This window comes from Pseudomonas sp. LBUM1647, assembly GCF_059716175.1.
On the sequence record NZ_CP166809.1, the window covers coordinates 6,245,122 to 6,302,792 of the forward strand.

At 59.2% G+C, this 57,671-nt stretch carries 48 protein-coding genes and 1 tRNA gene (2 of these 49 only partly in view); 28 read left to right on the forward strand and 21 right to left on the reverse strand.

Features of this window, described 5'->3' with window-relative positions; translation table 11 throughout:
- Together folK and folB are read right to left on the reverse strand one after the other, a co-directional pair.
- On the reverse strand, nucleotides 1–278 hold the 5' portion of the coding sequence (folK, locus tag ACA059_RS28930; protein WP_497631843.1) for a 2-amino-4-hydroxy-6-hydroxymethyldihydropteridine diphosphokinase. 241 nt of this gene lie to the left of the window's left edge; 278 of the gene's 519 nt are visible here — the first part of the coding sequence; its start codon is at nucleotides 276–278; its stop codon lies off the left edge, out of view.
- Nucleotides 269–625, reverse strand: a complete 357-nt coding sequence (folB, locus tag ACA059_RS28935) for a dihydroneopterin aldolase (RefSeq protein ID WP_497631844.1) — start codon at nucleotides 623–625, stop codon at nucleotides 269–271. The genes folK and folB overlap by 10 nt, the downstream gene beginning before the upstream one ends.
- A gap of 74 nt (nucleotides 626–699) precedes the next feature.
- On the opposite strand from folB, the gene plsY reads away from it, so the two are divergent.
- Nucleotides 700–1,269 carry a glycerol-3-phosphate 1-O-acyltransferase PlsY gene (gene plsY / locus ACA059_RS28940; protein WP_095127212.1) on the forward strand — a complete coding sequence of 190 codons (570 nt, stop codon included), beginning with the start codon at nucleotides 700–702 and terminating at the stop codon, nucleotides 1,267–1,269.
- Between the two features lie 23 nt (nucleotides 1,270–1,292).
- Here the strand turns inward: plsY and tsaD are convergent, their stop codons facing one another.
- Nucleotides 1,293–2,318 carry a tRNA (adenosine(37)-N6)-threonylcarbamoyltransferase complex transferase subunit TsaD gene (tsaD, locus tag ACA059_RS28945; RefSeq protein WP_497631845.1) on the reverse strand — a complete coding sequence of 342 codons (1,026 nt, stop codon included), beginning with the start codon at nucleotides 2,316–2,318 and terminating at the stop codon, nucleotides 1,293–1,295.
- 199 nt (nucleotides 2,319–2,517) lie between these two features.
- On the opposite strand from tsaD, the gene rpsU reads away from it, so the two are divergent.
- The 6 genes from rpsU to ACA059_RS28975 all read left to right on the forward strand — a co-directional run bounded on the left by rpsU (nucleotide 2,518) and on the right by ACA059_RS28975 (nucleotide 11,788).
- A complete protein-coding gene (rpsU, locus tag ACA059_RS28950) occupies nucleotides 2,518–2,733 on the forward strand; it encodes a 30S ribosomal protein S21 (RefSeq protein ID WP_002551877.1) in 216 nt (71 codons plus the stop codon).
- A 482-nt stretch (nucleotides 2,734–3,215) separates the two neighbouring features.
- Entirely contained in the window at nucleotides 3,216–5,183 is a 1,968-nt protein-coding gene (gene dnaG / locus ACA059_RS28955; RefSeq protein ID WP_497631846.1) for a DNA primase, read from the forward strand.
- A gap of 67 nt (nucleotides 5,184–5,250) precedes the next feature.
- A complete protein-coding gene (gene rpoD, locus ACA059_RS28960; protein ID WP_497631847.1) occupies nucleotides 5,251–7,101 on the forward strand; it encodes an RNA polymerase sigma factor RpoD in 1,851 nt (616 codons plus the stop codon).
- Between the two features lie 122 nt (nucleotides 7,102–7,223).
- Complete coding sequence (locus ACA059_RS28965; protein WP_497631848.1) at nucleotides 7,224–10,970, forward strand: EAL domain-containing protein; 3,747 nt, start codon at nucleotides 7,224–7,226, stop codon at nucleotides 10,968–10,970.
- A gap of 15 nt (nucleotides 10,971–10,985) precedes the next feature.
- A tRNA-Ile gene (locus ACA059_RS28970) sits at nucleotides 10,986–11,062 on the forward strand.
- A gap of 405 nt (nucleotides 11,063–11,467) precedes the next feature.
- The gene (locus ACA059_RS28975) at nucleotides 11,468–11,788 is read left to right on the forward strand and encodes a DUF3077 domain-containing protein (RefSeq protein WP_497631849.1); all 321 of its coding nucleotides are present in this window, start codon (nucleotides 11,468–11,470) and stop codon (nucleotides 11,786–11,788) included.
- A 79-nt stretch (nucleotides 11,789–11,867) separates the two neighbouring features.
- On the opposite strand, the gene ACA059_RS28980 is transcribed toward ACA059_RS28975, so the two are convergent.
- On the reverse strand, nucleotides 11,868–12,548 hold the full coding sequence (locus ACA059_RS28980) for a peptidase M41 (protein WP_497631850.1): 681 nt from the start codon (nucleotides 12,546–12,548) through the stop codon (nucleotides 11,868–11,870).
- Nucleotides 12,549–12,697: 149 nt separating this feature from the next.
- Nucleotides 12,698–15,052 carry a glucose/quinate/shikimate family membrane-bound PQQ-dependent dehydrogenase gene (locus tag ACA059_RS28985; protein ID WP_497631851.1) on the reverse strand — a complete coding sequence of 785 codons (2,355 nt, stop codon included), beginning with the start codon at nucleotides 15,050–15,052 and terminating at the stop codon, nucleotides 12,698–12,700.
- Nucleotides 15,053–15,227: 175 nt separating this feature from the next.
- On the opposite strand from ACA059_RS28985, the gene ACA059_RS28990 reads away from it, so the two are divergent.
- From ACA059_RS28990 to ACA059_RS29035, 10 genes are all read left to right on the forward strand, one after another.
- Complete coding sequence (locus tag ACA059_RS28990; protein WP_007904219.1) at nucleotides 15,228–15,689, forward strand: Lrp/AsnC family transcriptional regulator; 462 nt, start codon at nucleotides 15,228–15,230, stop codon at nucleotides 15,687–15,689.
- A gap of 221 nt (nucleotides 15,690–15,910) precedes the next feature.
- Nucleotides 15,911–17,593 carry a flavin monoamine oxidase family protein gene (locus ACA059_RS28995; protein ID WP_140893653.1) on the forward strand — a complete coding sequence of 561 codons (1,683 nt, stop codon included), beginning with the start codon at nucleotides 15,911–15,913 and terminating at the stop codon, nucleotides 17,591–17,593.
- Nucleotides 17,594–17,605: 12 nt separating this feature from the next.
- Entirely contained in the window at nucleotides 17,606–18,400 is a 795-nt protein-coding gene (locus tag ACA059_RS29000) for a carbon-nitrogen hydrolase family protein (RefSeq protein WP_497631852.1), read from the forward strand.
- 48 nt (nucleotides 18,401–18,448) lie between these two features.
- Nucleotides 18,449–20,881 (forward strand): pyrroloquinoline quinone biosynthesis protein PqqF, encoded by a 2,433-nt coding sequence (gene pqqF, locus ACA059_RS29005; protein WP_497631853.1) that lies wholly within the window; start codon nucleotides 18,449–18,451, stop codon nucleotides 20,879–20,881.
- A gap of 155 nt (nucleotides 20,882–21,036) precedes the next feature.
- Nucleotides 21,037–21,111, forward strand: coding sequence for a pyrroloquinoline quinone precursor peptide PqqA (gene pqqA / locus ACA059_RS29010; RefSeq protein ID WP_009045898.1), 75 nt, complete (start codon nucleotides 21,037–21,039; stop codon nucleotides 21,109–21,111).
- A 76-nt stretch (nucleotides 21,112–21,187) separates the two neighbouring features.
- Nucleotides 21,188–22,099, forward strand: a complete 912-nt coding sequence (pqqB, locus tag ACA059_RS29015) for a pyrroloquinoline quinone biosynthesis protein PqqB (RefSeq protein ID WP_497631854.1) — start codon at nucleotides 21,188–21,190, stop codon at nucleotides 22,097–22,099.
- A gap of 144 nt (nucleotides 22,100–22,243) precedes the next feature.
- Nucleotides 22,244–22,996, forward strand: a complete 753-nt coding sequence (gene pqqC, locus ACA059_RS29020) for a pyrroloquinoline-quinone synthase PqqC (protein WP_140674669.1) — start codon at nucleotides 22,244–22,246, stop codon at nucleotides 22,994–22,996.
- Entirely contained in the window at nucleotides 22,993–23,268 is a 276-nt protein-coding gene (gene pqqD, locus ACA059_RS29025) for a pyrroloquinoline quinone biosynthesis peptide chaperone PqqD (RefSeq protein ID WP_132834027.1), read from the forward strand. Before pqqC ends, pqqD begins: the two co-directional genes overlap by 4 nt.
- Nucleotides 23,261–24,415, forward strand: coding sequence for a pyrroloquinoline quinone biosynthesis protein PqqE (gene pqqE / locus ACA059_RS29030; RefSeq protein ID WP_497631855.1), 1,155 nt, complete (start codon nucleotides 23,261–23,263; stop codon nucleotides 24,413–24,415). Before pqqD ends, pqqE begins: the two co-directional genes overlap by 8 nt.
- A complete protein-coding gene (locus tag ACA059_RS29035) occupies nucleotides 24,381–26,207 on the forward strand; it encodes a S9 family peptidase (protein WP_497631856.1) in 1,827 nt (608 codons plus the stop codon). The genes pqqE and ACA059_RS29035 overlap by 35 nt, the downstream gene beginning before the upstream one ends.
- 155 nt (nucleotides 26,208–26,362) lie before the next feature.
- On the opposite strand, the gene ACA059_RS29040 is transcribed toward ACA059_RS29035, so the two are convergent.
- The 4 genes from ACA059_RS29040 to ACA059_RS29055 form a co-directional block, all read right to left on the reverse strand.
- Nucleotides 26,363–26,521 (reverse strand): YqaE/Pmp3 family membrane protein, encoded by a 159-nt coding sequence (locus ACA059_RS29040; RefSeq protein ID WP_007904205.1) that lies wholly within the window; start codon nucleotides 26,519–26,521, stop codon nucleotides 26,363–26,365.
- A gap of 83 nt (nucleotides 26,522–26,604) precedes the next feature.
- Nucleotides 26,605–26,925 (reverse strand): helix-turn-helix domain-containing protein, encoded by a 321-nt coding sequence (locus tag ACA059_RS29045; RefSeq protein WP_497631857.1) that lies wholly within the window; start codon nucleotides 26,923–26,925, stop codon nucleotides 26,605–26,607.
- Entirely contained in the window at nucleotides 26,918–27,274 is a 357-nt protein-coding gene (locus ACA059_RS29050) for a type II toxin-antitoxin system RelE/ParE family toxin (protein WP_497634744.1), read from the reverse strand. Before ACA059_RS29050 ends, ACA059_RS29045 begins: the two co-directional genes overlap by 8 nt.
- A 251-nt stretch (nucleotides 27,275–27,525) precedes the next feature.
- Entirely contained in the window at nucleotides 27,526–28,809 is a 1,284-nt protein-coding gene (locus tag ACA059_RS29055) for an aspartate aminotransferase family protein (protein ID WP_497631858.1), read from the reverse strand.
- Between the two features lie 169 nt (nucleotides 28,810–28,978).
- Here ACA059_RS29055 and ACA059_RS29060 point away from each other — a divergent pair, with 169 nt between their 5' ends.
- On the forward strand, nucleotides 28,979–29,899 hold the full coding sequence (locus ACA059_RS29060) for a LysR family transcriptional regulator (RefSeq protein ID WP_497631859.1): 921 nt from the start codon (nucleotides 28,979–28,981) through the stop codon (nucleotides 29,897–29,899).
- A gap of 227 nt (nucleotides 29,900–30,126) precedes the next feature.
- Here ACA059_RS29060 and ACA059_RS29065 read toward each other — a convergent pair whose 3' ends face one another.
- From ACA059_RS29065 to ACA059_RS29075, 3 genes are all read right to left on the reverse strand, one after another.
- Nucleotides 30,127–31,905: an acyl-CoA dehydrogenase C-terminal domain-containing protein gene (locus tag ACA059_RS29065; protein WP_497631860.1), complete on the reverse strand. Its 1,779-nt coding sequence runs from the start codon at nucleotides 31,903–31,905 to the stop codon at nucleotides 30,127–30,129.
- A 187-nt stretch (nucleotides 31,906–32,092) separates the two neighbouring features.
- Complete coding sequence (locus ACA059_RS29070; RefSeq protein WP_497631861.1) at nucleotides 32,093–33,889, reverse strand: acyl-CoA dehydrogenase C-terminal domain-containing protein; 1,797 nt, start codon at nucleotides 33,887–33,889, stop codon at nucleotides 32,093–32,095.
- Nucleotides 33,890–33,979: 90 nt separating this feature from the next.
- Nucleotides 33,980–35,269 (reverse strand): GGDEF domain-containing protein, encoded by a 1,290-nt coding sequence (locus ACA059_RS29075; RefSeq protein WP_497631862.1) that lies wholly within the window; start codon nucleotides 35,267–35,269, stop codon nucleotides 33,980–33,982.
- A 405-nt stretch (nucleotides 35,270–35,674) separates the two neighbouring features.
- Between ACA059_RS29075 and ACA059_RS29080 the strand changes: the two genes are divergently transcribed.
- Nucleotides 35,675–37,267, forward strand: a complete 1,593-nt coding sequence (locus tag ACA059_RS29080) for a hypothetical protein (RefSeq protein ID WP_497631863.1) — start codon at nucleotides 35,675–35,677, stop codon at nucleotides 37,265–37,267.
- 86 nt (nucleotides 37,268–37,353) lie between these two features.
- Here ACA059_RS29080 and ACA059_RS29085 read toward each other — a convergent pair whose 3' ends face one another.
- From ACA059_RS29085 to bioB, 7 genes are all read right to left on the reverse strand, one after another.
- On the reverse strand, nucleotides 37,354–39,159 hold the full coding sequence (locus tag ACA059_RS29085; RefSeq protein WP_497631864.1) for a phenylacyl-CoA dehydrogenase: 1,806 nt from the start codon (nucleotides 39,157–39,159) through the stop codon (nucleotides 37,354–37,356).
- A 277-nt stretch (nucleotides 39,160–39,436) separates the two neighbouring features.
- Complete coding sequence (locus tag ACA059_RS29090; RefSeq protein ID WP_497631865.1) at nucleotides 39,437–39,733, reverse strand: pyrroloquinoline quinone biosynthesis protein PqqE; 297 nt, start codon at nucleotides 39,731–39,733, stop codon at nucleotides 39,437–39,439.
- A gap of 120 nt (nucleotides 39,734–39,853) precedes the next feature.
- On the reverse strand, nucleotides 39,854–40,534 hold the full coding sequence (gene bioD / locus ACA059_RS29095) for a dethiobiotin synthase (RefSeq protein ID WP_497631866.1): 681 nt from the start codon (nucleotides 40,532–40,534) through the stop codon (nucleotides 39,854–39,856).
- On the reverse strand, nucleotides 40,531–41,343 hold the full coding sequence (gene bioC / locus ACA059_RS29100; RefSeq protein WP_497631867.1) for a malonyl-ACP O-methyltransferase BioC: 813 nt from the start codon (nucleotides 41,341–41,343) through the stop codon (nucleotides 40,531–40,533). The genes bioD and bioC overlap by 4 nt, the downstream gene beginning before the upstream one ends.
- Nucleotides 41,336–42,067, reverse strand: a complete 732-nt coding sequence (locus tag ACA059_RS29105; RefSeq protein WP_415758858.1) for an alpha/beta fold hydrolase — start codon at nucleotides 42,065–42,067, stop codon at nucleotides 41,336–41,338. The genes bioC and ACA059_RS29105 overlap by 8 nt, the downstream gene beginning before the upstream one ends.
- Nucleotides 42,060–43,238 carry an 8-amino-7-oxononanoate synthase gene (gene bioF, locus ACA059_RS29110; protein WP_497631868.1) on the reverse strand — a complete coding sequence of 393 codons (1,179 nt, stop codon included), beginning with the start codon at nucleotides 43,236–43,238 and terminating at the stop codon, nucleotides 42,060–42,062. Before bioF ends, ACA059_RS29105 begins: the two co-directional genes overlap by 8 nt.
- A 181-nt stretch (nucleotides 43,239–43,419) precedes the next feature.
- Nucleotides 43,420–44,475 (reverse strand): biotin synthase BioB, encoded by a 1,056-nt coding sequence (gene bioB / locus ACA059_RS29115; protein WP_059407420.1) that lies wholly within the window; start codon nucleotides 44,473–44,475, stop codon nucleotides 43,420–43,422.
- A 92-nt stretch (nucleotides 44,476–44,567) separates the two neighbouring features.
- On the opposite strand from bioB, the gene ACA059_RS29120 reads away from it, so the two are divergent.
- The 5 genes from ACA059_RS29120 (at nucleotide 44,568) to rarD (ending at nucleotide 50,328) form a co-directional block, all read left to right on the forward strand.
- Entirely contained in the window at nucleotides 44,568–45,308 is a 741-nt protein-coding gene (locus ACA059_RS29120) for a ComF family protein (protein ID WP_497631869.1), read from the forward strand.
- 63 nt (nucleotides 45,309–45,371) lie between these two features.
- Complete coding sequence (locus ACA059_RS29125; RefSeq protein WP_497631870.1) at nucleotides 45,372–46,136, forward strand: TOBE domain-containing protein; 765 nt, start codon at nucleotides 45,372–45,374, stop codon at nucleotides 46,134–46,136.
- 58 nt (nucleotides 46,137–46,194) lie between these two features.
- Complete coding sequence (locus tag ACA059_RS29130) at nucleotides 46,195–48,096, forward strand: PhoX family protein (RefSeq protein WP_497631871.1); 1,902 nt, start codon at nucleotides 46,195–46,197, stop codon at nucleotides 48,094–48,096.
- Nucleotides 48,097–48,303: 207 nt separating this feature from the next.
- Nucleotides 48,304–49,278, forward strand: coding sequence for a serine/threonine protein kinase (locus ACA059_RS29135; protein WP_046045338.1), 975 nt, complete (start codon nucleotides 48,304–48,306; stop codon nucleotides 49,276–49,278).
- A 162-nt stretch (nucleotides 49,279–49,440) separates the two neighbouring features.
- Nucleotides 49,441–50,328, forward strand: a complete 888-nt coding sequence (gene rarD / locus ACA059_RS29140) for an EamA family transporter RarD (protein ID WP_497631872.1) — start codon at nucleotides 49,441–49,443, stop codon at nucleotides 50,326–50,328.
- A gap of 215 nt (nucleotides 50,329–50,543) precedes the next feature.
- Here rarD and ACA059_RS29145 read toward each other — a convergent pair whose 3' ends face one another.
- The gene (locus ACA059_RS29145) at nucleotides 50,544–51,062 is read right to left on the reverse strand and encodes a glycine cleavage system transcriptional repressor (RefSeq protein WP_007947710.1); all 519 of its coding nucleotides are present in this window, start codon (nucleotides 51,060–51,062) and stop codon (nucleotides 50,544–50,546) included.
- Nucleotides 51,063–51,608: 546 nt separating this feature from the next.
- On the opposite strand from ACA059_RS29145, the gene ACA059_RS29150 reads away from it, so the two are divergent.
- Nucleotides 51,609–53,786 carry a malate synthase G gene (locus ACA059_RS29150; RefSeq protein ID WP_497631873.1) on the forward strand — a complete coding sequence of 726 codons (2,178 nt, stop codon included), beginning with the start codon at nucleotides 51,609–51,611 and terminating at the stop codon, nucleotides 53,784–53,786.
- A 69-nt stretch (nucleotides 53,787–53,855) separates the two neighbouring features.
- On the opposite strand, the gene ACA059_RS29155 is transcribed toward ACA059_RS29150, so the two are convergent.
- A complete protein-coding gene (locus ACA059_RS29155; protein ID WP_497631874.1) occupies nucleotides 53,856–54,302 on the reverse strand; it encodes a response regulator in 447 nt (148 codons plus the stop codon).
- A 253-nt stretch (nucleotides 54,303–54,555) separates the two neighbouring features.
- On the opposite strand from ACA059_RS29155, the gene ACA059_RS29160 reads away from it, so the two are divergent.
- The 3 genes from ACA059_RS29160 to ACA059_RS29170 form a co-directional block, all read left to right on the forward strand.
- Nucleotides 54,556–56,496 (forward strand): putative nucleotidyltransferase substrate binding domain-containing protein, encoded by a 1,941-nt coding sequence (locus tag ACA059_RS29160; RefSeq protein ID WP_497634745.1) that lies wholly within the window; start codon nucleotides 54,556–54,558, stop codon nucleotides 56,494–56,496.
- Nucleotides 56,493–57,200, forward strand: coding sequence for a 3'-5' exonuclease (locus tag ACA059_RS29165; protein WP_497631875.1), 708 nt, complete (start codon nucleotides 56,493–56,495; stop codon nucleotides 57,198–57,200). Before ACA059_RS29160 ends, ACA059_RS29165 begins: the two co-directional genes overlap by 4 nt.
- Nucleotides 57,201–57,424: 224 nt before the next feature.
- On the forward strand, nucleotides 57,425–57,671 hold the start of the coding sequence (locus ACA059_RS29170) for an RNA polymerase sigma factor (RefSeq protein ID WP_497631876.1). Its footprint extends 272 nt past the window's final position; only the first 247 of its 519 coding nucleotides appear in the window; its start codon is at nucleotides 57,425–57,427; its stop codon lies off the right edge, out of view.

Consider the following 57,671-nt stretch of genomic DNA (forward strand, 5'->3'; position numbering starts at 1 on the left):
ATATCCAGCGGCAAACCCTTGCGATCCGGCGCATAACGGCCGTTGTCCGCCTCGATGAATTTCAGCCGGCGATCCAGCTCCATCAGCGGCAAATCGGTAAAAGCCGACACCACAAAATTGAAGAATGGCCCGCTCTTGATCCCCACCGGCTGGCTTTCGAACACCGCCGAGCAGCGTATATCCACCAGAAAACCCGCCAAGGCTTCCAGGCCAGCCTGCAAATGGGATTCGCGCTCGATATTGCTACCGAGCCCGAGATACACCTGAGTCAGCGACATCCGCGCTCGATCTCCACGCCCACACCGCCCGTGGCAGCCGGGATGGCGCCTGGCTTGGTCAGCTTGAGGCGCATCCAGGTGATGTTGAATTCGCTCATCAGGACTTCAGCCAGACGCTCGGCGAACGTCTCGACCAGCTGGAACTTCGCCTGCTCGGCAAAAGCCTGGATACGCGACGACACACTGGCGTAATCGAGCGCCAGCGTCAGGTCATCACCGGCGGCGGCCGGGCGATTATCCCAGGCGAAACTCAGATCAAGACGCAAGCACTGTCGGATGCCTCGCTCCCAGTCGTAGGCACCAATCACGGTGTCGACTTCCAGGCCCTCGATAAACACTCTGTCCAAGCACTTTTCTCCGCTGCACGACAAGGGCGCAATGCGCCGTTAGAATCAGGGCGTCCTCGCCCGGAATAGTTAGCATGTTTTGGTTACTGGCGACTCTCGCCTACCTGCTCGGCTCTCTGTCCTTCGCCATTTTGCTCAGCCGCCTGACCGGTAAACCCGATCCGCGAATGAGTGGCTCGGGCAATGCCGGCGCCACCAACATGTTGCGTCTGGCCGGCAAAAAACTTGCCGTCCTGACCTTGATCGGGGACCTCTTCAAAGGCCTGCTACCCGTACTGATCGCCGGCGTTGCGGGCCTTTCGCTTCAGGAACAGGCCTGGATCGGCGTCTGTGCCGTCATCGGTCACCTGTTCCCGTTGTACTTTCGCTTCCGCGGCGGCAAGGGGGTCGCCACCTCGGCCGGCATGCTGCTGGGGCTGTACCCGCCCGCCGCACTGCTAGCGGTCTGCGCCTGGCTGCTGACGTTCTACCTGACTCGCACCAGCTCACTGGCGGCCTTGATCGCCACACCGCTGACCCTGCCGCTGCTGGCCTGGCAAGAACCGGCGGCACTGCTGCCCATGAGCGCTCTCACGGGACTGATTGTCTGGCGTCATCGGGGCAATCTACGCGACCTGTTTGCCGGGCGCGAACGGCATTTTTAATTACCGGGCATGAGCGCCGCTCATCACAGCGCCGACAATTGCTCCATCGGCCAACGCGCCTGCACGCTGATCGCCAGGCTTTCATGCTGACCGGCCTGCAAACGCTGGCAGCCGGCAAAAGCAATCATCGCGCCGTTGTCGGTGCAGAACTCCGGACGAGCATAAAAAACATCGCCCTTCATGTCGCCGAGCATCTTCTCCAGTGAGGTACGCAGTGCCTTGTTGGCGCTGACGCCGCCAGCGATCACCAGACGCTTCATACCGGCCTGTTTCAGGGCACGCTTGCACTTGATGGTCAAAGTCTCCACCACGGCCTGCTGGAACGCCAGCGAGATGTCGCAACGGGCTTGCTCGTTGTCGTCCCCGGCGCTGACGCTCTGCTGCCAAGTGTTCAGGGCGAAGGTTTTCAAGCCACTGAAGCTGAAAGCCAGCCCTGGACGGTCGCACATCGGACGCGGAAAGGTGAAACGCCCTGCGACGCCCTTTTCTGCCAGTTTCGCGATTTCCGGGCCACCCGGATAATTGAGGCCCATCATCTTCGCGGTCTTGTCAAAAGCTTCACCGGCGGCATCGTCGAGGGTCTCACCCAAGAGCGTGTATTGACCGATCCCGTCTACCTGAACCAGCTGTGTATGACCGCCCGACACCAACAAAGCGACGAACGGGAATTCCGGTGGTTGCGACTCCAGCATGGGCGCCAGCAGGTGACCTTCCATGTGGTGCACACCCAGCGCCGGAATGCCCCAGGCGAAGGCCAGAGCCTGGGCACAGGAGGCGCCCACCAGCAAGGCACCGACCAAGCCAGGACCCGCGGTATAAGCGATGGCATCGATCTCGGTCGGCACACAGTCAGCTTCCGCCAACACCTGACGAATCAAGGGCAGCATGCGCTTGACGTGGTCACGCGAAGCCAGCTCCGGCACTACCCCGCCATAGGCACGGTGCAGGTCGATCTGACTGAACAGCGCGTCGGCCAGCAGGCCGCGTTCACTGTCATATAATGCGACACCGGTTTCGTCGCAGGAGGTTTCTAATCCCAGTACTAGCATGGGTTTGCGCCTTGTTTAGGCTGAATTCGAAGGCGCGCATAATAGTCGCCACGTGATGCCCCGACTAGCGGTTTTCGATCAGAGGCTTTGCATTCCGGTCAATGAGGGGTTAACATCCGCAACCCTTAAAAACCGACGTCTTCAAGTGCTCTTTTGCCACGAGGATGTTGACCCCGGTAATGAATGAAGGTAGCTCTGGATGCCAGCCGTCAAAGTAAAAGAGAACGAACCCTTCGACGTAGCTCTGCGTCGTTTCAAGCGCTCCTGCGAAAAAGCCGGTGTACTGGCTGAAGTTCGTAGCCGCGAATTCTACGAGAAGCCTACTTCTGAGCGTAAGCGCAAAGCAGCAGCCGCTGTTAAGCGTCACGCCAAGAAAGTTCAGCGCGAACAGCGCCGCGCCGTTCGTCTGTACTAATACACAGACGTTCGTAGCAAGCTTCTGCCAAGCCCGGCCCTCAGCCGGGCTAATGGCATTTGCGGACAACGCTTGATGCTTCACCGTCAAAGCCGCACACGCGACCGAGACAAATCTGCTTCACAGCGTCAGACCTGGCTCTTTTGCCAGCGGTGCACGTCTTTTCTGACGAGCCTTCCAAGGCTACTGACGAGCACACCCACTGATTCCTCTCACGACGATCAGCCCAAGGCACCTTCTTGCGTGCCAGCTTATGAGCTATCCGAGGCCATCGACAGGCCGCAGCCGGATTCAGCGCAACACTTTCAAATAGTCGAATACTGATTGGTACTAACGTCAGTGGATTTTCGGCAGATACACTTCCCGACAGCGATTACGCAGACGACACTGGTCGAGCCGCACATTTTGCGCGCCTCAAACAACGACCCGCGCTCAGCCGCTATTCGTTTCGGATCCATTGCAGCGCAGATGACGAGAACGCCATGGCCGGGCTAATTCCCCAGAGCTTCATTGACGACCTTCTGAACCGCACCGACATCGTCGATGTGGTCAGCTCGCGCCTGCAAATGAAAAAGGCTGGCAAGAATTACACCGCCTGCTGCCCGTTTCACAAAGAGAAAACCCCCTCCTTCAGCGTCAGCCCCGACAAGCAGTTCTACTACTGCTTCGGCTGCGGGGCCGGCGGCAACGCCCTCGGCTTCATGATGGACCACGACAATCTGGATTTCGTCCAGGCTGTCGAAGAACTGGCCAAAGCCGCCGGCATGGAAATCCCCCGCGAAGAAAGCGGACGGCCGCACAAACCGCGGCAGCCGACCGATTCGCCGCTCTACCCGCTACTCACTGCCGCCGCCGACTTTTACCGCCAGGCACTGAAAAGCCATCCATCGCGAAAAGCAGCTGTGGATTACTTGAAAGGTCGCGGACTGACCGGCGAAATCGCCCGAGACTTCGGCCTCGGCTTTGCCCCGCCCGGTTGGGACAACCTGTTCAAGCACTTGAGCAGCGATACCCTGCAACAGAAAGCCATGATCGATGCTGGCCTGCTGATCGAGAACGCCGAAACCGGCAAACGCTATGACCGCTTCCGCGATCGCGTGATGTTCCCGATCCGTGACAGCCGCGGACGAATCATCGCTTTCGGCGGCCGGGTTTTGGGCGACGACAAGCCTAAATACCTGAACTCACCGGAAACCCCGGTATTCCATAAGGGCCAGGAACTCTACGGCCTTTATGAAGCACGCAAGAACAACCGCAACCTCGACGAAATCATCGTTGTCGAAGGCTACATGGATGTCATCGCCCTCGCACAGCAAGGCCTGCGCAATGCCGTCGCGACCTTGGGCACCGCCACCAGCGAAGAGCACTTGAAGCGGTTGTTTCGCGTCGTGCCCAACGTGCTGTTCTGTTTCGACGGCGATCAGGCAGGTCGAAATGCCGCCTGGCGGGCATTGGAGGCAGCGCTGCCGAGCCTGCAGGACGGGCGGCGCGCACGCTTTCTATTCCTTCCCGAAGGCGAAGACCCGGACACGCTGGTTCGCTCCGAAGGCACCGATGCCTTCCGCGCACGGATCAACCAGCACGCCCAACCATTAGCGGATTATTTTTTTCAACAGCTGACCGAGGAATCGGACCCACGCTCGCTCGAAGGCAAGGCCCACATGGCCACTCTCGCCGCGCCACTGATCGACAAAGTCCCGGGGGCGAACCTGCGCATCCTGATGCGTCAGCGCCTGACCGAAATTACCGGGCTTAGCGGTGAAGCCGTGAGCCAACTGGTTCAAAGCGCACCTCAGGAGGCGCCGCCGGCGTACGACCCGGGCATCGATTACGACGCCATGCCGGATTACAGCGACTACCATCAGCCGCAGGCACAAGAGTTGTATGTGCCGCAGCAGGAATGGACGCCGAAGAAACCCGGCGCCGGCGGCAAAAAATGGGACAAAAAACCGTGGGACAAAAACGGCAAACGCGGTGGTGATCACGATCAACCCCGCGCGCCACGGGTGCCGGCCGCTGTAGAGCCGCCGACCCTGGCCGCCTTGCGCACGCTATTGCATCACCCGCAATTGGCCGAGAAAGTCGAGGATGCCGGGCACTTTGCTGCCGAGGATCACACCAACACGCAATTACTGGTGGCCCTTCTCGAAGCCGTACAGAAGAATCCCAAGCTAAACTCATTTCAGTTGATTGCACGCTGGCACGGTACGGAGCAAGGACGTTTGCTCAAGGCGCTGGCGGAAAAGGAATGGCTGATTGACGGAGATAACCTTGAACAACAGTTTTTCGACACCATTACTAGCTTGTCAGCCCGCCAACGCGAGCGAAACCTGGAACAACTTCTCAGGAAAGCACGTCAAAGTGAACTGAGTGCCGAAGAGAAAAATCAACTGCGCGACCTATTAAGTCGCAATGTTTCCGCAACAAGCCCGACCTCAACTGGCGCGTGAGGTCATAGCTCAGGTATAATCCTCGGCTTGTTTTTTGCCCGCCAAGACCTTCAGTGGATAGGGTGTTATGTCCGGAAAAGCGCAACAGCAGTCTCGTATCAAAGAGTTGATCACACTTGGTCGTGAGCAGGGTTACCTGACTTACGCGGAGGTCAACGACCACCTGCCGGAGGATATTTCAGATCCGGAACAGGTGGAAGACATCATCCGCATGATCAATGACATGGGGATCAACGTATTCGAGGTTGCGCCAGATAAGGATTCCCTTATGCTGGCCGACGCCGATACCGACGAAGCCGCGGCCGAAGAGGCAGCAGCAGCGTTGGCAGCGGTCGAGACCGACATTGGTCGCACCACCGACCCAGTGCGCATGTACATGCGTGAAATGGGTACGGTAGAGCTCCTCACACGTGAAGGCGAAATCGAAATCGCCAAACGTATTGAAGAGGGCATCCGCGAAGTGATGGGCGCAATTGCGCACTTCCCTGGCACGGTTGACCATATTCTCTCCGAATACACTCGCGTCACCACCGAAGGTGGCCGCCTGTCCGACGTCCTGAGCGGTTATATCGACCCGGACGACGGCATTGCGCCGCCTGCTGCAGAAGTGCCGCCGCCTGTCGACCCGAAAGCCGTGAAAGCGGACGACGACACCGACGACGACGACGCTGAAGCCAGCACCGACGACGAAGAAGAAGCCGAAAGCGGTCCGGATCCGGTCATCGCAGCTCAGCGCTTTGGCGCTGTCTCCGATCAGATGGAAATCACCCGCAAGGCGCTGAAAAAGCACGGTCGTGGCAACAAGCTGGCAATTGCCGAGCTGGTGCTTCTGGCTGAGCTGTTCATGCCGATCAAACTGGTTCCGAAGCAATTCGAAGGCCTGGTCGAGCGTGTTCGCAGTGCCCTGGATCGTCTGCGTCAGCAAGAGCGCGCGATCATGCAACTTTGCGTTCGTGATGCTCGTATGCCGCGTGCCGACTTCCTGCGCCAGTTCCCGGGCAACGAAGTCGACGAAAGCTGGACCGAAGCACTGGCCAAAGGCAAAAGCAAATACGCTGAAGCCATTGGTCGCCTGCAACCGGACATCATTCGTTGCCAGCAGAAGCTGACCGCGCTGCAAACCGAAACCGGTTTGACGATCGCCGAGATCAAGGACATCAACCGTCGCATGTCGATCGGTGAGGCCAAGGCCCGCCGCGCGAAGAAAGAGATGGTAGAAGCGAACTTGCGTCTGGTGATCTCCATCGCCAAGAAGTACACCAACCGTGGCCTGCAATTCCTCGATCTGATCCAGGAAGGCAACATCGGTTTGATGAAAGCGGTAGACAAGTTCGAATACCGCCGCGGCTACAAGTTCTCGACTTATGCCACCTGGTGGATCCGTCAGGCGATCACTCGCTCGATCGCCGACCAGGCCCGCACCATCCGTATTCCGGTGCACATGATCGAGACGATCAACAAGCTCAACCGCATTTCCCGCCAGATGTTGCAGGAAATGGGTCGCGAACCGACCCCGGAAGAGCTGGGCGAACGCATGGAAATGCCTGAGGACAAGATCCGCAAGGTATTGAAGATCGCTAAAGAGCCGATCTCCATGGAAACCCCGATCGGTGATGACGAAGACTCCCATTTGGGTGACTTCATCGAAGACTCGACCATGCAGTCGCCAATCGATGTCGCCACTGTTGAGAGCCTTAAAGAAGCGACTCGCGAAGTTCTGTCCGGCCTCACTGCCCGTGAAGCCAAGGTTCTGCGCATGCGCTTCGGTATCGACATGAATACCGACCACACCCTCGAGGAGGTTGGTAAGCAGTTCGACGTGACCCGTGAACGGATTCGTCAGATCGAAGCCAAGGCGCTGCGCAAGCTGCGCCACCCGACGAGAAGCGAGCATTTGCGCTCCTTCCTCGACGAGTAACAACAAAACCCCCGGCCCAGGCCGGGGGTTTTGCTTTTATACAGATTAAATCCCCCGCACCTCCCTCCCTCCGAATTGCCCGTCTACACTCGAAACATTCCCCGAGCCATAACGAGACCGTTATGCCCAGACTGCCGACCGTGCTTTTTTTGCTGTCGCTATTGACCTGGACCGCAACGGCTGGCGCGCTGACTCTGACCGACGAAGAACGTAGCTGGCTGGCGGCTCACCCGGACTTGCGCCTGGGTGTCGATGCGTCATGGCCACCCTTCGAGTTTCGCGACGATCAGGGCCGTTATCAGGGCCTTGCAGCAGACTATATCGACCGGATCCGTCAACGCCTGGCCATCAAGCTCACGCCCATCGAGCCCGTCAGCTGGACCGTCGTCCTGGAGCAGGCCAAACAAGCCAAGCTGGACCTGTTGCCCGGTATCATGTCGACCCCGGAGCGCCAGACTTACCTGTCATTCACCCGCCCCTACCTGGACTTTCCGATTGTCATCCTTGCCCATGTCGGAGGCCCCCAGCCACGCAAACTCGAAGACTTATACGGTCTGAAAGTCGCCGTGGTGGAAAACTACGCACCCCACGAGCTGTTGCGCACCCACAATCCCGACCTCAATCTGGTGGCGATGCCCAACGTCAGCTCAGCGCTGCAGGCGCTGGCTACCGATGAAGTGGATGCGGTGGTCGGCGATCTCGCCTCCAGCGTCTGGAGCCTGCGTCAGCTCAAGCTCGACGGGCTCTACGTCAGCGGCGAAACCCCCTATCGCTATCAATTGGCGATGGGCGTGCCCCGGGACAACAAGATACTGGTCGGCATTCTGGATAAAGTCCTGGCGGACATGACCCCGGACGAAATCAATGAGATTCAGGAGCACTGGGTCGGCAACGTCCTCGATCATCGAACATTCTGGAACGATCTGCTGGTTTACGGTCTGCCTGGATTGCTGCTGCTGATCATCGTGCTGGCGATAGTTATCCGGATTAACCGCCGGCTGAGTTCAGAAATTGCCCGGCGGGTCGACCTGGAGCAAGAACTGCGCAGCAGCGAATACCATTACCGCGGGCTGGTGGAGAGCCTTTCGGCCATCGCCTGGGAAGCGCGGATCAGCGATTTCACCTACAGCTATGTGTCCCCCCACGCCGAGGATCTACTCGGTTACCCCTTGTCTCATTGGCTGATTCCGGGCTTCTGGCGCAACATTATCCACCCGGCCGACCTGACTCGCGCCCAGACCTTCTGTGATCACGAAGTACTGGCAGGGCGCGATCACAGCCTCGATTACCGGGTCATCACCGCCGATGGCCGCTGCATTTGGGTGCGCGATATCGTCAGCCTGATCGAGCACGGCCATGAACCGGTGATGCGCGGGCTGATGATCGACATCAGCGAAGCCAAGCGCACCGAAGAGGCGTTGCGCCTGTCGGAACAGAAGTTCGCCTCGGTGTTCCAGCAATGCCCGGACATACTAGTCATCGCGCGACTCTCCGACGGCTGCCTGCTGGAGGTCAACGAAGCGTTCGAAGAACAGATCGGTCTCAAGGCCGAAGACGTCATCGGCCAGACGGCCACCGACCTGAACATCTGGGGCATACCTGGCGTCGGGCCGGGCTTGTTGCAACGGTTGCAGGCCGGCAGCATCCGTAATCTGGAGATGCCCTTTCGCCGCAACAATGGCCAAGTGTTTACCGGTCTGATCTCCGCTGAGCCGTTCGACCTCGATACAACCCCTGCGCTGGTAGTGGTCGTGCGGGACATCAGCCAGCTCAAGGAAACCCAGCAACAGCTGCAAACCTCCGAAGAGAAATTCGCCAAGGCCTTCCATGCCTCACCCGACGGCTTGCTACTGTCACGGCAGAGCGACGGTTTACTGATTGAGGTCAACGAGGGTTTCAGTCGCATTACCGGTTTCAACAGCGCGATGTCCGTGGATCGCTCCGCCCTCGAGCTGGGAATCTGGGTCAATCTCAACGAACGCAAACAGATGCTCGATCTGCTGCACCGGGACGGTTTCGTCCGCGACTTCAGTTGCCATATACGCCGCAGCGACGGACAGATTCGCCTCTGCGAGGTGTCCAGCCGTCCGCTACCGATCGGCGATGAAGATTGCATGCTGACCATCGCCCGGGACATCACCGAGCGACACCTGATGCAGGAGAAGCTGCAGCAAGCCGCCACGGTATTCGAGAGCACCGCCGAAGGTGTATTGATCACCGACACTCAACAGCACATCAGCGCGGTCAACCGTGCGTTTACCGAAATCACCGGCTACAGCGAGAGCGAAGCATTGGGCCACACCCCTCGCCTGCTCGCCTCGGGCCTGCACGACAGCGCGTTTTATGCCGCCATGTGGCATCAACTGACCGCCGAAGGTCATTGGCAGGGCGAAATTTCCAACCGGCGCAAGAATGGCGAGCTCTATCCGAGCTGGCTGACCATCAGTGCGGTGCGCAACCGGGACAAGTTCATCACCCACTTTGTCGCGGTGTTCGCGGACATTTCCAGCCTCAAACACGCCCAGGCCAAGCTCGATTACCAGGCACACCACGACCCGCTGACCGGGCTGCCAAATCGCACGCTGTTCGAGAGCCGATTGCTGACCGCGCTCAACAACCAACAGGAAAACGGCGGCCAGGGCGCGGTGCTGTTCCTGGACCTGGACCGTTTCAAACACATCAACGACAGCCTGGGTCACCCGGTCGGTGACCTGCTGCTCAAGGGCATTGCCGTGCGCCTCAAGGAGCAGTTGCGCGACATCGACACCGTGGCGCGGCTGGGCGGCGACGAATTCATCATCTTGCTGCCCGGGCTGCAGCAATCCAGTGACGCCGACAACATCGCGACCAAATTGCTCAATTGCTTCGGCGCACCGTTCCAGGCTGGCGAACATGAGTTTTTTATCAGCGCCAGTATCGGCACCAGCCTGTATCCCAAGGATGGCTGCGACGTCGCCACGCTGGTCAAGAACGCCGATGCGGCGATGTACCGCTCAAAGGCCAAGGGTCGCAACCGAGTCGAAAGCTACACCCGCGACCTCACCGCTCAAGCCAGCGAGCGAGTGGCACTGGAACATGAACTGCGACGCGCTATCGAGCGCAACGAACTGCACCTCCATTATCAACCGAAGATCAGCCTGGTCGACCATCGCCTGGTCGGCGCAGAAGCGCTCATTCGCTGGCGCCACCCGACCTTCGGCGATGTGCCACCGGAGCACTTCATTCCGCTGGCCGAAGAAAACGGCATGATCCTGCAAATCGGCGATTGGGTTCTCGAAACCGCCTGCCGGCAGATGTTCGAGTGGAATCAGTTTTACGAACCCGTCGGCCCGCTGTCGGTCAACCTCGCGGGCGCTCAATTGCGCCAGCCGAACCTGCTCGGTCGGATCGAACAATTGCTCAAGGACAACCGCCTCAAACCCGGTTTCCTGCAACTGGAAATTACTGAAAACTTCATCATGAGCCAGGCTGAAGAGGCGCTGGCCGTGCTGCATCAACTCAAACACCTGGGCGTACAACTGGCGATCGACGACTTCGGCACCGGTTACTCGTCCCTGAGTTACCTCAAACGTTTGCCGTTGGACATTCTGAAGATCGACCAGTCTTTCGTCCGCGGCCTGCCGGATGATCCCCACGACGCAGCCATCGTTCGCGCCATTATCGCTCTGGGCCGCAGTATGCAATTCACCATCATTGCCGAGGGCGTCGAAACCCTCGCACAGCAGCAATTCCTCGCTGCCGAAGGCTGTGAGCAGATCCAGGGCTATATCGTCAGCCTGCCCTTGCCACCGGAAGAATTTGCCGCGACGTTTCTTCGTATAGCCATTTCAGACTTTTCGGATAGCACAGCCGAGAAACCGTCGCTATAATCCGCGGCCTACTGAGGGCCTATAGCTCAGTTGGTTAGAGCAGAGGACTCATAATCCTTTGGTCCACGGTTCAAGTCCGTGTGGGCCCACCAAACAAGAAAGCCGCGCAATGCGCGGCTTTTTCGTGCCTGATGTTTAATTCAGTTTGCCTCGTGTGTCGCAAAGTCGGATGACGCCCGAAGACCTTGTAGGCAAACTCCGAAAATTGCATTTGGGCGCTTTGCTGCCATGTTGCGCTTTTCTTCGACGGGATACTCTCGGGACGTCGCTGACCATTCAGCGATCGGGCTTGGAAACCCGTCGGATCAAAGCGTAACAGCGCCCCCCAATACGATTGCAGCAGCTTCTTCGCTTGCGATCTTGAGTTATGGCGGCTGTACGTGGGACGCTTTCGGGCGTGCCGGTTTCCTTGGTCCCCGGTTTTCCAACCTGCGTACAGCTGCCACCCATTCGCTTGGAAACGAACGTGGCGGCTCCTTGGATTAAGGAGTTACATCATGACCAAAACAACCGCGTCCGATCCTTCAGAACTGAAAACCATCGGCTTCACCCCCTTGATTTATTGCTCAAATCAAGCGCTGTTCAACGTCCGCGCTGGCGTCCCGATCAGTGATGCGTTGGCCCAGGCTTCCGATCTGCTGTTCCTCGCCAAAGCGCTCGCCGTGGATGCCGCCTACGCAAAAGACACCGACCGCCATGCATGGGCTGCGCATTATCTGACGGCGATGAGTAAGGCTGTGATTGATGATGTGGTGAAGGTGCTGACACGAACTCCTGTTCAGACGAAACAGAAAGCCAACCAGCCGAACAACACATAATCACACCAGAGTTGAAGATTCCCAAAAAGGGACTTATCGCTCCCTTTTTGGGACCTGTCGAGCATGCCACGGTCAGTCGTTATTTTCTGTGCTGACCGGTATCACTGCAGCTGTCAGTCCGAACACTTAACGCCGGAATGGCCTGCACTGATCGCAGCTGTTCAAGCATTGCACCCGTCAACACGACCTCATACGTATCCGCCGCCCTACCCCACTGCTCCACCATGACCATGCCGTCGACCAGCACGCGTCCCAATTCGGTAATCGTATCGGCCAATTCCTCTACGATCGTTTGAGTCCGAAACCACACACGATCAGTAATCTCTTTCAGCTCAGCCGTTATGCGGTCAGACGACGCTGGATCCGTATCGGGATAGGCGATATTACGCAGCAAGTGCCGTAACTCCCTTATCTTTGCGTAATCCTGTTCCGCCCCGAACTCTCCTTTGAGGATGGCTGTCGCTTTCGACTTTTCGACGCGTTTTTCGGGCAAATGCTTTGAAACTAACGCCTGCCCCATAGCGCCAGCAAACAGGACCATCATCCGCGCTTCCACATGTTCCCTCATGGCTTCCATCGACGAAATTGACCGCACCAAGCTAATGGACGCCCCGCCTTGATGCCTTAAGTCCATGGTCACTGTCAGGGTCACGCCGCCTGTTTCAAACCCCAAGGCTCGGGCAATGACGTAGTGCGCCATTTCGTGATTGGCAATCTGCAACGCACGTTCCCGTACAGCGGAAGGCATCTTGTTCGTCATTTCCATCGCCTCGCATCCCTCGATTTCGCATTCGACTACGAGTGACTGTTGCTGTCTATCCTATCGCCATGGGAAGGACAGACGGGTCAGTTCGCTCAGCCAAAAAAGCCGCGCAATTGCGCGGCTTTTTCGTACCTGCGATTCAGCCTTTACTTGGGCAATGCATATGCAATCACGTAATCCCCTCGATCCGTTGACTGACGTGCCCCGCCAACGGTAAGCAGGATGTACTGCTTGCCGGTCTTGGGCGAAACGTAAGTCATCGGGCCGGACTGGCTGCCGACGGGCAAGCGGGCTTTCCAGATTTCGTTGCCGTTGCCGGTATCGAAGGCGCGCAGGTAGAAGTCCTGGGTGCCGGCGAAGAACAGCAGGCCTGACTGGGTGGCCAGGGAAGCGCCGAGGGTCGGCATGCCGATCGGGATTGGCAGGTGCATGCGGATGCCCAGCGGGCCGGTGTCTTGCACGGTGCCGACAGGGACTTGCCACATCAACTTGTGGGTCTTGAGGTCGATGGCGGACATCGTGCCGAACGGTGGTTTCTGGCACGGAATGCCCGCCGCCGAAAGGAAGCGTTCGCGCATCGCACCGAACGGCGTGCCTTCCTGCGGCACCACACCCATTTCGATACCACTGGCCCCGGCAGCGATCTTGTTGCGCGGGATCATGTAGTTGGCCAGGCCCAGGCGCATGTCGTTGACGAACATGTAATTCGTGTTCGGATCAACCGAGACGCTGCCCCAGTTCATGCCGCCCAATGAGCCCGGGAATTGCAACGCGCGATCCATTCCCGGCGGGGTGTAGACGCCCTCGTGGCGCATGCCTTTGAACTGGATGCGGCACATTAACTGGTCGAACGGCGTCGCGCCCCACATGTCGGACTCGGTCAGTGTCTTGTTGCCGATTGACGGCATGTCCACCGAGAACGGCTGGGTCGGCGAGTAGCGTTCACCGGGCACGTTGCCCTGAGGCACCGGGCGCTCTTCGACGCGCGCGATCGGCACACCGGTTTCACGGTTGAGCAGAAAGATCTCGCCCTGCTTGGTGACTTGCGCCAAGGCCGGCTGCATTGCGCCCTTCTCGTCAGGTACGTCGTACAGCAGCGGTTGTGCAGGCAGGTCGAAGTCCCACAGATCATGGTGAGTGGTCTGGAAATGCCAGCGCACCTGACCGGTCTTCACGTCGATGGCAACGATGGACGAGTTCCACTTGTCGTCGAATTCCGTACGTTGACCGCCGAAGAAGTCCGGGGTGGCGTTGCCGGTTGGCAGGTAAACCAGACCGAGTTTTGCGTCGTAGGACATGGCCGACCAGACGTTCGGTGTGCCACGGGTATAGGTCTCACCGGCCGGCGGACGTTTGGTGGTGTTCGGATTGCCCGGATCCCACGCCCACATCAGTTCACCGCTGCGCACGTCGTAGGCGCGGACCACACCTGGCGGCTCGCCCGTGGAATAGTTATCGGCCACGCGACCACCGACGATTACTACGTCACCTGCGACCAACGGGGTCGAGGTTTGTTGGTAGTAGCCCGGTTTCACTTCGCCCATATCGGTTGTCAGGTCGACGGTACCTTTGTTGCCAAACTCCTCGCATGGTTTGCCGGTTTCAGCATTGATCGAGATCAGACGCGCATCGCCGGTCGGCAGAAACAGACGCTTCGTACAAGCGGTTAGCTGATTGTCCGAAGACGCGGGGGCTTCGGAGTAACCCAGACCACGGCAACGCTGCCAGTTTGGCGCGGTGCCTTGCGGGTCAAACTTCCAGCGCAGGGTGCCGGTGTCGGCATCCAGGGCAAAGACTTTGCCGTAGGCGGTGCAGGTGTAGACCGTGTCGCCGATTTGCAGTGGTGTGTTCTGGTCTTCAGCCCCGGCGCCAGTACTTTGCGGGATATCACCGGTGCGGAAGGTCCAGGCGACTTGCAGCTTGTCGATATTGCCCTTGTTGATCTGGTCCAGCGCGGCAAAGCGGTTGCCAGCAGTGGTATTGCCCCAATGGGCCCAGTCTTTCTGCTCGGTGCCAGGCGCGACCGGTGTCACCGCAGGTTCACTGCTGGCCTTGACCACGTGAGTCGGCACAAACATGTAGGCCAGCGTTGCGACGACACCCGCGCCCAGAATGCCGGCCAGGCCGTAAGCACCACGGCCCGCGGTCGCGCCTGAAGCACGCACCAGCGTCGGATAGATCACCGCGACAACCAGACCGATCACGGCAAACGTCAGCACCCGCGAGACCAACGGCCAGTATTCCAAACCGGTGTCCCACACCGCCCAGATCGCAGTAAGGATCAACGCCAAGCCGTACAGCCACGCACCTTGCGGCTTACCACGGGCAATCATCAACCCGGAAACCAGCATCGCCAGGCCCATCAGCAGGAAATACCCGCTACCGCCGAGCGAGACCAGATAGCCGCCGCCACCGGCCAGGCCGAGCCCGATCAACGCAATCAGGACACCCAGCCCCAACAGCAACCATTTGCCGTCGCCGGCAGCCCCAGAATTATTCATGTCGGAAATTTTCCCCATTTGTGACAAGTGCGGAATAATGTACCACCTAGTTACTTATGGCAATTTGTCGCAGGTAAAAATGTCCTGAACGGTACTGAAGCTGGATCAAACATCCGCTGTGCGAGATGTGCCTGTAACATACCAACCCATTGATCTGTACCGCTGGAGACGACCTTTGCCTGACACTCGCCCACCCGCTCTTGACGAAATCGACCGCCAGTTGATCGCAGCTCTGCAGATCAATGCCCGCGAAAGCGTGGCCATGCTCGCGCGACAATTGGGCATTGCTCGCACCACCGTCACTTCGCGATTGGCCCGGCTGGAAAAAGCCAAGGTGATCACCGGTTACGGCGTGCGTTTGGGTCAACGCGTAGTGGATGGCGGCTTGCAGGCGTACGTCGGGATCACGGTGCAACCGCGCTCGGGTAAGGAAGTGTTGCGACGTCTCAGCGCGATGGCTCAGGTGCAGCAGTTGTGTGCAGTCAGTGGCGAATTTGATTACGTGGCGTGGTTGCGTACCGACTCACCTGAGCAACTGGATCAGTTGCTCGATCAGATCGGCAGTGTGGATGGGGTGGAGAAGACGACGACTTCGATTATCTTGAGTAGCAAGATTGATCGGGGGCAGCCGGTTTGAGTTTTTGCCGATAGCTCTTTGGTGTCTGGGAGGGCCTCATCGCGAGCAAGCTCGGCTCCCACATTGACGGTGTGCAGCAATCTATCGTCATTCTGATCAAACAATTAGCAAAACGACGACACATTGCGTCTTAATAACGTGTTCTACGCTCTCTAGAATGGCTGCCATCTTTTCCTATACTCAAACGCGCATTCCGCGTCGGGTCGCCAGCAAGGTCAGCCATGAACAAGAACAATCGCCATCCTGCAGACGGTAAAAAACCAGTCACCATTTTCGGTCCGGACTTTCCCTTCGCCTTTGACGACTGGATCGAACACCCGGCCGGCCTGGGCAGCATCCCTGCGCACAATCATGGCGCTGAGGTTGCGATCGTCGGTGCCGGTATCGCAGGTTTAGTGGCCGCGTACGAATTGATGAAACTGGGCCTCAAACCCGTCGTCTACGAAGCTTCGAAAATGGGCGGCCGTCTGCGCTCCCAGGCATTCAACGGCGCTGAAGGCATCATCGCCGAGCTCGGCGGCATGCGTTTCCCGGTGTCGTCCACCGCGTTTTATCACTACGTCGACAAGCTTGGCCTTGAAACCAAACCTTTCCCGAACCCGCTGACACCTGCCTCGGGCAGCACGGTGATCGACCTCGAAGGCCAGACCCATTACGCACAGAAGCTGGCGGATCTTCCTGCACTGTTCCAGGAAGTCGCCGACGCCTGGGCTGATGCGCTGGAAGCCGGTTCGCAATTCTCTGACATCCAGCAAGCGATCCGCGACCGTGATGTGCCGCGCCTCAAAGAGCTGTGGAACACCCTCGTTCCGCTGTGGGACGACCGCACCTTCTACGACTTCGTTGCCACTTCCAAAGCCTTCGCCAAACTCTCGTTCCATCACCGCGAAGTGTTTGGTCAGGTCGGTTTCGGTACCGGCGGCTGGGACTCGGACTTCCCGAATTCGATGCTGGAAATCTTCCGCGTAGTCATGACCAACTGCGACGATCACCAGCATTTGGTGGTCGGCGGCGTTGAACAAGTGCCGCTGGGCATTTGGCGTCATGTGCCGGAGCGTTGCGTGCACTGGCCGGAAGGCACCAGCCTCAGTTCGTTGCACAGGGGCGCTCCACGCTCCGGCGTGAAGAAAATCGCCCACGCAGCGAACGGCCGTTTTACGGTCACCGACAACTATGGCGACACTCGCGAATACGCCGCTGTTCTGACCACCTGCCAGAGCTGGCTGCTGACCACCCAGATCGAATGCGACGAAACCCTGTTCTCGCAAAAAATGTGGATGGCCCTGGACCGCACGCGCTACATGCAATCGTCGAAAACTTTCGTGATGGTCGACCGGCCATTCTGGAAAGACAAGGATCCGGAAACAGGCCGCGACCTGATGAGCATGACCCTCACCGATCGCCTGACCCGCGGCACTTATCTGTTCGACAACGGCGACGACAAACCGGGCGTGATTTGCCTGTCGTACTCATGGATGAGCGACGCGTTGAAAATGCTCCCGCACCCGGTGGAAAAGCGCGTGAAACTGGCGCTGGATGCGTTGAAGAAGATCTACCCGAAAGTCGACATCGCTGCGCGGATCATCGGCGATCCGATCACCGTGTCCTGGGAAGCCGACCCGCATTTCCTTGGGGCTTTCAAAGGCGCCCTACCCGGCCATTATCGCTACAACCAGCGCATGTACGCGCACTTCATGCAGGCTGACATGCCGGCCGAGCAGCGCGGGATTTTCATCGCCGGCGACGATGTTTCGTGGACGCCTGCGTGGGTCGAAGGTGCGGTGCAGACCTCGCTCAATGCGGTGTGGGGCATCATGAAACACTTCGGCGGTGAAACTCACGCCGAGAACCCGGGTCCAGGAGATGTGTTCAACGAGATCGGTCCGATCGCCCTGCCCGAGTAAGAGGAATCCGAAATGCGCGTAGCCCTTTATCAATGTCCACCGCTGCCCCTGGATGTCGCAGGCAATCTGCAACGTCTGCATCAATTGGCGCTGGAGGCCAAGGGTGCGGATTTGCTGGTGCTGCCGGAGATGTTTTTGACCGGCTACAACATCGGCCTCGACGCGGTCAGCGTGCTGGCGGAGGTGCACAACGGTGAGTCGGCGCAGCAGATCGCGCGCATCGCCAAGACGACCGGGATCGCCATTTTGTATGGCTATCCCGAGCGCACCGAAGATGGGCAGATTTACAACGCCGTGCAGTTGATCGACGCCAATGGCGAACGCCTGTGCAACTACCGCAAGACTCACCTGTTCGGCGACCTCGATCACTCGATGTTCAGCGCCGGACCGGATGAGTTTCCGCTGGTTGAACTCAATGGCTGGAAGCTCGGCTTCCTGATCTGCTACGACCTGGAGTTCCCGGAAAACGCCCGACGCCTGGCCTTGGCCGGCGCCGAGCTGATTCTGGTGCCGACGGCGAACATGATTCCTTACGACTTCATTGCCGACGTCACCGTCCGCGCCCGGGCTTTCGAAAACCAGTGCTATGTGGCTTACGCCAACTATTGCGGCAACGAAGGCGAGATCCAGTATTGCGGCCAGAGCAGCATCGCCGCACCGGATGGTAGCCGCATCGCCCAGGCCGGCCTCGATGAAGCACTGATTGTCGGCGAGCTGGATCGTCAGTTGATGGTCGATTCCCGTGCCGCCAATCGCTACCTCCTCGATCGCCGTCCGGAGCTTTACGGTGAGCTGAACAAGCGCTGATCCATCGTTATCCGCTAGCATTGGCACTTCTCTGTTCTGGAAGTGCTCATGCCTGCGCTGAATCACCCTCGCCCTCACACTGAAACCCTGGCCAACGGCCTGCGGGTGACGCTGCGTCATGCTCCCGATTTGAAACGTAGCGCTGCTGTGTTGCGGGTCGCTGCTGGCAGCCATGACGTGCCGCTGGCCTGGCCCGGACTGGCACATTTTCTCGAACACCTGCTGTTTCTCGGTACAGAGCGCTTTCCCGCAGGCCAAGGGCTGATGGCCTACGTCCAGGGTCATGGCGGTCAGGTGAATGCGCGGACCAGCGAACGCACCACGGACTACTTTTTCGAGTTACCGCCTCAGTCGTTTGCCGGGGGACTGGAGCGCCTGTCTGACATGATCGCTCATCCGCGTATGAATCCGGACGATCAGCGACGGGAACGGGAAGTGCTGCACGCAGAATTTGTCGCCTGGTCTCGGGATACGGCTGCTCAGCAGCAATTTGCGCTGTTCGACGGTCTTTCAGCGGCGCATCCACTGCGGGCGTTTCATGCCGGCAACCGCTACAGCCTGCCGGTGCCGCAACCTGAGTTTCAGCAAGCCTTGCAGGATTTTTATCAGCGGTTTTATCAGACCGGGCAGATGACCTTGAGCCTGACCGGACCGCAGAGTCTCGATGAGTTGAGGGCGATGGCTCAGCGCTTTAGCGCTGCGATTCCCGGAGGGGGAAAGGTCCCGCAACAGGCGCCTACATCGCTGATGGATTCTTCGGACAAAAGTTATCAACAGGCTGGAGCGCGTCGACTGGATCTGCTGTTTGCCTTCGAAGCGTTGCCCGATTCATCGCCCGAGGCGCTGGCGTTCCTGTGTCATTGGCTGAACGGCGCGAAACCCGGTGGTCTGCTGGCGCAATTGCGCGAACGCGGACTGGCTGACAGCCTGAAAGCTGCGCCGTTGTATCAGTTCGCCGGCCAGGCTTTGTTGCACATCGAGTTCCCGTTGCCTGCCAACGCGACGCCCAACGGGATCCGCGAGCGGCTACTGGATTGGCTTGGATTCTTTGCCTCACAGCAACCCTGGGCCGGGTTGCGCGAAGAATACGCCGCCCTGCTGCAACGCCAACAGCAAGTCAGCGGCGCCCTGCAACTGGCCCGACTGGACAGCGAACAGTGTGAAACAGGGTTATCCGAATCGAGCGTTGCAGCCCTCAAGGCAGTCCTGAAACAAATCGGCGCTGTGGATAACTTCACCGGCCAATGGCAACTGCCAACACCTAATCCGTTTTTACGCACCGAGGCTCCGGCCCCGAGTGCCGGTCTGATCCGCGGCCAGACCAGCAAACACCGAGGCCTGCGGACTTTTGCTCAGGATCGCTCACGCGGTCGTCGTGAACGTTCGCCCATGCAGTTCAGTCACGCATTGCCGGATAACTGTGCCGAAGGTGCCGTTTACCTGCGCTGGCGTCTGGACTCGGCCCCTCGCAGCAATCTTCAGACGAGCCTGGAAAACCGCCTTCAGCCGTTGCGTGAAGACGCTCGTCAGGCAGGTGTCGATTTTTCCTTCAGCGCATCGGGCAATGAATGGCTGCTGAAAATGACCGGGCTACAGGAGCCGATGCCGACCGTCCTTGAACACGCGCTGAAAGAACTGACAACACCTGATGCCGCCTTCTCGCAAGAAGAGCCGCCGAGCGTTGGGTTGATGCCGATTCGACAGTTGCTTAAAGCGCTGCCTGATCACTGCCTTGAGCGCAGCGCTGACTCGGACGATTTGATGCAGCTTTGGTCGAGCGCACGCTGGGATGGTCTGGCGACCGGGCTGTCCGCCCAGACACAAGCCGCGATGGGCCTTGCCTTGAGTCGTGTGCCAGGCATTGCGGACAATCAACTGACGCCGCCCTCCCCGATAAACGAGCAGCATCTGTGGAGCGCGGTCGATACCGGGTCCAGCGAACACTCGCTGCTGCTCTTCTGCCCGACGGCAACCGCGGACATCGCTGACGAAGCCGCCTGGCGCTTGCTGGCTCACGTCTGCCAGACGCCGTTTTACCAACGCCTGCGGGTAGAACTGCAGCTCGGCTATGCGGTGTTCAGCGCCCTGCGGCAGATCCATGGGCAGACCGGACTGTTGTTCGGCGTGCAATCACCCAGCGTTGCCCCTCTGGATCTGCTGGAACACATCGAACATTTCCTGAGCGGATTAGCCGGCATGATGGACGACATCGATGACGCGATCTTCATCGACCAGCGCCAGGCACTGGCCGATCAATTCGATAGCGCGGCACTGCCCAATGCGCAGGCCGCCGAACTGCTCTGGCAGGGCAAACTGGCCGGCCGCTCGTCGGATTATCTGGAGCTTCTACCTCAGACGATTCTGATGATCGACCGCGAAACGTTACTGGCCGCAGCACAACGACTGAATCAGGCCGAAGGCGGTTGGCGCTGTCTGGCCAGCGGACCGTGCCCGGGCTTGCCTTGGCAAGCGGCAAAATGATCATTACCGGTGCTGCAATTAGCTTTCTCAAAGATTCCCGGCCAATCGCCCTGTAATTTTGAGTAACATAGCCACCTAACTATCTGAACATCTCCGGCTGGAGGTGGACTATATGTATAGATCTCAACTGTCCCATCACCTGAAGGAGCGCTCCTATGTCCTGGTCCAAACCTGCTTACACCGACCTGCGTATCGGCTTTGAAGTCACCATGTACTTCGCAAGCCGCTAATCTTTTTGTAGCGCAGTGCAACGCCTCGGCTCGCCGAGGCGTTTTTATTTTCAGTTTTCAAAATGATGGAGCGGCCATGTTTGTCCAGATTCTAGGTTCCGCCGCCGGCGGTGGTTTCCCCCAGTGGAACTGCAACTGCGTGAACTGCGCCGGTTTTCGCGATGGCAGCCTGAACGCCAAGGCGCGGACCCAGTCGTCCATCGCGATTTCCGATAACGGCGTGAACTGGGTGTTGTGCAACGCATCGCCGGACATCCGCGCCCAGCTCCAGAGCTTCGCCCCGATGCAACCGGGCCGCGCCCTGCGCGATACCGGCATCAACGCGATCATCCTGATGGACAGCCAGATCGACCACACCACCGGCCTGCTCAGCCTGCGCGAAGGTTGCCCGCACCAGGTCTGGTGCACCGACATGGTCCACGAAGACCTGAGTACCGGTTTTCCGCTGTTCACCATGCTGACCCACTGGAACGGCGGGCTGACCTGGAACCAGATCGAGCTCGACCGCAGCTTCACCATCCCGGCCTGCCCGAGCCTGCGCTTCACCCCCTTGCCGCTGCGCAGCGCCGCCCCGCCGTACTCGCCGCACCGTTTCGACCCGCACCCCGGCGACAACATTGGCCTGATCGTTGAAGACCTCAACACCGGTGGCAAACTGTTCTACGCACCGGGTCTGGGCAAGGTCGACGCACCGTTGCTGGAGATCATGGCCGGCAGCGATTGCTTGCTGGTGGACGGTACGATGTGGGATGACGACGAAATGCAGCGCCGTGGCGTCGGCACCCGCACTGGTCGTGAAATGGGCCATCTGGCGCAGAACGGCCCCGGCGGCATGCTGGAAGTGCTGGAACAGCTGCCCAACCAGCGCAAAGTACTTATCCACATCAACAACACCAACCCGATTCTCAATGAGGACTCGCCAGAGCGTGCCGAGCTGGTTCGGCGCGATGTTGAAGTGGCGTATGACGGCATGAGTATTGTGTTGTAGGAAATCGAGACCGCTGCGCGGCCTATCGCCAGCAGGCTGGCCCCCACAGGGGAATGCGATCAACTGTGGGAGCGAGACCGGCTTGCCGGCGATGAGGCCGGTCCTGACACCTAAGAATCCACCGGTCGTACCCGGAGAACCGAAATGACTGACACAGCAATGTCCCCCGCCGAGTTCGAGGCAGCCCTGCGCGCCAAGGGCGCCTATTACCACATCTATCACCCGTATCACGTGGCGATGTACGAAGGCCGGGCAACGCGCGAGCAGATCCAGGGCTGGGTCGCCAACCGTTTCTACTATCAGGTGAACATCCCGCTCAAGGACGCCGCGATCCTCGCCAACTGCCCGGACCGCGAGATTCGTCGCGAGTGGATTCAGCGCCTGCTCGACCATGACGGCGCCCCCGGCGAAGACGGCGGCATCGAAGCCTGGCTGCGTCTGGGCCAGGCCGTCGGCCTCGACCCGGATCAGCTGCGCTCGCAGGAATTGGTTCTGCCCGGCGTACGTTTTGCCGTCGACGCCTACGTCAACTTCGCCCGTCGGGCCAGTTGGCAGGAAGCCGCCAGCAGCTCGCTGACCGAACTGTTCGCGCCGCAAATCCACCAGTCGCGCCTCGACAGCTGGCCGCAGCATTACCCGTGGATCGACCCGGCTGGTTACGAGTATTTCCGCACGCGCCTGGGTCAGGCACGTCGCGACGTGGAACACGGCTTGGCGATCACTTTGCAGCACTACACGACGCGGGCCGGCCAAGAGCGCATGCTGGAAATTCTTCAGTTCAAACTGGACATTCTTTGGAGCATGCTCGATGCCATGAGCATGGCCTACGAACTGAAACGCCCGCCGTATCACAGCGTGACTGAGCAACGGGTCTGGCATAAAGGAATCACCTTATGAGTTTTGATCGCAGCAAGACCCCGACCTGGCGTACCGGCTACCGCTTCCAGTACGAACCGGCGCAGAAAGGTCATGTGCTGCTCTACCCGGAAGGCATGATCAAACTCAACGAAAGCGCCGCGCTGATCGGCGGTTTGATCGACGGCGAGCGTGACGTCGCGGCGATCATCGCCGAACTGGACGCGCAGTTCCCCGGCGTGCCCGAGCTCGGTGACGACATCGAGCAATTCATGGAGGTCGCCCGTGCTCAGCACTGGATCGAACTTGCCTGATTCCACGTCAGACAAGTTACCGCCCAAACCGGAAATCGGCCTGCCACTGTGGCTGTTGGCCGAGCTGACGTATCGCTGCCCGCTGCAATGTCCGTATTGCTCCAATCCGCTGGACTTCGCCGAGCAAGGCAAAGAGCTGAGTACCGAGCAGTGGATCAAAGTGTTCCGCGAAGCGCGGGAAATGGGCGCGGCGCAATTGGGCTTCTCCGGCGGCGAACCGCTGGTGCGCCAGGACCTCGCCGAGCTGATTGCCGAGGCGCGCAAGTTGGGTTTCTACACCAACCTGATCACCTCCGGCATCGGCCTGACCGAGCAGAAAATCAGCGACTTCAAAAAGGCCGGCCTGGACCACATTCAGATCAGCTTTCAGGCCAGCGACGAGCAAGTGAACAACTTGCTGGCCGGCTCGAAAAAAGCCTTCGCCCAGAAGCTGGAAATGGCCCGCGCGGTGAAAGCCCACGGTTATCCGATGGTGCTGAACTTCGTGACCCATCGGCACAACATCGACAAGATCGACCGGATCATCGAGCTGTGCATCGCCCTTGAGGCGGACTTTGTGGAACTCGCCACTTGCCAGTTCTACGGTTGGGCGCAGCTCAATCGGGTCGGTCTGTTGCCGACCAAGGAACAACTGGTCCGTGCCGAACGCATTACCAACGAATACCGCGCCAAACTGGAAGCCGAAGGGCATCCGTGCAAGCTGATTTTCGTCACCCCGGATTATTACGAAGAGCGCCCGAAAGCCTGCATGAACGGCTGGGGCAGTATTTTTCTGACAGTCACGCCGGACGGAACCGCTCTGCCCTGTCACGGCGCCCGACAGATGCCGGTGCAGTTTCCCAACGTGCGCGATCACAGCATGCAGCACATCTGGTACGACTCGTTCGGCTTCAACCGCTTTCGCGGTTACGACTGGATGCCCGAGCCCTGCCGTTCCTGCGACGAGAAAGAAAAAGACTTCGGCGGCTGTCGCTGCCAGGCGTTCATGCTCACGGGCGACGCGAGCAACGCCGACCCGGTGTGCAGCAAGTCGGAACATCACGGCGTGATTCTCAAGGCCCGCGAAGAAGCCGAGCACGCGACCCAGACCATTGAACAACTGGCCTTTCGCAATGAACGAAATTCACGACTCATCGCTAAAAGCTGAACCCTTCAGCGCTGCCAAGGCTGTTGCAGCCGGCATCGACTTCGCCGAGTTGCAGGTCGGCCCACATGGCTTGTTCTGGAACGAGTACCGCCCCGAGGATGCCGCCTGCCGAATCTGGCATTGGCGTGACGGCCAGGCGCATTGCCTGACGCCAGCGGGCTTCAGTGTGCGCAGTCGCGTGTACGAATACGGCGGCGGCGCGTTCTGTCTGACCGATGACGGGATAGTGTTCGTCAACGAGGCGGACCAACAGCTGTATCGGCAGTCACTGGCAGGCGAAGCACCTGAGTTACTGAGCTCAGGCGAATGCCGATACGGCGATCTGCAGTTCGCTAACGGGCAGGTATTGGCAGTTGAAGAAAACCGCGTTCGGCATCGACTGGTGGCTATCGATGTGGCTGACGGAGTACGTCATCTGCTGGCCGAAGGCGCTGATTTCTATGCCGCGCCGACGTTGAGTCCCGACGCGCAACGACTGGCGTGGATCGAGTGGAGTCGCCCGGATCAGCCATGGACCTCGACTCGCCTGATGGTTGCCGAACGCCAGAACGATGGCCGTTTTGCTCTGCCGCGTTGCGTGGCCGGCGAAGACGCTGAGGAATCGCTGCAACAACCGAGGTTCGATACAAGCGGCCGTCTGTTTTGCCTGACCGATCGCGGCGGCTACTGGCAGCCTTGGATGGAATCGGCAGACGGTTTGAGCCCGCTGCCGTGTGCCGCCGCTGATCATGGGCCAGCGCCGTGGCAGCTGGGTGGCAGCACCTGGTTGCCGCTGAGCGAAGGCCGCTATCTGGCGAGCTGGACCGAAGACGGGTTTGGCAGACTGGGTATTTGTGGTGACGCCTGTGAAGATTTCACGGGCGATTACAGCCGCTTCCGCTCTCTCGCACTGGATGAGCAGTTCATTTACTGCATCGCCGCTTCGCCAGTCAGTTCGTCGTCAATCATTGCCATCGACCGCCAGACCCGGCAGGTCAAAACACTGGCTGGCGGTATTGCACCGTTGCCTGCCGAGCAGATCAGCGTCCCGCAAACCCTGCGCTACCCGAGCGGTTCGGACGAGGCCCACGGCTTCTTCTATCCAGCGATGACCGGTGATGCGAAACCGCCTCTGGTGGTGTTCATCCACGGCGGCCCGACTTCGGCCTGCTACCCCATGCTCGATCCGCGTATCCAGTACTGGGCGCAACGTGGCTTCGCCGTGGCCGACCTCAACTACCGCGGCAGCAGTGGCTATGGTCGGGCTTATCGACAAGCGCTGCATTTGAGCTGGGGCAAAGTGGACGTGGAGGATGCCTGCGCAGTCGTCGCTCATCTTGCCGAACGCGGACTGATCGACGGCGATAAGGCGTTTATTCGCGGTGGCAGTGCCGGCGGTTACACCACCCTGTGTGCGCTGGCCTTTCACACAGTCTTCCGCGCCGGCGCCAGCCTGTATGGCGTCAGTGACCCTCTGGCGCTGGGCCGGACGACTCACAAGTTCGAAGGCGACTATCTGGATTGGCTGATCGGCGACCCGGTGCAGGACGCCGAACGTTACGCCGCTCGAACGCCGTTGCTGCACGCAGGCAACATCAGTGTGCCGGTGATTTTCTTTCAGGGTGAACTGGACGCAGTGGTGGTGCCGCAACAGACCCGCGACATGGTCACGGCGTTGCAGGACAACGGCATTCTGGTTGAAGCGCATTACTACGCCGACGAACGCCATGGCTTTCGCAAGGCCGGCAATCAGGCCCATGCGCTGGAGCAAGAGTGGTTGTTTTATCGAAGGGTGATGGCGTTGGCGGACTGAAGATCGCACTGAGTGCGGAAATTGCGGTGCCCCTTTCGCGAGCAAGCCCGCTCCCACATTCGACCGTATTCCCCTGGGAGGACTCGGTCAGTGTGGGAGCGGCGGTGCGACGATTCGACTTGCTCGCGAAAGCGATCTACCTGACGCCGATGATTTCAACGCTTGGCGATGATGTACACCGCATGCACGATCCCGGGGATGTAACCGCACAGCGTCAGCAGAATATTCAGCCAGAACGCCCCGGCGAAACCGACTTGCAGAAACACACCCAGTGGCGGCAACAGAATGGCGATGATGATGCGAATAAAGTCCATGGGGTCAGCTCCTGATTAAAGTTGGCTCGCGTGAGCCTACAGCTAATCGACCTTTGCCGTTCGTCAGGGTTCAGTGTGGTTCTTCAGGCCAGTATCTCAAGACCGTGCTTCTGAACGATGCTCAGCAACTTCAGCGCCATGCCGCTGGGGTGCTTGTCTCCCGCTTCCCATTGTTTAACCGTCGAGGCACTGGTGTTCAGATAACGCGCGAACACTGGTTGGCTTACGTTGTTGCGTTCACGTAGCGCTTTGATCTGCTCCGCCGGGATGGCGTCTGGAACCGTTGCAAGACATGATTCATCGAATTCGCGCATGGTTGCCTTACTGATTGCACCAATGGCAAACAAGGCACTGGCTGACTCGTGTATCGATTCCGATATTTCGCTTTTGAATTTTTTACTCATGAGATATCTCCACAAACTCCTTCATATCCAGCAAGCGCTGGATTTCCATCTCGGTCAGCCCTCCATATGTCTTGGCTAACTCGCGCAAGTCGGCCAACTGCCTCGGACTGATATTGCTCTGGTCTTTCTTGGCATACAGAAACTGATAAACCCAGTAACGGCCACCTCTGGCCAAAACAATCGACCGATGGCGGTTGGCATTCAAGCGCTTCTTCCAGACCCCGCCGCCGAGATTGTCCGCCTGGCCATTGAGCATTTCGGTGAATGCTTCCCGAAGCTCGTCGTCATCGATCCAGGCCTTCCCGACCTGCATCGAAAAGCGTTTCGTTTTGAATAACCTTGGTGACATCGGCTTCCCTTCCAAAACATACCACTCAGTGGTATAGAACTCAAAGCCAGTTCCACAACAATATTGTTTCGCTGGCACCGGCAATCCTTGCCGACACCCTCTAAAAAGCCATTGATCCCGCGACCGCTCAAGCACTGAAATGCATTTGGCAAAACGTAGAGACAAAAAAACGCCCCACGCCAAAAGAATCAGGCATGGGGCGATGCGTTATACCGCGAGACGGTTCGGGAATTCGTGTAGGGCAGGTCTGATCAGACGGCAATCCCTTTGCGGCACTGCAGTTGCGCAGTGCGCACGCGGGAGAAGGCGCGGGCCAGGCGCAGGAGCATTTCGTCGATGTTGGCTTTGCTGACGGTCAGGGCCGGGGTAAAGCGCAGGCAATCGGGCTGCGGAGCGTTGAGCAGCAAACCTTCGTACAACGCCGCTTTGACGACGGCGTCAGCCGATTCGTCGGACAAGGTAAGCCCCCAGAATAGTCCTTGCCCGCGCAACTCGCCGTGACCATAGCGATGGGATAAACGCTGCAGACCTTCGCTCAGGTGCTGACCGATTTCCCCGACATGATCGAGAAACCCCTTGTCCTGCACGCTGTCGAGCACCGCTAGACCGGCCGCCGTCATCAGTGCATTGCCATGATGAGTGCCTGTCACTTCGCCGACCTCGAAACAGCAGGCTTTACCCCGCGCCAACAACGCTGCCAATGGCACGCCACCGCCCAGCCCTTTACCGAGAACAACGATATCTGCCCGCACGCCGTAGGATTGTTCGGCGAGTAAAGTGCCGCAACGACCGATGCCGGTTTGCACTTCGTCGAAGATCAGCAGAATGCCCAGCTCACGGCACAGGCGCTCGACCCCTTTGAGGTAATGCTCGGTGGCCGGTATCACCCCGGCTTCGCTCTGGATCGGTTCGAGCATGATCGCCACGGTCTGGGCGTCGACGGCCGCATGCAAGGCCGAAAGATCATTGAACGGCACGTGACTGAAGCCCGGAAGCAGCGGCTCGAATCGGTTAGTCAGATTCGAACTGTCCGACGCCGAAATCGTCCCCAGACTACGACCATGGCAGCCGTTGTTGGCAACGATGATCCGCGAAGCCCCGCCGCGATGCCGTTGACCCCATTTGCGCGCCAGTTTGATCGCCGCTTCACAGGCTTCGCTGCCACTGTTGAGCAGGTACGCCTGATCACTGCCGGTGCTGGAACACAGCCGCTCAGCAAGATTGAGCATGCCGCGGTTATGCAGGCCGAAGCCGGGGTTGATCAGCGACTGAGCCTGCGCCGCGATGGCGTTGACCAGTACAGAAGGACTGTGTCCGAGGCTATTGGCCCCGCCACCCTGTGAGAAATCCAGATACGCTCGGTCATCGCTGTCCCACAACCATGAGCCTTGGCCGCGCACGAATATCTGTTTCGGTCGCTCGACACTGGGCATCAGGTACTCGCTGGAAAAATTGTCGCCTTTGGACGGCAAGAAGGCGTCCACAGCCAAGTCATCAAGACTCGGAGGATTGCGCCGCAAGCTGAACAAGTTCATTTGATCAAACCTCGTGCGAGGTTTTTTGCCTTACCTATGTAAACACCCTCGAAGCAAACGGTATTCATCGCGCTCTGTGGCCCTGTAAGCCTTGTGAATGCGGTTAGACTAGGCTCACTCAAGGCCTTGAGCCATTTCGATTTCCCAGCATTTTCGATAAGCACACCTTATGGATTTCAAGCAACTGCGTTATTTCGTCGCGGTCTACGAAGAAGGTCATGTGGGCCGGGCTGCCGAGCGGCTTTCAATCTCCCAACCGGCACTGTCCCAGCAGATCCGCCACCTCGAACAAAACCTCGATGTGAGCCTGTTCGAACGTAGCAGCAAACGTCTGCTGCCAACCCTGGCTGCTCATACGTTGTACAACCATGCCCTGCCCTTGCTGGATGGATTGCAGCGGGCACGGGAAGCCTTGGGTAACTTCAAGGGCCAGGCACTGCGCACGTTGGCCATCGGTGTATTGCAGACCGTCCATACCAGCCTGGTGCCGCAGATGCTCGAACGCGTGCGCAAGGCGCAGCCGCATTTGGTGGTGCAGATCTATGAACTGACGGGACTGGAAATCGAGCGGCGCTTGCTCAACGGTTCTCTGGACATCGGCATCAGCTATCTGCCGCCTCGTCAGCCGGGGTTGCACGGCGTGATGCTGTACGAAGACGAACTGACCCTGGTCATCCCGGCGGATCACCCGTTGCGGGAATTCAAGAAAGTCTCGATGAGTCAGGCCGCCGAATTGCCAATGTTGCTGCTGGGTGAAGAGTTTCAAGTACGGCAGATCTGGCAGGCACAACTGGCCAATCTGGGACGACGTCCGCAGGTACAGGCAGAACTGAACAACATGGCGGGGATTCTCGACAGCCTGCCGCACACACGACTGGCGACGGTGCTGCCCGGACGCTCACAACAGGCACACGGCAACAAGGAACTGTTGTGGAAACCACTGAGCGAGCCGAGGGTGCCGCTTAAAGTTGGATTGGTGTGTCGGGATGTGCAGCGACAACAGGCCTCGCTGAACTTGTTGCGTACGTTGCTGGAAGAAGTGATGAATGGGCGTTTGATCAGCCCGGCAACATTGGATGAAATGAGCTGAGCACTTTTCTGCAGGCAAAAGAAAACCCCGCCGAAGCGGGGCTTTGCAGACTGTTTCCCTGACATCCATTTCACTCCGCCGTCCTGGCAGAATCCTACGTGTCCGTGTTGTTGCTTTGCGCTTCCTGCGCGACGTCCATGTGAAGTAGATTAGCTGTGGATCCAATCTGCATCTATGGGAGAAGAGCAGCACGTCATGTAAGAGAATGCTTACATGACGTTACATTGTCAGAACTGCCCTGCGTCCAGCAGGAACAACGACTCACTACCGGCCTTTACCGACGCGCTCAACGAGTGAATGCGCGGCAGCAGACGTGCGAAATAGAAGCGTGCCGTGCCCAACTTGCTCGCGTAGAAATCGTCCTGCGCTTCTTTGCCAAAAGCGGCCTTGGCCATCAGTGCCCACATGTACGCATACGCCACGTAACCGAATGCTTGCAGATACTCGACCGAGGCAGCACCGATTTCATTCGGGTTGTTTTTCGCCCGATCCAGCAACCAGGCGGTCAGTTCGTCGAGGGTAGTCACGGCATCGTTCAGCGGTTTGGTGAACTCGGCCAGATCGGCGCTGGCGGTCGCGGTGAAATGACGAATCTCGTCGGCAAACAGTTTGTAGAACGCCCCGCCGGTGCCGACGATCTTGCGCCCTACAAGGTCCAGCGCCTGAATGCCATTGGTACCTTCGTAAATCTGGGTGATGCGCACGTCGCGCACCAATTGCTCCTGGCCCCACTCACGGATGTAACCGTGACCGCCGAACACCTGCTGGCCGTGAACCGTGGTTTCCAGCCCCAGGTCGGTCAGGAATGCCTTGGCCACCGGAGTCAGCAGTGCCACCAGATCTTCCGCGCGTTTGCGGGTGGTGGCGTCTTCGCTGAACTTGGCGGTGTCCAGTTGCATAGCCACGTACGTCGAGAAGGCACGACCGCCTTCGTTCGAGGCTTTCATGGTCAGCAGCATGCGACGCACGTCCGGGTGGACGATGATCGGGTCAGCGACCTTGTCCTTGTTCTGCGCGCCAGTCGGCGAACGGCTTTGCAGACGGTCGCGAGCGTACTCGACCGCGTTCTGGTAGGAGCGCTCGCCGGTGGCCAGGCCCTGGATGCCAACACCCAGACGTTCGTAGTTCATCATGGTGAACATCGCGGCCAAGCCTTTGTTCGGCTCACCGACCAGGTAACCGACCGCTTCGTCGAAGTTCATCACACAGGTCGCGGAGGCCTGGATACCCATTTTGTGTTCGATCGAACCGCAGTTTGCCGGGTTGCGCGCGCCCAGGCTGCCATCGGCATTGACCATGAACTTCGGCACCAGGAACAGCGAAATACCCTTCGGTCCCGCCGGTGCATCCGGCAGTTTGGCCAGTACCAGGTGAATGATGTTCTCGGTCAGGTCGTGCTCACCGCCGGTGATGAAGATCTTGGTGCCGCTGACTTTGTAGGATCCGTCGGCCTGAGGCTCGGCCTTGGTGCGAATGATCCCCAGGTCCGTGCCAGCGTGCGGCTCGGTCAGGCACATGGAGCCGGCCCAGACGCCGGCGTACATGTTCGGCAGGTACGCGGCTTTCAGCGCTTCGCTGGCGTGGGCGTTGATCGACAGGCAGGCGCCCGCGGTCAGCATCGGGTACAGGCCGAACGACAGGCTGGCGGAGTTGACCATTTCTTCGACCTGCGCCGAAACGGCCTTTGGCATGCCCATGCCACCATAGGTCGGATCGCCACCGACACCGACCCAACCGCCTTCAGCGTAAGTCTGATAAGCCTGTGGGAAACCGGCCGGCGTGGTGACGGCACCGTCCGCCCAATGGCAACCTTCTTCGTCAGCCGCACGGCTCAGGGGCGCGATGCTTTTGCTGGTGACCTTGCCGGCCTCTTCAAGAATGGCTTCGACCGTTTCAGCATCGACAGTCTCGGCCAGCGCTGGCAGCTCGGCCCAGAGTTTGGCGACTTCGAAAACTTCATTGAGGACGAAGCGCATATCGCGCAGGGGCGCTTTGTAGTCAGCCATGGCAAACCTCGCAAGATCTAAACGGGTGATTCGTAGGAATGGTTTTTTCGTTGGGTCCGAGTGTAACTCAACAACTTTTGCGACACATAGGGTCAGCCAATGACCGTTTTGTAATTTTTAGTCACAGACTTGCCAGTCATAAAAAAACCCGCAACAAGGCGGGCTCCTTTGTTACTGGTTTAAAAGATTAAAGCGCAAATAACTCCGCCGGCAGCTTCATCAGACAATCGCTCCCGGCCTCGATGGCCGCCCGATGAGCGGCAGTGCGCGGCAGCAAACGCTTGAAGTAAAACTCGCTGGTGGCCAATTTGCCTTTGCAGTAATCAGCGTCGCCGCTGCCTGCGTCGAGCTGCGCCTGAGCAACCAACGCCATGCGCAGCCACAGATAGCCGAGGATGATGTAACCGCTGTACATCAGGTAATCCACCGAAGCGGCGCCAACTTCATCCGGGTTTTTCATCGCCGCCATGCCGACCTTGGTGGTCACCTCCCCCCACTGCTGATTCAGGTCGTTGAGCTGCGCCACGTAGCTGGCGAGTTGCGGGTGTCCGGCATTTGCTGCACAGAACTTGTGGACGATTTTGGTGAACCCGCGCAGCAATTTCCCCTGGCTGCCGAGGACTTTTCTGCCAAGCAAGTCCAGCGCCTGAATGCCGTTGGTGCCTTCGTAGATCGGTGCAATCCGGCAGTCGCGTACCAACTGCTCCATGCCCCACTCGCGGATAAAACCGTGACCACCGAACACCTGCATGCCGTGGTTGGTCACCTCCAGCCCGGTATCAGTCATGAAGGCTTTGCAGATCGGCGTGAGGAACGCCAGCAGGTCTTCGGCATCCTGACGCGCCGTTTCATCCAGGCTCAGATGCGCCGCGTCCAGCAACTGCGCGGTGAAATAAGTCAGCGCCCGATTGCCTTCGTTGAAGGCCTTCATGGTCAGTAACATCCTGCGCACATCAGGATGGACAATGATCGGATCGGCGGCTTTTTCCGGTGCTTTCGGGCCGGTCAGCGAGCGCATTTGCAAGCGGTCGTTGGCGTACTTGATCGCGCCTTGAAAGCTCGCCTCCCCCAGACACAAACCCTGCATGCCGGTGCCCAGTCGTGCATGGTTCATCATGGTGAACATGCAATTCAGTCCCTTGTTCGGCTCACCGATCAAGAAGCCCTTGGCGTCGTCGAAGTTCAGCACGCAGGTAGCCGAGGCCTTGATGCCCATTTTGTGTTCGATCGAGCCGCAGGAAACGCCGTTGCGCTCTCCCGCCTCACCTTCGTCGTTGGGTAGGAATTTAGGAACGATGAACAGTGAAATGCCCTTGGTCCCGGCCGGAGCGTCCGGCAGTTTCGCCAGCACCAGGTGAATGATGTTGTCACTCATGTCGTGTTCGCCGGCGGAGATGAAGATCTTGCTGCCGGAAATCGCATAGCTGCCGTCGACCGCAGGCACGGCGCGGGTTTTGATGATGCCCAGGTCAGTGCCGCAATGGGCTTCGGTCAGGCACATGGTGCCGGTCCATTGACCAGCGGTGAGTTTGCTCAGGTAAGTCTGTTTTTGTTCCTCAGTACCATGGGCGTGGATTGCCGACATCGCGCCATGAGTCAGGCCGGGGTACATACCCCAGGAGGTGTTGCTGGAGCCGACCATTTCGCTGATCACCAGCCCCAGCGAACTCGGCAATCCCTGGCCACCGTAAACCGGATCAGCCGCCAGACCGTGCCAGCCACCTTCAACGTATTGTGCGAAGGCCTGCTTGAAGCCTGTAGGCGTAGTCACCACGCCATTGTCGAAATGGCAGCCTTCTTCGTCGCCGCTACGGTTCAGCGGGGCGAGAACGTTCTCACAAAATTTGGCACCTTCTTCGAGAATCGCATTGACCATGTCCGGGCTGGCATCGGTGGCGCCCAGCGCGGCGTAATTGCTGTGAAAATCGAAGACGTGGTCGATCAAAAAGCGCATGTCGCGCAGGGGAGCTTTGTACTCAGGCATGGTCATTTCTCCGGCAGCAGATTCCCCCAACCTACTGCCGCGCCCCCGGCCTCACAATCACAGTCCAGACGATGAATGCGCCATCATCACTCAATCATTGGCGGCGTCCATGCGCACCGCGCCACGACGGTTCTGACCGAACGCCACGACACAGTTTCGACCGGCCCCCTTGGCGCTGTAGAGCGCCTCGTCAGCGGACTTGAGCACTTTCTCGGGGGTGCGCTGCTCCAGTCGTTCGGCCACGCCGATGCTGACGGTGACCGACACACTTGAGGCGCCCGAGCCCGCGCGACGCTGACGACCTTGCTGGTCATCCTGAGGACGGCTGTCCTGATTGCGCAGTTGAATGTTGTAGGTGGCGATGGACTCGCGGATGACTTCCAGGTGCGGCATGCACTCTTCGAGGGTCTTGCCTGCGAACACCAGGGCGAATTCTTCACCACCGTAGCGATACGCCCTACCGCCTCCGCCGATTTTCGACAGTTTGCTGGCGACCAGTCGCAGTACCTGGTCGCCGACATCGTGACCGTGGGTGTCGTTGAATTTCTTGAAGTGATCGACGTCGCTCATCGCCAGCACGTAGTTGCGCCCCAATCGCTGCATCCGCTCATTCAAGGCGCGGCGGCCCGGCAGGCCGGTGAGTTCGTCGCGGAAGGCCATTTGATAGGCCTCATGGGCGACCGCTGCGGCAATCATCAACATCACCTGACTGCACATGATGTTCAGGGTAAACGGCAGGATGAAGGTTTTCGGCAACATCCAGAACAACCCGAGCAGGCCCACCAATTGGGCAGCATGCAAGGGTCTCGGGTTGCGCCAGTATTGCCAGGCCAGTAACGCAAACGAAGCGACGAACACGGGATAGGACAGCTGGATCAGGCTCATCCAGGCGCCATGCAACGCTGGCCAGCGGATCTCCGACAGCCACATCAACAGCGCCTGTGGGTAACTTTGTTCCAGCCCCAACGCCACGCTACCGAAGGCCAGCAACACGGCGAAGCGCGCCACCATGTCCTGGAACAGGTGGGTGCGCTCCTGCCAGGCGGCGAACACACCAAATAGCAGCGGCAGCAACAGGCAGCACAGATGGAAGACCACAGCGGCGTCTTCACGAACCTTGCCGTTGTCGCGGTAATAGTCGGTCTGGGTGTCGAGCAGGAAGTAGGCGATGTACACCGTGACCATCAGGAACAGCTCACGCTGGCGTCGGTAAACCGCGCAATACGACCCGCCAAGCAGCAGGACCAAGGTCGGCAGGACGTTGAACAATGACGTGAAGAATACGTTGAGATCTTTGACGTAGGCCGCGGCAAGCCCCGCCAGTAACAGGACCAGCGACGGCAGGAAATGGTTGATATGAACAGCAGAAGAACGCGGCAAGGGGTTGAGCTCCGGCCCGGGCAAATCAAAGATGGCATTGTGCCTTCGCTTGGCGCAATTAAGCACACGCAATGTGATCTGCATCACACCGCACACTCTATAACGGCAGGAATTCGGTTTTTCTGAGCGATTTGCCAGGTATTTCAGAAAAAAAGTGGCTGATAGCCATTAGATCGATCAACCATGGCTTTTTTACAGATTTTGGATCGCCGGAGCAGGAAAGCCTTCAGAGCTTCGCGCTTGGCAACACCACGCCTCATGCAACATGCGCGCCATTGCGACTGTCAGTTATGACAGTATCGGCCGGTATTTTTACGGCGTTTAATTCCCTGTACCACTCACCGGAGCCCGACCACCACTTTCGGGATAGGAGAGTGTCGTCCGAACCTGACAGGAGTGACACGTATGGAAGACCCAATTATCGAGGCAGTCAGCACCACTTCACTTGCTCTGATTCGTGATGCGATACCCAGGCTGCTACCGCTGAGCGTGGTGGAAGCCATACCCAATTCCGGTGGCTTGATTCCCCTGACGGCGACGGCACGTGACCTGCGTATTGGCATCCCGGTATTGCCACAGCCCGGTCCCGCCGGGTCGCGCCCCATTATCCGGATATACGCAGAGTTACCGTCTCCGGGTGAGTATGAACTCGTTGCCCACCATCAAATGGCGGCGTATCCCGCCGGGGATTTCGAGGTGCTTGTACCGCGCCGCAGGGTAAACAGTGAAGGCGAGTATCGGCTCACGTACGTTCTGGATGATGGCGACAATTTACTGAGCGCCACCGCCAGCACCCGGTTGCTGATTCAGAAGACTGCACCTTTTGGCCTCCTGACCATCACACCACCACGCCCGCTGCTACCGCTCAACCTCGACACTGCGCTGATCAGCGAGGCTTATCTGCTCGCCAACGACCCCGTCATGTTCCGGATGCCACCGCACCCCGAAATCGATAACCAGATTGCCCTGCGCTACGTACCCTACTACGGCAATACGGATAGCCACATGCAGGTTTCTTACGCTGTTCCACCGGTGATTACGCTGCCCGACACTCCAGCTGACCGATTTATCCCCGTACCAGCGGCAACTATTCGCGCCCGAGGCAATGGCATACAGCAACTGACCTACCGTTGCATGGACCGGGCCGGCAATCGCGCTCGAGACTCATTGATCCTTGAAGTCAGGGTCGCGCTTCAAATAGCGCCTTCAAATATTCCCGTGCCGCGGGTGACCCAGGCTATTGCGCCAGACAACACGGTGACCCTGGCTGACATCACCCCAGCCGGGATGGAGGTGTGGCTGGACAGTGTCGACGGTTTGCAGATTGGCGACTCCATCACGGTGCTCGTCGGTACTACGGCGTCGGCGGCGGCGCTGACTGTTGTGTATGCCGGGCAGTCGTTGCCGATGCGGTTGCTGGTCCCTGTGGCGCGCGTGCAAGCCGCTGTTCCGGCAGCCACTGCCAGTGATACGCCGGCATCCGTCAGGTTCAGGATCACCAGTAGCGGGGTAAACTACGACGGGCTGGTCGCCAGGAATCTGATCTTCAATCTGTCGACCCTCATGCAGTTGCTGCCGCCAGTGGTGCAAAACCTGCGCAACGGCAATCTCACCTGCGACTCCCCGCAACCCACCGATGGGCCCCATTCCAACCGTAACATTAAGGTATTTATCCCGCCCTCGGAGCTCTTGCGGGCCAATGAGACGGTTACTGTGAACTGTACACTCAGTCGACAGGACGATGGCTCGACGCTGATCAATCCGCCAGTCACCGTCCCTGCCCAGCTGTCAGCCGACGCCGCGACGCTGGGTCAGACCTTGGACGTGCCGTATTCACGGACCATGGGCGTGATCGGCAGAGGGGTAATGTACGTCTTCTATACGACGCGCAATAGGCAGGGGGTCACGATTCGGTCAGCCCCGGTGGCCGTACCGGTCAGGGGTGTTTTGGCGGGGGACGTCTATTGCGACGGCAGGCCTTTTATCCCGACGCCTTGATGGACGCTGCAGCGTTGCGTGTCTGGCGCCCATAAAAAACCGCCGTTCCCAAAAGAAGCGGCGGTTTTTGAACAGCGGCGTGAGGCTTAGTAACCCAGCGCGAAGTCTTCTTCTTTCATGTCCATCAGGTTGTTGGCGCCCGACAGCATGGTGACAACGTGAGTGCGGGTACGCGGCAGGATGCGCTGGAAGTAGAAGCGCGCAGTCTGCAGCTTGGCGGTGTAGAACGCCGTTTCAGTGGTGCCGGCAGCCAGTTTTTCGGCAGCCAGACGCGCCATGTCAGCCCAGAAGTAAGCCAGGCAGGCGTAACCGGAGTACATCAGGTAGTCCACCGACGCCGCGCCGACTTCTTCGCGATCCTTCATGGCCGCCATACCGACCTTCATGGTCAGCTCGCCCCACTCTTTGTTCAGCGCTGCCAATGGCTCGACGAACTCTTTGACCGCTTCGTTGCCTTCGTTGGTCTGGCAGAACTTGTGGACGATCTTGGTGAAGCTTTTCAGGGCTTCGCCTTGAGTCATCAGCACTTTACGGCCCAGCAGATCGAGTGCCTGGATACCGGTGGTGCCTTCGTACAGCATCGAAATGCGGCTGTCGCGAACGTTCTGCTCCATGCCCCACTCGGCGATGAAGCCGTGGCCGCCGTAGATTTGTACGCCGTGGTTGGCGGATTCGAAGCCGACTTCAGTCATGAAGGCTTTGGCGATCGGCGTCATGAACGCCAGCAGTGCATCAGCCTTTTTCTTCTCTTCTTCATCCACGCCGTATTTGACGATGTCGACTTGCTTGGCCGTGAAGTAAACCATCGCACGGTTACCTTCGGCGAAGGCCTTCATGGTCAACAGCATGCGTCGTACATCAGGGTGCACGATGATCGGGTCAGCGGCTTTTTCCGGCGCTTTCGGGCCAGTCAGGGAGCGCATTTGCAGACGATCACGAGCGTATTTCAGACCGCCCTGGAAGCCGATCTCGGCGTGAGCCAGACCTTGCAGCGCGGTGCCCAGACGTGCGGTGTTCATGAAGGTGAACATGCAGTTCAGGCCTTTGTTCGCCGGGCCGATCAGGAAACCAGTGGCCGCGTCGAAGTTCATCACGCAGGTGGCGTTGCCGTGGATGCCCATCTTGTGTTCCAGGGAACCACAGGTCACAGCGTTGCGTGCGCCGACCGAACCGTCTTCGTTCGGCATGAACTTAGGAACGATGAACAGCGAAATGCCTTTGGTGCCAGCCGGTGCATCCGGCAGACGTGCCAGCACGATGTGGACGATGTTGTCGGCCATGTCGTGCTCACCGGCCGAGATGAAGATCTTGGTGCCGGAGACTTTGTAGGAACCGTCGGCCTGAGGTTCGGCCTTGGTGCGCAGCATGCCCAGGTCGGTGCCGCAGTGCGGTTCGGTCAGGCACATGGTGCCGGTCCATTCGCCGGAAACCAGCTTGGTCAGGTAAGCCTCTTGCTGTTCAGGCGTGCCGTGCTCGGAAATGGTGTTCATCGCGCCATGGGACAGGCCTGGGTACATGCCCCACGACCAGTTGGCTTCGCCAACCATTTCGCTGACAGCCAGGCCCAGAGATTCCGGCAGGCCTTGGCCGCCGTGCTCTACGTCGTGGGCCAGGCTTGGCCAGCCGCCTTCGACGAATTGTTTGTAGGCTTCTTTGAAACCGGTCGGGGTTTTGACGCCGGACTCGCTCCAGGTGCAGCCTTCGGTGTCACCCACGCGGTTCAGCGGAGCCAACACCTGCTCACAAAACTTGGCGCCTTCTTCGAGAATGGCGTCAACCATGTCTGGAGTTGCGTCCGAGCAAGCCGGAAGGCTCTGATAGTGCGCTTCGTAGCCGAGCAGTTCGTCACGAACGAAGCGAATATCACGCAAGGGGGCCTTGTAGTCAGGCATAGCGATAAACCTCTGCTGATGTAACCGGGAATGAACGACCGTGTTGATTTGTTGTGACGGTCAAACAGTTGTTTGAAACATACGTTTACGCCTAAATCTTGTCAAGCGCCGATCTTTTGCCGTTCGTCATCACCCGAGGCAAATACCAGACCCACAGCCACGCAACACCGTCGCCTGAGCAATACGCTGTGCAGAAGAGATTAGTTGAGCGAGAAGGACTTACGCAGAAAAACGCCGCGAATAGTCGCGGCGTTGAGGGGGCGAATTCAGCGAGGGTTCAAGCGAAGGTATCAATCAGCGTGCCGAGCACTTCGTCGGATGCCTTGGCGACTTTGACACCCAGTTCAACTTGAAATTTGCCTTGGGACATCTCGACCACGTTACTGGCCAGGTCCGACTGCTGACTGCGATCCACCGAGCGCAGACGATCAACCTGAGCCTCGGAAGACTGGCTGGTCACCGAACGTTCAATCGTATTGTTGGCGATCTGGCCAGAGGCTTGATCGACACGGTTCTGCCCTGTCTGAATAGTGCTCAGACCGGCATAAAAAGCGGTGTTTCCTGAGATTTCCATGGGAGAACTCGTCCTACAAAGGATCAACAGCGGCCATTGAAGCAGACCCACCGTCAAAAGGCCCGACAAAAACACTAATGGCACAGTGCCTTGTCATAGTTAAAACCCCTGCCAGAAAACTCAGTCCAATAGATCCAGCTGCAGATACTCCGCCACCGCTTCAGCCGTCACCAACTTGAGTTTCGGCACTCGTCCCAGGCACGGTGCAGGGATCCGCTCAGCGAGTGTCGCAAGGTTTTCTTCCAGACGCGAAGTCTTCGGATCGATGATATTGGCCACCCACCCCGCCAACTGCAAACCGTCCTGAGCAATCGCCTCGGCCGTCAGCAGCGCATGGTTGATGCAACCCAGGCGCACACCCACCACCAGGATGACCGGCAGATCCAGCGCCATCGCCAGGTCCGACAGATTGTCCTGATCCGCCAAAGGCACTCGCCAGCCTCCAGCACCTTCGATCAAGGTGAAGTCCGCTTGCATATCGAGAATTTCCTGCATGGGCGTCAACAGTGATTGCACCGTCAGTGCCACGCCGGCCTCCCGCGCTGCCAGGTGCGGCGCGATCGGCGGCTCGAACGCCATAGGGTTGACCTGCGCATAAGTCAAAGGCAACGAGCACTGCGCCAACAGCGCCAATGCATCAGCGTTGCGCAAGCCCTTGGGCGTCACATCGCAACCGGAGGCGACCGGCTTGCCCGCCGCCGTGCTCAAACCAGCCGACCGCGCGGCATGCAGCAAACCTGCGGCAATGGTGGTCTTGCCGACATCGGTGTCAGTGCCAGTGATGAAATAGGCTGCGCTCATAAAGGTTTCTCCAAAACGGCGTAGACCACTTGATAAGTCGCCGGCAATCCTTCGGCCTGGCGAAACCGCTCATAAGCCTCGATCAAACCGAGGATCCGCGCCCTGCCGGTCAAACCACCCGGGCGACCGGGGTTCAGGTTGTGGGCACCCAGCGCCTTCAGCTCATGGGTCAGGCTGCGCACATCCGGGTAATGCAACACATGCGGTCGGGTTTCCAGACTCGCGACGCTCAACCCACTGTCCGCACAAAGCTGTTGATAAACCCCGAACTCGCGGAAGCGGTTGACGTGCACCATGCCATCCACCTGACGCCAGCTGTCACGCAGCTCGAACAGTGTGCCCACGCACAGACTAGCAAACGCGAAAATTCCGCCAGGTTTCAATACACGATTGGCTTCACTGAGCACCGAAGCGAAGTCCGCACACCACTGCACCGCCAGGCTGGAGAAGATCAGATCGCAGGTCGAATCCTGCAACGGCAACCGCTCGGCATCGCCTGCGATGAAATGCGTTGCACCACCCAACGGCCGGGCGTGATTGAGCATGCCTTCGGCGATGTCCAGTGCCAGCCCGTGACTGGCAGGAAATCGCTCGCCCAATGCACGGCTGAAATGCCCGGTGCCGCAGCCCAGGTCCAGCCAGACACCCGGCACGAAGTCCTCCGGCAAACGACTCGACAATTCACTGCCAACGTCGCGCTGAAATTCGGCCACGCTGTCGTAGCTGGCCGCCGCACGGGAAAAAGATGCCGCCACCTGGCGTTTGTCGGGCAAACCGCCGGGCAGGTTGGGAAGGGATAAATCAGTCATCACCGGACTCATGCAAAAAGGCCTGGATCGCCCCCGCCACACCGTGAGGGTCTTCCAGAAGAAACGCGTGACTGGCCTGCTCGATCAGACCGATTTCAACATCCGGCAGCAATGTCAGCAGGTCCCCCGCCGCTTCGGCTGGAACCAGTCCGTCGAGGCCGGCGAACAAGTGCAGTTGCGGGCCGCGAAACGCCTGCAAAGCCTGGCGGGTATCCAGTTGTGCGAGCAACTCCAGGCCGCTCATCAGCACCTCTGCCGAAGTGTGTGGCGCCCCACCGAGCAACAGCCGAGACAACCCGCGCGGGTCTTCGGCACCCTGAGCGCAGAGCAGCGAAAAACGTTTCAACGTCATGCGCGGATCAGCCTTGCAGCCGGCCAGAAACGCATCGAAGGTCTCGGCAGGCATCGCGCTTGGCCATTGCTCATGGGCGACAAAAGAAGGATTGCTCGCCAGGGTCAGCAAGCCGCAGCAGCGATCGCCGCGCCGGGCCGCCAACTCTGAAGCGAGCATGCCGCCCAGTGACCAGCCGCCGAGCCAGGCGTCCTGAGGCACCGTCGAATCCAGCTCATCGAGCCACTCCTCAAGATCGCTCGATTCCAGTTCCGGCAACGGTTCGATTTCGACCCGCAAGTGTTCATCCAGTCCTTGTAACGCTGCCGCCAAGGGCTCCAGCGGAGAAATTCCGAGGCCCCAGCCGGGCAGCAGAATCAGACGATCACGCATGGCTTGGCTCCGGTCCCAGTTGTTGAAAACAATCGGCCAGTCCATTTAACAATAGCTGTACCTGCGCCTCGCTGTGAGCGGCAGTCAGGGTTACGCGCAGTCGGGCACTGCCGGCGGGCACGGTCGGTGGACGGATTGCCGTCACCATCAGACCGCGTTCACGCAGCATCTGCGACAGTCGAACCGCACGCCCGGCATCGCCGATCATGATCGGCTGGATCGGCGTGAAGCTGTCCATCAACTCCAGGCCAATTTGTTCGGCACCGTGGCGGAACTGGTGGATCAGCGTTTTCAGATGCTCACGTCGCCAGTGTTCGCTGCGCAGCAGCTCAAGGCTTTTCAGCGTCGCGCAGGCCAGCGCCGGCGGCTGGCTGGTGGTGTAAATGTAGGGACGGGCGAACTGAATCAGGCTCTCGATCAGCTCTTCGCTGCCCGCCACAAAAGCCCCGGCGGTACCGAACGCCTTGCCGAGGGTGCCGACCAATACCGGCACGTCTTCCTGACTCAGGCTGAAATGCTCGACGATCCCACCACCATTGGCGCCCAGCGGACCAAACCCGTGAGCGTCATCGACCATCAACCAGGCGCCTTTGGCCTTGGCTTCCCGAGCCAGCGCCGGCAGGTCGGCGATGTCGCCGTCCATGCTGAACACGCCGTCGGTGACCACCAGGGTATTGCCGGTCGCCTTCTCAAGACGCTTGGCAAGACTCGTCGCGTCGTTGTGCAGATAGCGATTGAAGCGCGCTCCGGACAACAGACCCGCATCCAGCAGGGACGCGTGATTGAGCCGGTCTTCCAGCACCGTATCGCCCTGCCCGATCAGCGCGGTGACCGCGCCGAGGTTGGCCATGTAACCGGTGGTAAACAACAGCGCGCGCGGGCGACCGGTAAAATCGGCCAAGGCCTCTTCCAGCGCATGATGCGGACTGCTGTGGCCAATGACCAAATGCGACGCCCCGCCGCCGACGCCCCAACGGGACGCACCGGCGCGCCACGCTTCAATCACTTGCGGGTGATTGGCCAGGCCCAGGTAGTCGTTGTTACAGAACGCCAGCAACGGCTGACCATCGACCACGACTTCCGGGCCTTGAGGGCTTTCGAGCAATGGGCGTTGGCGGTAGAGATTTTCGGCACGACGGGTAGCAAGGCGTGCGGCGAGATCGAAAGACATGCAGGCCTCGTGGATCAGAATTCAAAAGCGATGTCGCAGAACCTGTGGGAGCGAGCTTGCTCCGGGCGGCGTTCCGACGATGGCGTCGGTCCAGTCGACATCAATGTTGAATGTCAGTCCGTCATCGCGAGCAAGCTCGCTCCCACAATGTTTTGCATTCCTTCAGAAGATCGGCGGCGAATTAAACAGCGGCGTTATAGAACTGCTCGCTGCTCTTCTGCTCGACCAGCGCTTGTTCGATCGCGGCCTGATGCACTTCATCAGCGTGCTCTTCGCGCGCTTCCGGCAGGATGCCCAGGCGCGAGAACAGTTGCATGTCCTTATCAGCCTGCGGGTTGGCAGTGGTCAGCAGTTTGTCGCCGTAGAAAATCGAGTTGGCGCCGGCGAAGAACGCCAGGGCCTGCATCTGCTCGTTCATCGCTTCGCGGCCGGCGGACAGGCGCACGTGGGATTGCGGCATCAGGATGCGTGCGACAGCGAGCATGCGAATGAAGTCGAACGGATCGATATCGTCAGCATTTTCCAGCGGTGTACCGGCGACTTTCACCAACATGTTGATTGGCACCGACTCTGGGTGTTCCGGCAGGTTGGCCAGCTGGATCAGCAGATTGGCGCGATCATCAAGCGACTCGCCCATGCCGAGAATGCCGCCGGAGCAGATCTTCATCCCGGACTCACGCACGTAGGCCAGCGTTTGCAGGCGCTCGCTGTAAGTGCGGGTGGTGATGATGCTGCCGTAGAACTCAGGCGAGGTATCAAGGTTGTGGTTGTAGTAGTCGAGGCCGGCGTCAGCCAGAGCGACGGTCTGGTCCTGATCAAGGCGACCGAGGGTCATGCAGGTTTCCAGGCCCATGGCTTTCACGCCTTTGACCATTTCCAGCACGTAAGGCATGTCTTTGGCCGACGGATGTTTCCACGCCGCGCCCATGCAGAAACGGGTCGAACCAATGGCCTTGGCGCGAGCAGCCTCTTCGAGGACCTTCTGCACTTCCATCAGCTTTTCTTTTTCCAGGCCGGTGTTGTAGTGACCGGACTGCGGACAATATTTGCAATCTTCCGGGCAGGCACCGGTTTTGATCGACAGCAGCGTCGATACCTGGACCCGATTGGCGTCGAAATGCGCACGGTGCACCGTCTGCGCCTGGAACAACAGGTCATTGAATGGCTGAACGAAGAGTGCTTTGACTTCGGCCAAAGACCAGTCATGACGCAGGGTTGCAGTGGTGCTGGCGCTCATGGGTGTTTCCTTTGTTTTATGCTTGGCAAGCGGCTGGGGAATGGAATACCCACAGACGCGACACGGATGTTCGGCATATTTAAGGAAGACTCATGCGCTGTCAACCACGATACGATGGACCGGTTTACATCTGGTTAAAAAACAAACAATTCTGTTTGCTCTGTTCAGAACCCGCCGATGAATGCACACCTATCTGCATGGCCTGTGAAACAGAGCTGCCCTGGCTTGGCGATCAATGCCAAACCTGCGCTCTGCCGTTGCCCACCGCTGGTCTGACCTGCGGCCAATGCCTGAAGCAACCACCAGCCTTTGAACGAGTCGCTACGCCCTGGACTTACAGCTTTCCGGTAGACACGTTGATCACGCGCTTCAAACACTCTGCGAAGTGGCCGTTTGGCCGCCTGCTCGCCGAACTTCTCGCTCAGTTCCTGCAACATCGCTTTGATGAAGACCTGAATCGACCCGATGCGCTCATCCCGGTTCCGCTGGCCTCCAAACGACTGCGCCAACGAGGTTTCAATCAGGCCGCGATGCTCGCCCGCTGGCTCAGCGCAGGTCTCGATATTCCGTGCGATGAAGCGCTGTTGCTGAGGATTCAGGACACCAGCGCCCAACAGGACCTGAATGCCGAGGCCCGCAAAAAGAACCTGCGCAACGCCTTCGCCCTGACGCCCGATGCGTTCATCAACGGTCGTCACCTGGCGCTAGTGGATGACGTACTGACCACCGGCGCCACAGCCCAAGCCCTGGCTCGCCTGCTGATGGACGCCGGCGCCGCACGTGTCGACGTCTATTGTCTCGCCCGCACACCCAAACCCGGCGATGCACCCTGACTTGACTCCCAAGCCCCAAGCCGCCAACGTCCTTCCCATCGCCACAGCCCAAAGCGTCTTGCCATGTCCTTGCCTACGTTGTTGTCGCAGCACATTGTCCGTCGTCCGCAGCGCATCGCGCTGCTGCAACACATCGCCGAACAAGGCTCGATCACCCGCGCCGCGAAAAGCGCGGGGCTGAGTTACAAAGCGGCCTGGGACGCCATCGACGAGCTGAACAACCTTGCGCAAAAACCGTTGGTGGAGCGCAGTGTCGGCGGCAAGGGCGGCGGTGGCGCCAAACTCTCCAGCGAAGGCGAGCGCGTATTGCGCCTGTATCAAAAGCTGCAAGCCTTGCAGGCTCAAGTGCTGGAAGCCGCCGAAGATGCCAGCGACCTGGACCTGCTCGGCCGACTGATGCTCAGAACCAGCGCGCGCAATCAACTGCATGGCAAGGTTGTGGCGATAGATACCCAAGGGCACAACGACCGGATTCGCCTTGAACTGGCCGAAGGCTTGAGCATCGATGCGCAGATCACTCACGACAGCACCACGCGTCTGGAACTGGAAACCGGCACCGAAGTGGTCGCGCTGATCAAGGCCGGTTGGCTGGAGTTGCTGGGCATCGATCAAGTGGCAATACCCGGCAATAACTGCCTGAAGGGCGTCATCGAAGAGATTCTCGACGCCGAGGACGGCCCCAGCGAAGTGCGCATCGGCCTGCCCAATGGCCAGACACTCTGCGCGCTGGCCGAACCGTTGCACTTGAGAACCCTCGGTCTGGCCGCCGATAAACCGGTGCGGGTGCAGTTCGCGCCATCCAACGTTTTACTCGGTACACCGCTTTGAAACACCAGTGTCATTAACGCTCATTAAGGTGACTGCAAAAACCCGCAGGGAGCCTGATGTGAGCCTATTAGAAGACAACCAATCCACCGACCTCGAGAAAATGGTCGGCCTCAGCCGTCGAGGTTTCATCAGTGCCGGCGCCCTTTGCGGTGCAGCAATGTTCCTGGGCGGCAACCTGCTGAGCCGCAGCGTGCTGGCCGCCAGCGTTAGCGCCGGCTCCAGCAAACTGTTGGGTTTTGACAGTATCCCCGCCGCCACCAGCGACGCCATCACCCTGCCGCCAGGTTACAAATCTTCGGTATTGATCAGTTGGGGCCAGCCCCTGCAGAAGAACGGCCCGGCGTTCGACCCGAGTGGCAACGGTTCGGCCGAGCATCAGGAAGTCCAGTTCGGCGACAACAACGATGGCATGAGCCTGTTCGAATTCCCCGGTGACCATAACCGGGCGCTGATGGCGATCAACAACGAATACACCAACTATCGCTACCTCTACGCCCACGGCGGCATGCCGCAATCGGCTGCTGACGTGCGCAAGGCACTGGCCTGTGAAGGCGTGTCGGTGATCGAAGTGCAGCGCAAGAACGGTCAGTGGCATTTCGTCCAGGGCTCGCGCTACAACCGGCGCATTCACGGCAACGCGCCAATCAGCCTGAGCGGTCCGGCCGCCGGCCACGCGCTGCTGAAAACCAGTGCTGACCCACACGGCAAGAACGTCCTTGGCACCTTCCAGAACTGCGCCAACGGCAAGACGCCGTGGGGCACGTATCTGACCTGCGAAGAAAACTTCACTGACTGCTTCGGCAGCAGCAATGCCGAGCAAAAATTCGACGCCGCACAGAAACGCTACGGCGCGGTGGCGGCCAGCAAAGAGATCAACTGGCACCCACACGACGAGCGTTTCGACCTGGCGAAGAATCCGAACGAGCTCAACCGTCACGGCTGGGTAGTGGAAATCGACCCGTTCGACCCGCAATCGACGCCGGTCAAACGCACCGCACTGGGGCGGTTCAAACATGAAAACGCCGCCCTTGCCGAAACCAGTGACGGTCACGCCGTGGTGTACATGGGCGACGATGAGCGCGGCGAGTTCATCTACAAATTCGTCAGCCGCGACAAGATCAACCACAAAAACCCCAAGGCCAACCGCGACCTGCTGGACCACGGCACCTTGTACGTGGCGCGCTTCGACGCGGGCGACGGCAATGCCGATCACCCAAAAGGCCAGGGCGAATGGATCGAACTGACCCACGGTAAAAACGGCATCGACGCCAGCAGCGGTTTCGCCAATCAGGCCGAAGTGCTAATTCACGCGCGTCTCGCGGCCAGCGTGGTGAAAGCTACGCGCATGGACCGCCCGGAATGGATCGTCGTCAGCCCCAAGGATGGCCAGGTCTATTGCACGCTGACCAACAATGCCAAGCGTGGCGAGGACGGGCAACCAGTGGGCGGGCCGAACCCACGCGAGAAGAACGTCTACGGGCAGATTCTGCGCTGGCGTACTGACCGCGATGATCACGGGGCCAAAAGCTTTTCCTGGGACCTGTTTGTGGTCGCGGGCAACCCGGGTGTTCACGCCGGTACGCCTAAGGGCGGTTCGTCGAACATCACGCCGCAGAACATGTTCAACAGCCCGGACGGCTTGGGTTTCGACAAGGCTGGGCGGTTGTGGATTCTCACCGATGGCGATTCGAGCAATGCCGGTGATTTCGCGGACATGGGCAACAATCAGATGCTGTGTGCTGATCCGGTCACCGGGGAGATTCGCCGCTTCATGGTCGGGCCGGTGGGCTGCGAGGTGACGGGGATCAGCTTCTCGCCGGATCAGAAGACCTTGTTTGTCGGGATTCAGCATCCGGGGGAGAACGGTGGGTCGACGTTCCCGGAGCATCTGCCGAATGGCAAGCCGCGGTCTTCGGTGATGGCGATTTCCCGGAACGATGGCGGGATCGTCGGCGCCTGATTGGCCGCCATCGCGAGCAAGCTCGCTCCCACAGGGTTCTCCTTTGTGTCACAAATCGTGTGCACAACACGGGCCCATGTGGGAGCGGGCTTGCCCGCGAAGGCGTCAGCTCAAACAACACTCATCTCAAGCCCAACCCCTAAAGACACCCCGTCTGCGCTACCATGCTTGGCCGGACGCGGCAGCCTGCTGCGCGCAGGAGTCAGCATGGCCCACCCGTTTGCAACCCTCACCCCAGACCTCGTGCTCGATGCCGTCGAAAGCATCGGCTTTCTCAGCGACGCGCGCATTCTGGCGCTCAACAGCTACGAGAACCGTGTCTATCAGGTCGGTATCGAAGACTCCGAGCCGCTGATCGCCAAGTTCTACCGTCCGCAACGCTGGACCAACGAAGCAATTCTCGAAGAGCATCAATTCACCTTCGAACTCGCCGAGTGCGATGTACCGGTGGTCGCACCGATGATTCACAACGGTGCCAGCCTGCACGAACACAACGGTTTCCGCTTCACCCTGTTCCCCCGCCGTGGTGGCCGTGCGCCGGAGCCCGGCAATCTCGATCAGTTGTATCGCCTGGGGCAACTGCTCGGTCGTCTGCACGCCGTCGGCACTACAAAACCGTTCGAACACCGTGAAGCGCTGGGTGTGAAGAACTTCGGTCATGACTCGCTGACGACATTGCTCGAAGGCAATTTCGTACCCAAAAGCCTGCTGCCAGCCTACGAGTCCGTGGCCCGCGACCTGCTCAAGCGGGTGGAAGAGGTCTACAAGGCCACGCCGCACAAGAACATCCGCATGCATGGCGACTGCCACCCCGGCAACATGATGTGTCGCGACGAGATGTTCCACATCGTCGACCTCGACGACTGCCGCATGGGCCCGGCGGTGCAGGACATCTGGATGATGCTGGCGGGTGATCGTCAGGAATGTCTGGGTCAGTTGTCGGAATTGATGGACGGCTACAGCGAGTTCCACGACTTCGATCCGCGAGAACTGGCGTTGATCGAACCGCTGCGCGCCTTGCGCCTGATGCATTACAGCGCCTGGCTCGCCCGCCGCTGGGACGACCCGGCGTTCCCGCACAGTTTTCCGTGGTTCGGTACGGAGAGGTATTGGGGGGATCAGGTGTTGGCGTTGCGTGAACAGTTGGCTGCACTCAACGAAGAGCCATTGAAACTTTTTTAATTTCAAGATCAAAAGATCGCAGCCTTCGGCAGCTCCTACACGGTGTACGCAATCACTCTGTAGGAGCTGCCGAAGGCTGCGATCTTTTGCTTTCAGAAGCGACACATCTATACAACCGCCCTACAATCCCCTCTTTGTTAGCTGCCTAAGCAAGGATTCTGCATGCAAGCCGCCAACCCGCGCCGCGGGTACATCCTGGGCCTGAGTGCCTACATCATCTGGGGACTTTTCCCGCTCTACTTCAAAGCCATCGCCAACGTGCCCGCCGTGGAGATCATCATCCACCGAGTGCTCTGGTCCGCGCTGTTCGGCGCCTTGCTGCTGATGGTGTGGAAACATCCGGGCTGGTGGCGCGAGTTGCGTGACAACCCGAAGCGCCTGGCGATTCTGGCCCTGAGTGGCACGTTGATCGCGGCCAACTGGCTGACCTACGTTTGGTCGGTAAACAACGGGCGCATGCTCGAAGCCAGTCTCGGTTACTACATCAACCCGCTGGTGAACGTGCTGTTGGGCATGCTGATCCTTGGCGAACGACTGCGGCGCATGCAATGGCTGGCGGTTGGCCTGGCGGCGGTCGGCGTCGCGCAGCAGGTGTGGCAAGTCGGCAGTCTGCCGTGGGTGTCGTTGGTGCTGGCGCTGACGTTCGGTTTCTACGGATTGATCCGCAAGCAGGCACCGGTCAAGGCGTTGCCGGGGCTGGTAGTAGAAACCTGGATGCTGGTGCCAATTGCGATTGCCTGGCTGCTATTCAATCAGACGGCCACCAGCGCTCAGCCCGAATTCTGGACCACGTCCGAAGCCTGGTGGCTGGTAGCCGCCGGTCCGGTGACGCTGGTGCCGCTGGTGTGTTTCAACGCCGCTGCACGGCATTTGCCCTACACGACGTTGGGATTCCTCCAATACCTGGCGCCGACGCTGGTGCTGTTGCAGGCCGTTCTGCTGTTTGGCGAACATTTGTCGTCGAGCACACTGGTAGCGTTCATCTTTATCTGGGCGGGCCTGGCGGTTTACAGCATCGATGCGTGGATAAGTCTGCGTCGCCGCAGGTGATCAAAAAACGCACAAACCTCTACAGGCCACGTCTCCCGTGGCCTGCATCGATCCTTCCCAAGGTTATCCACAACGTGATCCCCGGCGTTTGTGCGCAAGTCCCTGAAACTGCTGGTTTTTTGATCAAATCCTGAAGAAGCCCGGCCGACGTGGCCTGGCGGGGTGTCTCTACAGGTTATCCACAGGCAGGTGCACGTATAACTTGGATAACCTGTTCAGGGTTCACTGCGCAGCACCAATTCGACCATCAAATCATCAGCCAGGGTTTCCAGGCGCGACTGCAGCACATCCAGGGACAACGTCAGCGGCACGGCCAGAATCGCTTCAGCGTGAAACAAAGGCTCGCTGCTCATCGGTGCCGGACGTACTTCGGTCACCAGACGCTCCAGGTTCACCCCCTGTTCACTCAGCAGACGCGTGATGTCGCGTACGATCCCCGGGCGGTCATTGCCCACCAATTCCATGGCAATCGGTTTCCAGGTACAGGATTGCTCGATACCGCTTTCGGCAATCAGCACGCGAATGCCATGGGCGGACAACGCCTGTAGGGCATCCACCAATTCATCGTAGGCCTCGGCCGGCACGCCCACACGAAGAATCCCGGCGAACTGCCCGGCCATGCGTGACATGCGGCTCTCCAGCCAGTTGCCGCCGTGCTCGGCGATGCATTGGGCAATGCGCTCGACCTGCCCAGGCTTGTCCGGAGCGAAAACAGTGAGTACGAGGTGGTCCATGGCGCAGCCCTCTTGTCATGACTTTTGTTATAGAAGACCAAGTATAGGCAAGGGCCGGGCCTTCGCTGATGCGTCTGACGCCATCGCGAGCAAGCTCGCTCCCACAAGGATCGTGCAGGCCTTTGTGGGAGCGAGCTTGCTCGCGATTGGACCGCCACCAATGAATCTGCCGAAAACAAATCGTGTACAAGTTTTTATATTTAACTGGAACAATCCAATAGTTTTTTGAGAACATCCCGTGCCCCGACGTGACCGCAATGCGTCATGGGGTCGCAGAACGACGTAATTAGTCTAATTTTCACAAGCGCAATTCATCATGTAGTATGCCGCAGCGCGCACTACATAACGTTGGATCGATGTCTGCCAAAGGCACAGTCGCTGCCCTGAAAGCCCTATCAGCAAGGCCTCAAAGCCGTTGATCGGTTCCATCCCAGCCGCCGAAATGGCATGTACTGGTGGAAGGGGTTTGTGGTTTAAATAGCCAGAGGCTTCATTGTTAAATTGAAGAGCTGAAAAGCGAAATAGCTGAGCAGAGTGAGGCAAGCAATGACTGAACACGTTCAAGTCGGTGGCCTGCAGGTCGCCAAAGTCCTGTTCGACTTCGTGAACAACGAAGCCATTCCCGGTACCGGCCTCACCGCCGATAAGTTCTGGGCCGGTGCCGACAAGGTCATTCATGACCTGGCGCCGAAGAACAAAGCCCTACTCGCCAAACGCGATGATTTCCAGGCTCGTATCGACGGCTGGCACCAATCCCGTGCCGGTCAGGCGCACGATGCCGTGGCTTATAAAGCCTTCTTGCAAGACATCGGTTATCTGCTGCCAGAAGCGGCTGATTTCCAGGCAACGACGCAAAACGTCGATGACGAAATCGCCCGCATGGCCGGTCCACAGCTTGTGGTTCCGGTGATGAACGCCCGTTTCGCGCTCAATGCCTCGAACGCCCGCTGGGGTTCGCTGTATGACGCGCTCTACGGCACCGATGCCATCAGCGAAGCTGACGGCGCGGAAAAAGGCAAAGGCTACAACAAGGTTCGCGGCGACAAGGTCATCGCCTTCGCCCGTGCCTTCCTCGACGAAGCGGCGCCATTGGCTGCCGGCACTCACGTCGATTCCACCGGCTACAAGATCGTTGACGGCAAACTGGTGGTCGCCCTTAAAGGCGGCAGCAATACCGGCCTGCGCAACGATGCACAGCTGATTGGTTTCCACGGCGATGCAGCGGCACCGACCGCGATCCTGCTGAAAAACAACGGCCTGCACTTCGAAATCCAGGTCGACGCCAGCACCCCGGTCGGCCAGACCGACGCTGCCGGCCTCAAAGACATCCTGATGGAAGCCGCGCTGACCACCATCATGGACTGCGAAGACTCGGTCGCCGCCGTCGATGCCGATGACAAAGTGGTGATCTACCGCAACTGGCTCGGCCTGATGAAGGGCGATCTGTCGGAAGAAGTCTCCAAGGGCGGTCAGACCTTTACCCGCACCATGAACGCCGACCGCACCTACACCGCCCTCGATGGCAGCGAATTGAGCCTGCACGGTCGCTCGCTGTTGTTCGTGCGCAACGTCGGTCACCTGATGACCATCGACGCGATCCTCGATAAGGAAGGCAACGAAGTGCCGGAAGGCATCCTCGACGGTCTGGTCACCAGCCTCGCGGCCATCCACAGCCTCAACGGCAACAACTCGCGCAAGAACAGCCGCACTGGCTCGGTCTACATCGTGAAACCGAAGATGCACGGCCCGGAAGAAGCGGCGTTCACCAACGAGCTGTTCGGTCGCATCGAAGAAGTACTCGGTCTGCCGCGCAACACGCTGAAAGTCGGGATCATGGACGAGGAACGCCGTACCACGGTCAACCTCAAGGCCTGCATCAAGGCTGCCAGCGAGCGTGTAGTGTTCATCAACACCGGTTTCCTCGACCGTACCGGCGATGAAATCCACACCTCCATGGAAGCCGGCCCGATGGTGCGCAAGGCGGACATGAAGGCTGAGAAGTGGATCGGCGCCTATGAGAACTGGAACGTCGATATCGGTTTGAGCACCGGCCTGCAAGGTCGCGCGCAGATCGGTAAAGGCATGTGGGCCATGCCGGACCTGATGGCTGCGATGCTCGAACAGAAAATCGCTCACCCGCTGGCCGGTGCCAACACTGCCTGGGTTCCATCGCCGACCGCTGCTGCGCTGCATGCGCTGCACTACCACAAGGTCGATGTGTTCGCCCGTCAGGCCGAACTGGCCAAACGTGCACGGGCTTCGGTGGATGACATCCTGACCATCCCGTTGGCCGTCAATCCAGACTGGACCGCAGAACAGATCAAGAATGAACTGGACAACAACGCCCAGGGCATTCTCGGTTATGTGGTGCGCTGGATCGACCAAGGCGTGGGCTGTTCGAAAGTGCCGGACATCAATGACGTCGGCCTGATGGAAGACCGTGCGACGCTGCGCATTTCCAGCCAGCACATCGCCAACTGGCTGCGTCACGGCATCGTCACCGAAGATCAGGTCATGGAAAGCCTCAAGCGCATGGCGCCAGTGGTTGACCGTCAGAACGCCAATGACCCGCTGTATCGTCCGCTGGCACCCGACTTCGACAGCAACATCGCCTTCCAGGCGGCCGTCGAACTGGTGGTCGAAGGCACGAAGCAGCCGAACGGCTACACCGAGCCGGTTCTGCACCGTCGTCGCCGCGAGTTCAAGGCTGCCAATGGCCTGTAACTAAGCGCTGACGCCGGACAAAAAAAGCCCTGATCGAAAGATCAGGGCTTTTTTGTTTCAAATCGATTCCTACACATCCATTCCCAATTCATGCTTGACCAGTGCCAACAACTTGTCGGTATCGACAGGCTTGAGCAGGAAGTCGACCACGCTTAAATGCATCGCAGCGATCGCATCTTTTACGTCAGCGTCACCGGAAACGATGATGATCGGCATTGCCGCCCGAACCGACTCACGAACCTGACGAATCAGGTCCAGGCCATCGACATTTCCCATCCGCAGATCGGTAATCACCAGGCCAATCGATGGCATCGTCTCCAACATCTTTAGTGCAGTTTCGCCACTGGCGGCAGTCATGCAGCGCACCCCGTCCAGCGCCAGAATCTCCGACAGCAACTCGCGCGCATCTTTATCGTCGTCGACGATCAGCACCCGCTGCGGCGGCAGGTCAGGTTCCAGCATGACGTCACTCAGCGCCTTGCGCTCGGCGTCACTCAAAATATCGTGGTCGGACATGGCTTACTCTACGTTTTCATTTCAATTCCCTAGCACATCCGTCAGACATCGCTAAGCAGACCTTCAATGTGCACGTCGTCGGAAAAGTTTCCTATAGCCAATGTAGGAGGTTTTTCCCACAGTTGCGTCAGACATTTCCCAAATACCGACATCCGTACTGCCTACCTAGACTTACGTCCAATGGGCACCCTCCGCGCAGGGGCCGACCATGGCTCAGTCATCCGACAACAACAATTCAAAAAAGACTGCGGTAATGGTTATGAGTAAAGAGGACGCCTTCACACAGGCAGGGAAAACCGCGGTGTTGCAGAACATCCAGGGCACGTTGCAATTCCTTCAGCGCTTCCCGCCCTTCAATCAAATGGAACACGCCCACCTGGCGTACCTGGTCGAGCAGTGTCAGCTGCGTTTTTATGCGCCCGGCGAGAGCATCCTCAAGCCCGCCGACGGCCCGGTTGAGCATTTCTACATCGTCAAGCAAGGCCGGGTCGTAGGTGAACGCCCCCATACGGCCAAGGGCGGCACCGAAACCACTTTCGAAATCACCACCGGCGAGTGTTTCCCCCTCGCCGCCCTGCTGGGTGAGCGTGCGACTCGTACCGAACATCTGGCCTCCGAAGACACCTTCTGCCTACAACTGAACAAGCTGGCATTCATCAAACTGTTCGCGCTTTCCAACGCGTTTCGCGACTTTGCCCTACGTGGCGTGAGCAGCCTGCTGGATCAGGTCAACCAGCAAGTCCAGCAAAAAGCCGTGGAAACCCTCGGCACCCAGTACTCGCTCAATACCCGCCTGGGCGAATTGGCCATGCGCCACCCGGTGACCTGCAGCCCGACCACACCACTGCGTGAAGCCGTGACCCTGATGCACGAGCAGCAGGTCGGCAGCATTGTGGTGGTCGACGAACATAAAGCGCCGCTGGGGATTTTCACCCTGCGCGACCTGCGCCATGTGGTCGCCGAGGGCACTAACGATTTCAACGAGGCTATCGAGCGCCACATGACCCAGGCGCCGTTTTACCTGTCGCCGGACCACAGCGCCTTCGATGCGGCGATTGCCATGACCGAGCGGCACATCGCCCACGTCTGTCTGGTGAAGGATCATCGCCTGTGTGGCGTGGTTTCGGAACGTGATCTGTTTTCCCTGCAACGGGTCGATCTGGTGCATCTGGCGCGGACTATCCGCAGCGCCCAGAAGGTGGAAAATCTGGTCGCGATGCGCGGCGAGATCGGCCAACTGGTAGAACGCATGCTGGCCCACGGCGCCTCTTCAACTCAGATCACGCACATCATCACCCTGCTCAACGACCACACCGTGTGCCGGGTGATCGAACTGACCCTCGCCGAGAAAGGCGACCCCGGTATTCCGTTCAGCTGGCTGTGCTTCGGCAGTGAAGGCCGTCGCGAACAGACGCTGCACACCGATCAGGACAACGGCATTCTGTTCGAAGCCCGGGACGCGGCCCACGCCGCCGAGATTCGCGGCAAATTGCTGCCCATCGCCCAGAACATCAACCAAAGCCTGGCGCTCTGCGGTTTCACTCTGTGCAAGGGCAACATCATGGCCGGCAACCCTGAGCTGTGTCTGTCCCGGGCCGAATGGTCGCGACGTTTTGCGGCGTTTATCCGCGAGGCCACCCCGGAGAACTTGTTGGGTTCGAGCATTTACTTCGACTTGCGGGTGGTCTGGGGCGACGAGCAAGGCTGCGAGCAGCTGCGTCAGGGCATTCTCGATCAGGTGAATGACAACCGGCTGTTCCAACGGATGATGGCCGAGAACGCCCTGCGCAACCGTCCGCCTGTAGGACGTTTCCGTGAGTTCGTACTGGCTCGCAAGAATGGCGAGAAAGCCACTCTGGACTTGAAAGTCCAGGGGCTGACGCCGTTTGTCGACGGTGCCCGACTGCTCGCGTTGGCCCACGGGGTCGAGGCGAACAACACGCTGGAGCGCTTTCGCCAACTGGTGGACAAAGAAGTCATCGAACGGCTGGACGGTGCCGCGTACGAAGAGGCGTATCACTTCATCCAGCAAGCCCGCATGCAGCAACATCAGCTACAAACCCGGGAGAACTTGCCCTACTCCAACCGGGTCGATCCAGACAGCCTCAATCATCTGGATCGACGGATCCTGCGTGAATCCCTGCGCCAGGCACAACGCCTGCAAAGCAGCCTGGCCCTGCGGTATCAGCTATGAGCCTGTTTTCATGGCTGCGCCCGGCAGGTCCCAGCCTTCCCGGCGAACTTCAACAACGTCTGCAACGCTTGCCTTCGGCGGCAGAGCTGGGCGAATGCAGCCTGCGCGAACAGCGCTGGGTGGTGCTCGACCTGGAAACCACCGGATTGAACCTGAACAGGGATCGGGTGTTGTCCATCGGCGCGGTGGTGATCGAGGACGGGGCCATCGACTTCAGCCAGCAGTTCGAACGCACGTTGCAATGCGCCGACATGAAGTTGGCTCCCAGTGTATTGATCCATGGCCTGGGGCCGAGTGCGATTGCCGCGGGCAGCGATCCGGCTCAGGCCCTGGTCGAATTCATGGAATTTGTTGGCGACAGCCCGGTGCTGGCGTTTCACGCGCCGTTCGATCAGCACATGCTCGGGCGGGCGCTGAAAGATCATCTGGGCTACAAGTTGCAGCATCCATTTCTGGATGTGGCAGACATCGCGCCGCTGCTTTGCCCTCAGGCGCACATTCGCGATGCCGGGCTGGATGAGTGGATCGACTGGTTCAAACTGGAAGTGTTCGAGCGCCACAATGCCAGTGCCGATGCGCTGGCCACCGCTGAGCTGGCGTTGATTCTGTTCAGCCGGGCGCGGCAGCTGCAGATTCATAGCCCGTTGAATCTGCAGCAGCGGATGAATCAGTGGAAACGCAAACAGCGCGCGCCTTCGTTTTAACAGCCCCACAATCCCCTGTAGGAGCTGTCGAGTGAAACGAGGCTGCGATCTTTTGACTTTGTTTTTTTAAAAGCAAGATCAAAAGATCGCAGCCTCGTTTCACTCGACAGCTCCTACAGTCTTCTGCCCCCCGACCCGACCAGCGCCAATTGCTTACCTCCCCCGCCTCTGCCACAATCGCGAACAATTCTCGTTAGTTAACACTTCCCAATCGGTGATGCTGCGTGTCGTCAGTCCAAAGCCCTCAAAGTGAGCTCGTTGGTGCGTTGTATCGCGACCATCGCGGTTGGCTATTGGCCTGGCTGCGACGCAATGTGGCCTGTCCGCAACGGGCCGAAGACCTGAGTCAGGACACTTTCGTGCGTTTGCTGGGTCGTGAAGAACTGAAGGAGCCGCGTGAACCGCGCGCGTTTCTGGTGGCGATTGCCAAGGGTCTGCTGTTCGACTATTTCCGCCGCGCCGCGCTGGAAC

Excerpts from the sequence above, each read along its gene's own strand:
- ACA059_RS29160 (WP_497634745.1), top strand. The coding sequence starts at position 54,556 with ATGGTTATGAGTAAAGAGGACGCCTTCACACAGGCAGGGAAAACCGCG.
- ACA059_RS29080 (WP_497631863.1), top strand. The coding sequence starts at position 35,675 with ATGGAAGACCCAATTATCGAGGCAGTCAGCACCACTTCACTTGCTCTG.
- ACA059_RS29085 (WP_497631864.1), bottom strand. The coding sequence starts at position 39,159 with ATGCCTGACTACAAGGCCCCCTTGCGTGATATTCGCTTCGTTCGTGAC.
- bioB (WP_059407420.1), bottom strand. The coding sequence starts at position 44,475 with ATGAGCGCCAGCACCACTGCAACCCTGCGTCATGACTGGTCTTTGGCC.
- pqqF (WP_497631853.1), top strand. The coding sequence starts at position 18,449 with ATGCCTGCGCTGAATCACCCTCGCCCTCACACTGAAACCCTGGCCAAC.
- tsaD (WP_497631845.1), bottom strand. The coding sequence starts at position 2,318 with ATGCTAGTACTGGGATTAGAAACCTCCTGCGACGAAACCGGTGTCGCA.
- plsY (WP_095127212.1), top strand. The coding sequence starts at position 700 with ATGTTTTGGTTACTGGCGACTCTCGCCTACCTGCTCGGCTCTCTGTCC.
- rpoD (WP_497631847.1), top strand. The coding sequence starts at position 5,251 with ATGTCCGGAAAAGCGCAACAGCAGTCTCGTATCAAAGAGTTGATCACA.
- ACA059_RS29060 (WP_497631859.1), top strand. The coding sequence starts at position 28,979 with ATGGATTTCAAGCAACTGCGTTATTTCGTCGCGGTCTACGAAGAAGGT.
- ACA059_RS29045 (WP_497631857.1), bottom strand. The coding sequence starts at position 26,925 with ATGAGTAAAAAATTCAAAAGCGAAATATCGGAATCGATACACGAGTCA.
- ACA059_RS29105 (WP_415758858.1), bottom strand. The coding sequence starts at position 42,067 with ATGCGTGATCGTCTGATTCTGCTGCCCGGCTGGGGCCTCGGAATTTCT.
- ACA059_RS29155 (WP_497631874.1), bottom strand. The coding sequence starts at position 54,302 with ATGTCCGACCACGATATTTTGAGTGACGCCGAGCGCAAGGCGCTGAGT.
- ACA059_RS29150 (WP_497631873.1), top strand. The coding sequence starts at position 51,609 with ATGACTGAACACGTTCAAGTCGGTGGCCTGCAGGTCGCCAAAGTCCTG.
- ACA059_RS29065 (WP_497631860.1), bottom strand. The coding sequence starts at position 31,905 with ATGGCTGACTACAAAGCGCCCCTGCGCGATATGCGCTTCGTCCTCAAT.
- rpsU (WP_002551877.1), top strand. The coding sequence starts at position 2,518 with ATGCCAGCCGTCAAAGTAAAAGAGAACGAACCCTTCGACGTAGCTCTG.
- ACA059_RS29035 (WP_497631856.1), top strand. The coding sequence starts at position 24,381 with ATGAACGAAATTCACGACTCATCGCTAAAAGCTGAACCCTTCAGCGCT.
- pqqD (WP_132834027.1), top strand. The coding sequence starts at position 22,993 with ATGAGTTTTGATCGCAGCAAGACCCCGACCTGGCGTACCGGCTACCGC.
- bioC (WP_497631867.1), bottom strand. The coding sequence starts at position 41,343 with ATGACTGATTTATCCCTTCCCAACCTGCCCGGCGGTTTGCCCGACAAA.
- ACA059_RS28985 (WP_497631851.1), bottom strand. The coding sequence starts at position 15,052 with ATGAATAATTCTGGGGCTGCCGGCGACGGCAAATGGTTGCTGTTGGGG.
- bioF (WP_497631868.1), bottom strand. The coding sequence starts at position 43,238 with ATGTCTTTCGATCTCGCCGCACGCCTTGCTACCCGTCGTGCCGAAAAT.
- pqqB (WP_497631854.1), top strand. The coding sequence starts at position 21,188 with ATGTTTGTCCAGATTCTAGGTTCCGCCGCCGGCGGTGGTTTCCCCCAG.
- ACA059_RS28975 (WP_497631849.1), top strand. The coding sequence starts at position 11,468 with ATGACCAAAACAACCGCGTCCGATCCTTCAGAACTGAAAACCATCGGC.
- ACA059_RS29055 (WP_497631858.1), bottom strand. The coding sequence starts at position 28,809 with ATGAACTTGTTCAGCTTGCGGCGCAATCCTCCGAGTCTTGATGACTTG.
- ACA059_RS29050 (WP_497634744.1), bottom strand. The coding sequence starts at position 27,274 with ATGTCACCAAGGTTATTCAAAACGAAACGCTTTTCGATGCAGGTCGGG.
- ACA059_RS29120 (WP_497631869.1), top strand. The coding sequence starts at position 44,568 with ATGCGCTGTCAACCACGATACGATGGACCGGTTTACATCTGGTTAAAA.
- ACA059_RS28965 (WP_497631848.1), top strand. The coding sequence starts at position 7,224 with ATGCCCAGACTGCCGACCGTGCTTTTTTTGCTGTCGCTATTGACCTGG.
- ACA059_RS28980 (WP_497631850.1), bottom strand. The coding sequence starts at position 12,548 with ATGACGAACAAGATGCCTTCCGCTGTACGGGAACGTGCGTTGCAGATT.
- bioD (WP_497631866.1), bottom strand. The coding sequence starts at position 40,534 with ATGAGCGCAGCCTATTTCATCACTGGCACTGACACCGATGTCGGCAAG.
- ACA059_RS29135 (WP_046045338.1), top strand. The coding sequence starts at position 48,304 with ATGGCCCACCCGTTTGCAACCCTCACCCCAGACCTCGTGCTCGATGCC.
- ACA059_RS29070 (WP_497631861.1), bottom strand. The coding sequence starts at position 33,889 with ATGCCTGAGTACAAAGCTCCCCTGCGCGACATGCGCTTTTTGATCGAC.
- ACA059_RS29000 (WP_497631852.1), top strand. The coding sequence starts at position 17,606 with ATGCGCGTAGCCCTTTATCAATGTCCACCGCTGCCCCTGGATGTCGCA.
- ACA059_RS29040 (WP_007904205.1), bottom strand. The coding sequence starts at position 26,521 with ATGGACTTTATTCGCATCATCATCGCCATTCTGTTGCCGCCACTGGGT.
- ACA059_RS29125 (WP_497631870.1), top strand. The coding sequence starts at position 45,372 with ATGTCCTTGCCTACGTTGTTGTCGCAGCACATTGTCCGTCGTCCGCAG.
- ACA059_RS29090 (WP_497631865.1), bottom strand. The coding sequence starts at position 39,733 with ATGGAAATCTCAGGAAACACCGCTTTTTATGCCGGTCTGAGCACTATT.
- rarD (WP_497631872.1), top strand. The coding sequence starts at position 49,441 with ATGCAAGCCGCCAACCCGCGCCGCGGGTACATCCTGGGCCTGAGTGCC.
- ACA059_RS29165 (WP_497631875.1), top strand. The coding sequence starts at position 56,493 with ATGAGCCTGTTTTCATGGCTGCGCCCGGCAGGTCCCAGCCTTCCCGGC.
- ACA059_RS29145 (WP_007947710.1), bottom strand. The coding sequence starts at position 51,062 with ATGGACCACCTCGTACTCACTGTTTTCGCTCCGGACAAGCCTGGGCAG.
- dnaG (WP_497631846.1), top strand. The coding sequence starts at position 3,216 with ATGGCCGGGCTAATTCCCCAGAGCTTCATTGACGACCTTCTGAACCGC.
- ACA059_RS28995 (WP_140893653.1), top strand. The coding sequence starts at position 15,911 with ATGAACAAGAACAATCGCCATCCTGCAGACGGTAAAAAACCAGTCACC.
- pqqC (WP_140674669.1), top strand. The coding sequence starts at position 22,244 with ATGACTGACACAGCAATGTCCCCCGCCGAGTTCGAGGCAGCCCTGCGC.